The sequence below is a fragment of the Microbacterium sp. PI-1 genome, assembly GCF_004337555.1.
GTDB lineage: Bacteria > Actinomycetota > Actinomycetes > Actinomycetales > Microbacteriaceae > Microbacterium > Microbacterium aurugineum.
On record NZ_SJYZ01000021.1, the window covers coordinates 1 to 51,122 of the forward strand.

At 65.8% G+C, this 51,122-nt stretch carries 51 protein-coding genes and 1 pseudogene; 41 read left to right on the top strand and 11 right to left on the bottom strand.

From position 1 onward, the window contains the following. On the top strand, window positions 1-682 hold a 682-nt coding region (locus E0W80_RS15035), incomplete at its 5' end, for an HNH endonuclease family protein (protein ID WP_131493660.1). Then, entirely contained in the window at window positions 679-981 is a 303-nt protein-coding gene (locus E0W80_RS15040; RefSeq protein WP_131493662.1) for a hypothetical protein, read from the top strand. The genes E0W80_RS15035 and E0W80_RS15040, both read left to right, overlap by 4 nt. Before the next feature lie 501 nt (window positions 982-1,482). On the opposite strand, the gene E0W80_RS15045 is transcribed toward E0W80_RS15040, so the two are convergent. Continuing rightward, window positions 1,483-1,956 (bottom strand): helix-turn-helix domain-containing protein, encoded by a 474-nt coding sequence (locus E0W80_RS15045; RefSeq protein ID WP_240740548.1) that lies wholly within the window; start codon window positions 1,954-1,956, stop codon window positions 1,483-1,485. A gap of 87 nt (window positions 1,957-2,043) precedes the next feature. Here E0W80_RS15045 and E0W80_RS15050 point away from each other — a divergent pair, with 87 nt between their 5' ends. The 8 genes from E0W80_RS15050 (at window position 2,044) to E0W80_RS15085 (ending at window position 9,007) form a co-directional block, all read left to right on the top strand. Next, window positions 2,044-2,274 (top strand): hypothetical protein, encoded by a 231-nt coding sequence (locus tag E0W80_RS15050; RefSeq protein WP_131493665.1) that lies wholly within the window; start codon window positions 2,044-2,046, stop codon window positions 2,272-2,274. Between the two features lie 97 nt (window positions 2,275-2,371). Further along, window positions 2,372-3,991, top strand: a complete 1,620-nt coding sequence (locus tag E0W80_RS15055; protein ID WP_131493667.1) for a hypothetical protein — start codon at window positions 2,372-2,374, stop codon at window positions 3,989-3,991. Next, window positions 3,991-4,818: a hypothetical protein gene (locus E0W80_RS15060; protein ID WP_131493669.1), complete on the top strand. Its 828-nt coding sequence runs from the start codon at window positions 3,991-3,993 to the stop codon at window positions 4,816-4,818. Before E0W80_RS15055 ends, E0W80_RS15060 begins: the two co-directional genes overlap by 1 nt. A gap of 27 nt (window positions 4,819-4,845) precedes the next feature. Further along, complete coding sequence (locus tag E0W80_RS15065; RefSeq protein WP_131493671.1) at window positions 4,846-5,181, top strand: hypothetical protein; 336 nt, start codon at window positions 4,846-4,848, stop codon at window positions 5,179-5,181. A 511-nt stretch (window positions 5,182-5,692) separates the two neighbouring features. Beyond that, complete coding sequence (locus E0W80_RS15070) at window positions 5,693-6,694, top strand: putative F420-0 ABC transporter substrate-binding protein (protein WP_131493673.1); 1,002 nt, start codon at window positions 5,693-5,695, stop codon at window positions 6,692-6,694. A gap of 74 nt (window positions 6,695-6,768) precedes the next feature. Continuing rightward, window positions 6,769-7,758, top strand: coding sequence for a putative F420-0 ABC transporter permease subunit (locus tag E0W80_RS15075; RefSeq protein WP_240740553.1), 990 nt, complete (start codon window positions 6,769-6,771; stop codon window positions 7,756-7,758). An 86-nt stretch (window positions 7,759-7,844) separates the two neighbouring features. Continuing rightward, window positions 7,845-8,615, top strand: coding sequence for an ATP-binding cassette domain-containing protein (locus E0W80_RS15080; protein ID WP_240740549.1), 771 nt, complete (start codon window positions 7,845-7,847; stop codon window positions 8,613-8,615). Next, a complete protein-coding gene (locus E0W80_RS15085) occupies window positions 8,612-9,007 on the top strand; it encodes a PPOX class F420-dependent oxidoreductase (protein WP_131493678.1) in 396 nt (131 codons plus the stop codon). Before E0W80_RS15080 ends, E0W80_RS15085 begins: the two co-directional genes overlap by 4 nt. A gap of 261 nt (window positions 9,008-9,268) precedes the next feature. Here E0W80_RS15085 and fgd read toward each other — a convergent pair whose 3' ends face one another. From fgd to E0W80_RS15105, 4 genes are all read right to left on the bottom strand, one after another. Further along, window positions 9,269-10,285 (bottom strand): glucose-6-phosphate dehydrogenase (coenzyme-F420), encoded by a 1,017-nt coding sequence (gene fgd / locus E0W80_RS15090; RefSeq protein ID WP_131493680.1) that lies wholly within the window; start codon window positions 10,283-10,285, stop codon window positions 9,269-9,271. Next, a complete protein-coding gene (gene cofE / locus E0W80_RS15095) occupies window positions 10,276-11,085 on the bottom strand; it encodes a coenzyme F420-0:L-glutamate ligase (RefSeq protein WP_131493682.1) in 810 nt (269 codons plus the stop codon). The genes fgd and cofE overlap by 10 nt, the downstream gene beginning before the upstream one ends. 1 nt (window position 11,086) lies before the next feature. Then, window positions 11,087-12,136 (bottom strand): TIGR03557 family F420-dependent LLM class oxidoreductase, encoded by a 1,050-nt coding sequence (locus E0W80_RS15100; RefSeq protein ID WP_346559641.1) that lies wholly within the window; start codon window positions 12,134-12,136, stop codon window positions 11,087-11,089. Window positions 12,137-12,255: 119 nt separating this feature from the next. Next, the gene (locus E0W80_RS15105; protein WP_131493694.1) at window positions 12,256-13,275 is read right to left on the bottom strand and encodes an MBL fold metallo-hydrolase; all 1,020 of its coding nucleotides are present in this window, start codon (window positions 13,273-13,275) and stop codon (window positions 12,256-12,258) included. A gap of 99 nt (window positions 13,276-13,374) precedes the next feature. Here E0W80_RS15105 and E0W80_RS15110 point away from each other — a divergent pair, with 99 nt between their 5' ends. The 12 genes from E0W80_RS15110 (at window position 13,375) to E0W80_RS19425 (ending at window position 25,055) form a co-directional block, all read left to right on the top strand. Further along, on the top strand, window positions 13,375-14,940 hold the full coding sequence (locus tag E0W80_RS15110; RefSeq protein ID WP_165875483.1) for an ABC transporter substrate-binding protein: 1,566 nt from the start codon (window positions 13,375-13,377) through the stop codon (window positions 14,938-14,940). A gap of 90 nt (window positions 14,941-15,030) precedes the next feature. Further along, window positions 15,031-15,978: an ABC transporter permease gene (locus E0W80_RS15115; RefSeq protein ID WP_131493698.1), complete on the top strand. Its 948-nt coding sequence runs from the start codon at window positions 15,031-15,033 to the stop codon at window positions 15,976-15,978. Then, a complete protein-coding gene (locus tag E0W80_RS15120; protein ID WP_131493700.1) occupies window positions 15,975-16,871 on the top strand; it encodes an ABC transporter permease in 897 nt (298 codons plus the stop codon). Before E0W80_RS15115 ends, E0W80_RS15120 begins: the two co-directional genes overlap by 4 nt. After that, window positions 16,868-17,905 (top strand): ABC transporter ATP-binding protein, encoded by a 1,038-nt coding sequence (locus E0W80_RS15125; protein WP_131493702.1) that lies wholly within the window; start codon window positions 16,868-16,870, stop codon window positions 17,903-17,905. The genes E0W80_RS15120 and E0W80_RS15125 overlap by 4 nt, the downstream gene beginning before the upstream one ends. Then, window positions 17,902-18,981 (top strand): oligopeptide/dipeptide ABC transporter ATP-binding protein, encoded by a 1,080-nt coding sequence (locus tag E0W80_RS15130; protein ID WP_131493704.1) that lies wholly within the window; start codon window positions 17,902-17,904, stop codon window positions 18,979-18,981. Before E0W80_RS15125 ends, E0W80_RS15130 begins: the two co-directional genes overlap by 4 nt. Before the next feature lie 27 nt (window positions 18,982-19,008). Next, window positions 19,009-19,878, top strand: coding sequence for a 3-hydroxyacyl-CoA dehydrogenase family protein (locus E0W80_RS15135; protein ID WP_131493706.1), 870 nt, complete (start codon window positions 19,009-19,011; stop codon window positions 19,876-19,878). 24 nt (window positions 19,879-19,902) lie between these two features. Then, a complete protein-coding gene (locus E0W80_RS15140; RefSeq protein WP_131493708.1) occupies window positions 19,903-20,721 on the top strand; it encodes an enoyl-CoA hydratase-related protein in 819 nt (272 codons plus the stop codon). 3 nt (window positions 20,722-20,724) lie between these two features. Then, on the top strand, window positions 20,725-21,495 hold the full coding sequence (locus E0W80_RS15145; protein WP_131493710.1) for an enoyl-CoA hydratase-related protein: 771 nt from the start codon (window positions 20,725-20,727) through the stop codon (window positions 21,493-21,495). 24 nt (window positions 21,496-21,519) lie between these two features. After that, complete coding sequence (locus E0W80_RS15150; protein ID WP_131493711.1) at window positions 21,520-22,683, top strand: acyl-CoA dehydrogenase family protein; 1,164 nt, start codon at window positions 21,520-21,522, stop codon at window positions 22,681-22,683. Continuing rightward, a complete protein-coding gene (locus E0W80_RS15155) occupies window positions 22,680-23,462 on the top strand; it encodes an enoyl-CoA hydratase-related protein (RefSeq protein WP_205802371.1) in 783 nt (260 codons plus the stop codon). Before E0W80_RS15150 ends, E0W80_RS15155 begins: the two co-directional genes overlap by 4 nt. A 25-nt stretch (window positions 23,463-23,487) precedes the next feature. Next, the gene (locus E0W80_RS15160) at window positions 23,488-24,651 is read left to right on the top strand and encodes a thiolase family protein (protein WP_131493713.1); all 1,164 of its coding nucleotides are present in this window, start codon (window positions 23,488-23,490) and stop codon (window positions 24,649-24,651) included. Window positions 24,652-24,812: 161 nt separating this feature from the next. Next, window positions 24,813-25,055: an OB-fold domain-containing protein gene (locus E0W80_RS19425; RefSeq protein WP_240740550.1), complete on the top strand. Its 243-nt coding sequence runs from the start codon at window positions 24,813-24,815 to the stop codon at window positions 25,053-25,055. Window positions 25,056-25,080: 25 nt separating this feature from the next. Here the strand turns inward: E0W80_RS19425 and E0W80_RS15170 are convergent, their stop codons facing one another. Further along, complete coding sequence (locus E0W80_RS15170) at window positions 25,081-25,809, bottom strand: FadR/GntR family transcriptional regulator (RefSeq protein ID WP_131493717.1); 729 nt, start codon at window positions 25,807-25,809, stop codon at window positions 25,081-25,083. Between the two features lie 117 nt (window positions 25,810-25,926). Here E0W80_RS15170 and E0W80_RS15175 point away from each other — a divergent pair, with 117 nt between their 5' ends. The 18 genes and pseudogenes from E0W80_RS15175 (at window position 25,927) to E0W80_RS15260 (ending at window position 44,203) form a co-directional block, all read left to right on the top strand. After that, on the top strand, window positions 25,927-27,135 hold the full coding sequence (locus tag E0W80_RS15175; RefSeq protein WP_131493718.1) for a CoA transferase: 1,209 nt from the start codon (window positions 25,927-25,929) through the stop codon (window positions 27,133-27,135). After that, entirely contained in the window at window positions 27,136-28,314 is a 1,179-nt protein-coding gene (locus E0W80_RS15180; RefSeq protein WP_131493720.1) for an acyl-CoA dehydrogenase family protein, read from the top strand. After that, window positions 28,311-29,420 carry a CoA transferase gene (locus tag E0W80_RS15185; RefSeq protein ID WP_131493722.1) on the top strand — a complete coding sequence of 370 codons (1,110 nt, stop codon included), beginning with the start codon at window positions 28,311-28,313 and terminating at the stop codon, window positions 29,418-29,420. The genes E0W80_RS15180 and E0W80_RS15185 overlap by 4 nt, the downstream gene beginning before the upstream one ends. Beyond that, entirely contained in the window at window positions 29,417-30,634 is a 1,218-nt protein-coding gene (locus E0W80_RS15190; protein WP_131493724.1) for a CoA transferase, read from the top strand. The genes E0W80_RS15185 and E0W80_RS15190 overlap by 4 nt, the downstream gene beginning before the upstream one ends. A 26-nt stretch (window positions 30,635-30,660) precedes the next feature. Next, a complete protein-coding gene (locus E0W80_RS15195; protein ID WP_165875485.1) occupies window positions 30,661-31,827 on the top strand; it encodes a CaiB/BaiF CoA-transferase family protein in 1,167 nt (388 codons plus the stop codon). Then, window positions 31,824-32,762: a TIGR03619 family F420-dependent LLM class oxidoreductase gene (locus E0W80_RS15200; protein ID WP_131493728.1), complete on the top strand. Its 939-nt coding sequence runs from the start codon at window positions 31,824-31,826 to the stop codon at window positions 32,760-32,762. Before E0W80_RS15195 ends, E0W80_RS15200 begins: the two co-directional genes overlap by 4 nt. Next, window positions 32,759-33,949 (top strand): CoA transferase, encoded by a 1,191-nt coding sequence (locus E0W80_RS15205; RefSeq protein ID WP_131493730.1) that lies wholly within the window; start codon window positions 32,759-32,761, stop codon window positions 33,947-33,949. The genes E0W80_RS15200 and E0W80_RS15205 overlap by 4 nt, the downstream gene beginning before the upstream one ends. Beyond that, on the top strand, window positions 33,949-35,193 hold the full coding sequence (locus tag E0W80_RS15210; protein WP_131493732.1) for an MFS transporter: 1,245 nt from the start codon (window positions 33,949-33,951) through the stop codon (window positions 35,191-35,193). Before E0W80_RS15205 ends, E0W80_RS15210 begins: the two co-directional genes overlap by 1 nt. Further along, window positions 35,177-36,016, top strand: coding sequence for a MaoC/PaaZ C-terminal domain-containing protein (locus E0W80_RS15215; protein ID WP_131493734.1), 840 nt, complete (start codon window positions 35,177-35,179; stop codon window positions 36,014-36,016). The genes E0W80_RS15210 and E0W80_RS15215 overlap by 17 nt, the downstream gene beginning before the upstream one ends. Then, complete coding sequence (locus tag E0W80_RS15220; protein ID WP_131493736.1) at window positions 36,013-36,804, top strand: enoyl-CoA hydratase/isomerase family protein; 792 nt, start codon at window positions 36,013-36,015, stop codon at window positions 36,802-36,804. The genes E0W80_RS15215 and E0W80_RS15220 overlap by 4 nt, the downstream gene beginning before the upstream one ends. Beyond that, window positions 36,801-37,955 (top strand): acyl-CoA dehydrogenase family protein, encoded by a 1,155-nt coding sequence (locus E0W80_RS15225; RefSeq protein ID WP_131493737.1) that lies wholly within the window; start codon window positions 36,801-36,803, stop codon window positions 37,953-37,955. The genes E0W80_RS15220 and E0W80_RS15225 overlap by 4 nt, the downstream gene beginning before the upstream one ends. Next, entirely contained in the window at window positions 37,952-38,743 is a 792-nt protein-coding gene (locus E0W80_RS15230; RefSeq protein ID WP_131493739.1) for an SDR family oxidoreductase, read from the top strand. The genes E0W80_RS15225 and E0W80_RS15230 overlap by 4 nt, the downstream gene beginning before the upstream one ends. Before the next feature lie 49 nt (window positions 38,744-38,792). Next, a complete protein-coding gene (locus E0W80_RS15235; protein WP_131493741.1) occupies window positions 38,793-39,569 on the top strand; it encodes an electron transfer flavoprotein subunit beta/FixA family protein in 777 nt (258 codons plus the stop codon). 9 nt (window positions 39,570-39,578) lie between these two features. Next, window positions 39,579-40,541: an electron transfer flavoprotein subunit alpha/FixB family protein gene (locus tag E0W80_RS15240; RefSeq protein ID WP_131493743.1), complete on the top strand. Its 963-nt coding sequence runs from the start codon at window positions 39,579-39,581 to the stop codon at window positions 40,539-40,541. 81 nt (window positions 40,542-40,622) lie between these two features. Then, a complete protein-coding gene (locus E0W80_RS15245; RefSeq protein WP_240740554.1) occupies window positions 40,623-42,059 on the top strand; it encodes a cytochrome b/b6 domain-containing protein in 1,437 nt (478 codons plus the stop codon). A gap of 12 nt (window positions 42,060-42,071) precedes the next feature. Beyond that, window positions 42,072-42,338 carry a LysR family transcriptional regulator gene (locus E0W80_RS15250; RefSeq protein ID WP_131493747.1) on the top strand — a complete coding sequence of 89 codons (267 nt, stop codon included), beginning with the start codon at window positions 42,072-42,074 and terminating at the stop codon, window positions 42,336-42,338. Window positions 42,339-42,373: 35 nt separating this feature from the next. After that, window positions 42,374-43,231: an enoyl-CoA hydratase/isomerase family protein gene (locus E0W80_RS15255; RefSeq protein WP_205802372.1), complete on the top strand. Its 858-nt coding sequence runs from the start codon at window positions 42,374-42,376 to the stop codon at window positions 43,229-43,231. A gap of 46 nt (window positions 43,232-43,277) precedes the next feature. Further along, a pseudogene (locus E0W80_RS15260) lies at window positions 43,278-44,203 on the top strand (IS5 family transposase). Between the two features lie 23 nt (window positions 44,204-44,226). Here E0W80_RS15260 and E0W80_RS15265 read toward each other — a convergent pair. Further along, complete coding sequence (locus E0W80_RS15265; protein ID WP_061681787.1) at window positions 44,227-44,793, bottom strand: TetR/AcrR family transcriptional regulator; 567 nt, start codon at window positions 44,791-44,793, stop codon at window positions 44,227-44,229. A gap of 134 nt (window positions 44,794-44,927) precedes the next feature. Between E0W80_RS15265 and E0W80_RS15270 the strand changes: the two genes are divergently transcribed. Next, a complete protein-coding gene (locus tag E0W80_RS15270; RefSeq protein ID WP_061681791.1) occupies window positions 44,928-47,483 on the top strand; it encodes an MMPL family transporter in 2,556 nt (851 codons plus the stop codon). A gap of 112 nt (window positions 47,484-47,595) precedes the next feature. Here the strand turns inward: E0W80_RS15270 and E0W80_RS15275 are convergent. The 4 genes from E0W80_RS15275 to E0W80_RS15290 all read right to left on the bottom strand — a co-directional run bounded on the left by E0W80_RS15275 (window position 47,596) and on the right by E0W80_RS15290 (window position 50,904). Continuing rightward, window positions 47,596-48,490 (bottom strand): IS5 family transposase gene (locus tag E0W80_RS15275; RefSeq protein ID WP_102209980.1). Its coding sequence is split into 2 segments (ribosomal slippage): window positions 47,596-48,138 and window positions 48,140-48,490, totalling 894 coding nucleotides; the frame shifts between segments, so codons are not numbered across the junction. A gap of 118 nt (window positions 48,491-48,608) precedes the next feature. Continuing rightward, window positions 48,609-48,992 (bottom strand): hypothetical protein, encoded by a 384-nt coding sequence (locus E0W80_RS15280; protein WP_131493749.1) that lies wholly within the window; start codon window positions 48,990-48,992, stop codon window positions 48,609-48,611. A 281-nt stretch (window positions 48,993-49,273) separates the two neighbouring features. Beyond that, window positions 49,274-50,278 (bottom strand): DUF4192 family protein, encoded by a 1,005-nt coding sequence (locus E0W80_RS15285; protein ID WP_165875487.1) that lies wholly within the window; start codon window positions 50,276-50,278, stop codon window positions 49,274-49,276. A gap of 128 nt (window positions 50,279-50,406) precedes the next feature. After that, entirely contained in the window at window positions 50,407-50,904 is a 498-nt protein-coding gene (locus tag E0W80_RS15290; RefSeq protein WP_131493753.1) for a hypothetical protein, read from the bottom strand. Between the last annotated feature and the right edge of the window lie 218 nt (window positions 50,905-51,122).

Sequence of the window (51,122 nt, forward strand, 5' to 3'; positions counted from 1 at the left end):
CTTCATCGCCCTCCCCGAACCCCAGGCCCCTCCCGCAGCCTCCACGCCCGCAGACGCCCCGGCATCACCACCCGCTGCCGTCGAGGGCAGCGCGTCGCCCTACTCCGACACCGCGGCGCTCGCGGCGGCACTCCCGCTCGCCGTCGACGAGTCCGAGATCCCCGCCTACAGCCGAGACACGTTCGGCCCCGCCTGGGCCGACATCGACGGGAACGGGTGCCGACAGCGAGATGACGTGCTCGCGCGAGACCTCATCGACGTCGAGCTGGCGAGGAACCGATGCACGGTCCTGCGCGGAGTACTCGAGGTCGACCCGTACACCGGCAAGCGCATCACCTTCCAGCACGACCGAGTCGCCGAACCCGGCAACCCCGGCAGCCAGGGCGTGCAGGGCGAGCACATCATCAGCCTCAAGGCAGCACACCTCGGAGGAGCGTGGGCCTGGAGCGATGAGCAGCGATTGCAGTTCGCCAACGACCTCGACAACGTCATCGCCGTCGACGGCATCGCCAATCAGTCCAAGCAGGACTCCGGCCCCGCCGACTGGCTCCCCTTGACCACCTACCGGTGCACCTACGTGACGAAGTACACCCAGATCGCCACCGAATGGGGGCTGGCCGTCAGCGTGGCCGATCGCGACGCCCTCGTGACCACCCTCAACGAATGCGCGGTGTCAGAATGACCAATCCCACCACCCTCACCATCACTGACGAGCAGCACGCGATCGCGCGAGCGTACGTCATCGCCAACATCGAAGAGCTGCTGTGCTGGAACGACCTCGCCGAGCTCCTGCAGGAGCCCTTCCTTCGCCCCGAGCACGACCAGCCCACAGAGCGCGAGGTTCACCAGCTCGCGAAGATCGAAGGCATCCCGCTGCAGCACACCCTCCGTCTCGACGACGCCGACCTGCAGTCTCTGAACCTGGCCACGCTCGCACCCGGCGACGGCACCGCACAGATCCTCGCTCTCCTCAGCCGGTAGCGGGCGTCTAGGGTGAGCCGAGAACTCACTGCACACCCCGAGGAGCACCATGCCTGTTTGGCACCCGCGATCGTTCGACAACCTGGAAATAGGGAACGAGGTCGAGTTCTTCGAGCTCGGGGAAGACCCGAATGAAGACCCGACGCTCATCCCACGCTTTCAAGGCCCCGATGAGGTCAAGTGCTCCCCACGAAAGCCAACGAAGAACGAGGGCGGGCCGGGCGGGAAAGTCGTCACCGTTGGCACTGAGCATTATCCGGTTCGCTCTGATCAGTACCAGGCATGGTTGCGACAGGGCCAATACGCGTGGGATGAGATTCAGCTGAGACGCAAGTAACCCGCTCTCTCGAGCCGGTTGTCGCCCGCGGTCACCGGTAGTCGGTCACACCTGTGTCGGGCAGCTTCCGCATGAAACCGAAGGGATTTGTCGGTTCGTGGGCGTGAGGGGCACCCCTTATGGATGTGACAGAGAACATCCGCACAGGTGCAATCCACGTGGGGCTAGCGTGCCGCCCGAGCCGCGTTGACGACGTCGTTCGCGTCGGAGACGTCGACAGCCAAGTGCTTGCTGATGAGCTCCAGCTCGGAGTCCTTCCAGCTGGTGCGACCTCGCATGCGCTGCCCGAACGTGACGACGTTCAGGCCGAGCATGTCGATCAGCTGCGCCTGAGTCGTGATCTCGGGGGCGCCGGCACCATCGGCGATGCTCTGACGGAGACGCTCAGCGAAGACGCTGGAATCGACGACGCCGGCCGGAAGCAGCCGCGGCCGGCGTCCACTCGTGGACGGGCCACGGTTCGATCGACGAGTCATGAACTCATCGATGGCCGCGGCCGAATACAGCGGAGAGCGTCCGCTGTACCGCTCAGGGTGGGGGAACAGGGCGTTCTGCGTGCGGAGCTTGTAGACGGCGCCGACGGAGATCCCCAGTCGCGCCGCCACCTGCACGCTGTCGAGGAGGTCGGGTTCGCTCATGTTCACGAATATAACCTCCAGCCGGACACGAGGCGACACGCGGTCAGGTGCAACGATCTAGGAACTCAGTTCCGTAACCTGGTTCCCATGAACCCCACCAGTGTCAACGAGATCCGCCAGGAGCTCCAGGCAGTCGCCGTGGAGCTCGCCAAGAAGGAAGAGCTGATCGATCGTCGTGACGAACTGATCGACGTGGCTCGATCGCAGACCCCGCCGATGACGCTACGGGAAGTCGCGCAGTTGCTCGGAATGACCGAGCGCGGCGTGACGAAGGCCCTCACCTCCTACCGTGAACGTCACCAGTCGTTGGCTTCCTGACCTCTCGGATGACACATGCGAGCGTGAAAAATGCTTGCAATTTTCAATATGTCTTGCCTAATATAACTTCTATGGTAGATCGAAAGGAGGCCCTCTTGTGAACGAGATCGACTACCGACCCAAGCCGTGGACTCCGAAGGAGATCCTCACCATCTGGGTCGACCAGGCCTCCGGCCGCGGGGTCACGCAGAGCGGGGCTCCCGTCCGCCCCGTCATCGGCGATCGCCGCAAGAATCCGAACCTCACGGACCTCCTCGACACCGCCGCGTCCTACGGGGCGCACCGCATCATGCTCACCGGCAAGCGCCCGGAGCCGCAGCCCGGCATCCGGCACTGGCTCTACGTGCAGACCCCCAGGTGGAAGCCCGGTTCCCACTGGATCAGCGACCCGCCCACGGGCCGGTTCGAGCACGAGAGCACGGGATTCAAGATCGAAGTCCGAACCGCCGAGGAATGGTTCGATGACTCCCCTCTGAGCCCCGCACAGGCCCGAGAGGCATGGGACACCGTCGCCACCATCATCCGCTCTGCAGACGAGCGCGCGCGCCTGTTCAACAGCCCCGCCGCCACCGGCACCAACCTATGGGCACTGTCGCTCCCGAGGACTATCAACCCAGTCCCCGTCGACCCGGATATCGCATCAGAGATCCACGCGACCAGCGGTCAGCACCACTACGACCACCTCGTCGCCGGCGCCAACTTCAGCCGCCACGAGGACTGCCTCCCCCTGATCGACCCCAAGCAGCAGAAAAAGATCAACGCCTTCGCCTACGTCGACGGCCGATTCATGTACGCCGGCGTCGGCCGCGAACTCGGAATCGGCCCCGCCCGCCGACTCAACCGCGCAGGCGCCTACGAGCTGCTCGAGAACGACCCCTACGCCCGCGCACGCTTCCACGTTCGCTTCACCGTCCCCGAGAACTGGAACCACGTCGGCCTGCTCGCCGTCAAGCATCAGAGCGTCGCCGAAGGCTGGTACTACCCGAACCGCCCCGGCGCCACAGCCGACACCTGGGCAGACGGCTCCGAGATCCACGTCGCCCGTTCCTACGGTTGGCTCATCGAACCTCTCGAAGCGATCGTCTTCACCAAGGCCCGCCCTCTGGATACATTCACCGACCGGATGACGCGCGCCCGCGCCAAGGTCGCCGAGAACCGCGACCTCCACCCCCTCATCCGCCAGGCAGTCATGGCAGCGCTCCGCTCGATCGTGCTGCACTCCATCGGCGCATTCGCCGCCGGCGGACGAGACGAGACCCGCGTCGCCGAGAACCTCTTCGACATCCCCGCAGAGTTCCAAAGCGCAGCCGTCCGACAAGGAAAGCTCTGGATCTTCAACGTCCCCTCCAACCCGAACTCCCGCACGTCGAGCTTCTACCACCCAGAACTCTCCGCACAGGTCTGGGGACGCGCCCGCGCCCGGGTACTTCACGGCCCCAGCGCCCTCGGCAACGGCACCTCCGGAGCCCTCCGCCTCGACCCCACCACCCTTATCGGCATCCAGGGTGACGCCGTCTTCACCACAGCCCTGCCCGCCTGGTCGCTCCCGGTCAACAGCGGTGGCGGCGACGACGGCAAAACCGGCCGCCTCCGTCTGCAGGGCTACACCCGCGGCACCTTCCAGACCCCCGAAACCCTCAAGCAGCGCGCGGCCCTCAAGGCTCGCGCTGAACGCGCCGGACTCTCCGAAGCGCTCGCCGACGGTGAGGTGGCGTGATGGCTGACGAGAAGCGCAGCGCACAAGACCTGGTGCGGCTCCTCCGCGGCCGCGGCATCACCATGACCGAGCTGGCCGGGGAACTGCACCGCTCACCCCGTATGGTGAGGAAGATCCTCAACGGCGAAACCTCCGGTGCCCTCTACCGGGAGACTCTCGAGGAGATCGCTAACACCGGACGTGCCACCAAAGTCCCCCCGCGACGACGTCTCAAGGACGGCTCACTCATGCGGATCCGCGGCAAGGCAGCGGACGGCGAAAAGACGATGATCACCCCGGAAGACCCAGGCGGGAAGTACACCACGGAACGCCAGGGAGGCCGAGCGCAGATCTCCACCGCCTTCATGTCTGAGGGTGGCCGGATCATCGAAGCCCGCATCCCGAAGGGCAAGACGGCGAAGGGCCGCACGACCGCGAACCAGCAGCTGGTGCAGCTGGTTCGCAACGCCGCGAAGGGTCAGGCCGGGAACAAGCAGAAACAGATCACCGCACGCGTGACGTTCGCCAACGGTCGACGCATGGAAGTGAACACCTACAACGCCTCCACGATGCTCAAGCGCATCAAGGAAGACGGCGGCGACACCCTCGGCTGGCTCGCACGAGAAGCCGGCAATCGATACGTGAACCTCGACACCAGCGACGTGCCGATCACCGGCGTCACCCTCAACGTCGTCACCGTCCCGAAGACCGAGGCGTACCAGCGTGAATCCGCAGCTGGTCGCATCCGACGCACCCGCACACTCACAGACGCCGAGAAGCAACGCGCCCAGCAGAAGGCACAGCTCACCGCCGCCAAACAGCGCCGCCGCCGACGAGCTGCCGAATGATGACCATCGCGAAAGGAGGGGATGTACATGGCTAGCACCGGAGCCGCAGGAGCAGACAAGCCCAAGCGCCGAGCACCCCTCAAGCCCGTCCCACGCCCCGCCGACAACGAGAACACTGATCCCGTTGACGCGGGGACCGACGAAACACCCCCATCGCCCCGTGTCGGCAAGAAGCGCGGCCCGTACAACGTCCAGCGCATCGAAAAGCACCCCGCAACGTTCCGGTTGCCCCCGGATGTCCTCGAGTACATCAATCAGGCGCGCGACGAAGCCGCGGCCCGCGGCGACCGACTCACCAAAGACGAAGCGATCACCATGGCAGTTCGCGCGTTCTGGGGCGGGAAGCGACAGCGGCGACGCTGACTGGGCTCAGAACTTGAAGATCTCCGCCTCGACCCGTTCGACGAGTCCTCGAGGAACTTCCGATCGATCGGGCTGACGGCCATCACCAGCGCATCATGACCAGAGCCCACGGCAGCGATTGCCTGCTCGTGATGGCGCGGATTCGTCCTGTGACGTGATGGCAGCCGATGGGAGGCCTTGGAACTCGTAGCGGCGTTGGCCATAGATGGCGCCCTCGATGCTGCGGACGGTCCAGGAAGTGGTATCGGAGGCAGTCTAGCGATTGCGCCGAGGAGGGGTGGCGATGTGGATCAGTCCTGTCCTCTTCGCGGCACCTTGGAAATGTCGCTTGCCCCGCGAATAATTCGAGCATGCGGTCGGTGCGGCGAAGACCCATCCGGAGGCGAAGACTTCCAACGTCGTGGACTCGACTATCTCGTTAGACTCTCCTTAATCCCCTGCCCGCATTGGCAGGGACAATCGGCCGTGAACTTGGCCGCTCGTCATCACCCCGACCAGCGCCAGGAGAATCATGCCCATACACCGCCCGCGACTTCTCGCCGCGACCGCCGTCCTTGTTGCGGCATCCGTCTTCGTGGGCTGCGCGTCCACCGCAGATGCCGCACCGGGCAACACTCCACAGCCGCCCGAGGGCGCATATCCGCTGACGGTCGACAACTGCGGCACGACCGTGACGTTCGAGGAGGCGCCGGATCGTGTTCTCGCGATCAAGTCGTCGTCGATCGAGATGATGCTCGCGCTGGGACTCGAGGACCGGATGATCGGCACGGCGTTTCCCGACGGCGAGTACGCCGAAGACTGGGCCGCTCGCGGTGCCGGCATCCCGTTGATCTCCGAAAAGGTGCCGGGCCAGGAGGCAACACTGGATCTCGAACCCGACCTCGTCTACGCCGGCTGGGAGTCCAACGTCACCGCCGACGGCGCCGGCGACCGCGCGACCCTGGGCTCGCTCGGGGTGAACACGTTCGTCTCGCCCGCCGCCTGTCAGGAACCTGGCTATCGACCTGACCCGCTGACCTTCGATGACGTCTTCGCCGAGATCGAACAGGTCGGCGCGATCTTCGACGTGTCGAGTGAAGCGACGGGTCTCGTCGCCGACCTTCAGGAGCAGCTCGACGCCGTCGTCCCCGACGATCGTGGCCTGAGCGCGCTCTGGTTCAGTTCCGGCAGTGACACCCCGTTCGTCGGTGCCGGTACCGGCGCACCGCAGATGATGATGGATGCTGCGGGCCTGACCAACGTCGCCGCAGACGTGGACGACACCTGGTCGAGCCTCAGTTGGGAGGCAGTCGTCGACGCGAATCCCGATGTCATCGTCCTCGCCGACTCGACGTGGGGTTCGACGGAGAAGAAGATCAACGTGCTCGAGTCGAATCCGGCGACAGCGCAGCTCCCTGCGGTCCTAAACCATCGGTACCTCGTCGTTCCCTTCCCGGCGGGTGAGGCCGGAGTACGCAATGTCGAAGCGGTCCGGTCGCTTGTCACTCAGCTGGGGGACATCGATCTGCCGTGACCGCGCTCGCTTCGGACTCTCCCCGGACCGCGTCGACCACTGATCGACGTGAACGCTCGGCGGCGCGCACCGGCATCTGGGCGATCGCGCTTCTCGTCGTGCTCGGGCTTTCCGTCGTGTCCAGCGTCACACTCGGACCGGCGGCGATCACACCGAGCGAGGCGTGGGGCAGCATCCTCGCCCACCTCGGGATCGGGGAGTCGACGCTGACCCCGTTGCGCGACGGCATCGTCTGGCAGTTGCGGATACCGCGGGTGCTCGCAGCTGCGGCCATCGGCGCAGGACTCGCGGTGTGCGGTGCCATCATGCAGGCTACGCTGCGAAACCCGCTCGCCGATCCATACCTGCTCGGGCTCTCGTCAGGCGCATCCTTCGGCGCTGTCCTGGTCATCGTCCTCGGCTTCACGGTCGCCATTCCGGTTGCCGCGTTCGGCGGCGCGCTGGGTGCACTCGCCCTCACACTTCTGCTCGCCGGTGCCACCTCCCGCAGGACCACGTCACGGACGATCCTGGCGGGCGTCGCCGTCTCGGCCGCGCTCGGTGCCCTCACGAGCCTGGTGATCTTCTGGAGTGCGACGGGTGACAGCTACCGCGAGATCCTGAGCTGGCTGCTCGGGTCTCTTGCCGGCTCCACCTGGGCGACCACCCTCCTCGCGCTTGCCGCGATCGTGCTGGTGGGGGTTCCCCTGATGTTCAGCGCAGGCACCCTCGACGCCTTCGCGTTCGGGGATCGGGCAGCGGCATCTCTTGGCGTGGCCGTCGAGCGGACGCGCTGGATGCTCCTCGCGGCGACTGCCCTGCTGACGGGGTGCCTCGTGGCGGTGAGCGGGTCGATCGGGTTCATCGGTCTCGTCGTTCCGCACGCTGTGCGACTGAGCGTGGGGGCACGGCATCGCGTGCTGCTGCCGGTGTCGGCGCTTTCCGGTGCGATCGTGCTCATTTGGGCCGACACACTCGCCCGCACGCTGTTCGATCCGCGGGAGCTGCCCGTCGGCGTCGTCACGGCTATCATCGGGGCGCCGCTGTTCGGGCTTCTGCTCCTGCGTTCACGGAGAGTCTTATGATGTCTCAACCGCCACTCCCCACCGCCTCACATCGCACCGCCCCGCCGCTTCGGACGGACCGCGTTTCTTTCGGCAGGAGCGGGCGGATGCTGATCGACGAGGTCGACTGCACGGTCGACGCCGGCTCGCTCACGGCGCTCGTCGGGCCCAACGGCGCGGGCAAGTCGACGCTTCTCCACTTGATCGCCGCCGCCGAAGCTCCGACAGCGGGAGTGGTGGAACTCGGAGGGACCGATGCCCGCACGATGCGTCGGCGTGTCAGGGCGCGTTTCTCCGCCCTCGTCGAGCAGCAGGCGGAGACCGAGCTCGATCTGAGCGTGCTCGATGTCGTGCTGCTGGGGCGCACTCCTCATCTGTCGATGCTCGGCGGGCCGGGCGCTGCTGACACCGACATCGCTCAAGCCGCGATGCGCCGCGCAGGCGCCGATGCGCTCTCGGGTCGACGGTTCCAGGAACTGTCCGGCGGGGAGCGCCAGCGCGTGCTGCTGGCGCGAGCGCTCGCGCAAGAACCGGTGCTGCTGCTCATGGATGAGCCGACCAACCACCTGGACATCCACGCGCAACTGCACACGCTGTCGCTCATGCGCTCGGTCGCCGATGAGGGGATCGCGATCCTTGCGGCGCTTCACGACCTGACGCTGGCCGCCCGCTTCGCCGACCAGGTCATCGTCGTGGAGGGGGGCCGGGTGGTGGCATCCGGGACGCCGGTCGAGACTCTCACGCCAGAGCTGATCCAACTCGTGTACGGCGTGCGTGCCGACGTCATCCCGCATCCGGTCGACGGTACGCCGCTGATCGCGTTCTCGGAGCTGGAGACGCCGACCGCACTGCGCACGTCAATACACTCGGGAGCATGAGCTCCGTTGAAATTCCCGACCATCTGATCCAGCTGCTCGAGCGCCCGGTGTACGGCGTCCTCGGCACCGTCGGACGCGGTGACACCGCGCAGACCAGCCCGATGTGGTTCGAGTTCGATGGTGACTGCATCCGGTTCACGCACACGACGAAGCGCGCGAAGTATCGCAACCTGCAGCGCAACCCGTCGATGAGCTTCAGCGTGTATGACCCCGAAAATCCGTACCGCTACATCGAGGTGCGCGGACGGCTCGTCGAGGCCACTCCCGACCCGACCGGCGCGTTCTACCAGCAGCTCTCACGCCGTTACGGCACGGAGAATCCGCCTGCACCGGCAGATGCCGCCGGCCGCGTCATCCTGGTGATGTCGATCGAGAAGACCACCGGGCGGTAAGAGGTTGCGGGTTCAACGGAGCGCCGGAATGACCTCACGCTCGAACAGTTCGATGCACGATCAGTCGTACGCCGCTTTCGGGAAGTAATGGATCGCGAACTTGTGAGTATCTTCATGGGTTGCCCGCTAGGCTGCCCGGCGGCAACCGTGAGGACACAGTCGGATGCAGAGCTGGGCCACGGTTGCGTTCAGATTTTGCCACTCATGAACGTCCGATCCCGACGCTCGAACGGAGATCATGCTGAGTGATTAGCCGCCGTTCTACAGTGTCCGCAGCCGCGGTGCGAGATCCAGTTCGAACAGGGTCATGAATCGCTCCTGATCTTGTCCCGGCGCGTGGAAGATGAGGTGGTTGAAGCCCCAATCGACGTAGTCCTTGACCTGTGCGACGACCAGTTCGGGATCAGTGCCGACGATCCATCGCTTCGCGACCTGCTCGATCGGGAGGGCATCGGCGGCCTTCTCTATCTCGATCGGGTCGGTGATGTCGTGCTTCTGCTCTTTCGAGAGCGACAGCGGCGCCCAGAACCGAGTGTTCTCCAATGCCGCCTGCTCGGTCTCCTCGTAAGAGATCTTGATCTCAATCGCCCGGTCAAGCTGCGCGAACTCGCGTCCTGACGCGGTCAGCCCCTCCCTCACCGCCGGGATCAGGCTGTCGGTGTAGAGCTCCTGACCCTTGCCGGATGTGCAGATGAAGCCGTCACCGGCGCGTCCGGCGTACTTGGCCACGGTCGGCCCCCCGGCCGCGATGTAGATCGGGATGCCTCCGTCAGGTACGTCGTAGATGGATGCCTCGTGGGTCGAGTAGTAGTCACCTTCGAAGCTCACACGCTCACCGGTCCAGAGCGCCCGCATGAGCCGCACAGACTCCCGCAGGCGTGCGAACCGCTCTCGGAACTCCGGCCATTCCTGCTTTCCTGCGCCCTGGAAGCCCGTGGCGACCTCGTTGAGAGCCTCGCCGGTGCCAATGCCGAGAAAAATGCGGTCGGGATTCAGCATCCCGAGTGTCGCGAACGCCTGCGCGATCACGGCGGGGTTGTACCGGAATGTCGGCGTCATGACGCTGGTGCCGATCCTGATGTGTTCCGTACGTTCGCCCACGGCCGCCGCCCATGCGACGGAGAACGGCGCGTGCCCGCCGGTGTATCGCCATGGTTGGAAGTGATCACTGACCGCAACGGACTCGAACCCGTGCCGCTCGGCCGCGGCTGCGATCTCGACGAGCTCTCGTGGAGCAAACTGTTCGGCGGATGCCTTGTACCCCAGTGTCAGTACCATCGGTGGCCCTCCTGGCTCTTCACGGCGAGCGCCGCCGCATACCCTTCTTCGTATCCGGCTCGATGCGCCTCTTCGGTACCGACCCGGAACATATCTTTCTCTGCAGAGCGCACGATCGACGCGGCGCCGGGTAGGTCCAGATCACCGACGAATCGGCCCATTCCTCGCACGACGGCTACCGGACATCCGCTCACCTTGCCCTTGACCAGATCGGTCGCGGCGGCGAGTTCGTCACCGATGCAGGGCCGCGTCACCACCAGAGGTCTTCCCGTGTTGTCGACGCTGCCATGCAGACGGTCGAAAACACGGACGCCGGCGGCACCGATCGCAACGTCCGTCTGACCATCTCGCCACGGCCGACCCAACGTGTCGCTGATGACGACGCCTACTTCCGCGCCAGTCCTCGCTCGGAGGTCGCCTGCGAGGTTATGGGCTGAAGCGTCCGGATTCTTCGGTAGCAGCAACACTGTTCCCGGAGCGGTGTTAGATGCGTCGACACCAGCGGCGGCGCCGACGATGCCGAGTCTGTTCTGGACGATTCGAGTGGTGCTACCGTCACCGTGCGCGCGTGTGGCGACGACGCGGACAGTCTCTGATGTGATGGCCGCTTCTCGATCAGCTGCCCTTATGGTCCTTCCTTCGGCCTTCGAAACGATCTTCGAAGTAACCACGAGTATGTCGCCGTCTTCGAGAGGTATGGCGGACTTGTCGACCGCGATGAGGATGAGGCCCGTAAGGTCGTCGCCGCAGTCGATCTCGGGGATCCCGCCAAGCGCCCAGATGCTCAGATGATTACCCATGTCACCTCACCAGCTTTGGTAGGATATCGCGCCCGGCGAGCTCAAGCCATTCGGCCTGATTGCGCCCGACGTTGTGCACATGCACAGCGTCGAACCCGAGATCTAAGAACGACTGCAGGTGAGCTCGATGTACATCGGGGTCTGCGGAAACAGGGATACGCGCACGTATGTCGTCAGCAGTGACTGAGCGCGTCAGCTGCTCGACGTCGAATGGTGAACGGATGTCACCGCGCGGGAAGCGTAATCCGATCATGGGCCACTCGCGGAGCACATTCGCAATGGCCTCTTCATCGGTCGGAGCCCAGGAGAGTTGTACGTGTACGGCCGTCTGCGTCATACCGTCGCGGCGTGACTCACGAAAACCGTCCTCGAACGCGGTCAGTAGGGCGGTCAGACGATCAGCCGGGCCGGCCTGCATCATGACGCCGTCGACGCTGCGTCCGGCGCGCCGAGCAGTCATAGGTCCACCCGCCCATACTTGGATCGGCGGCGGCGTATCGGGCATGGTCCACAGTCTGGATGACTCCATCCGGAAGTGTGGGCCCGCGTGTCGCGTATCTGTCCCTTTGACAGACGCGGAGAAGAGTTTACGGATGAGTTCAGCAGCCTCGAATAGCCGTATGGCGCGCTCTGCTGCCTCAGGCCAATATGGTGCTGCGACATGTTCATCGATTGCGTCGCCCGCCGACAGCATGAGCCGATGCCGCCCCGGGTAGAGGGCGGCAAGAGTGGCGGATGCCTGCCCAACCACAACCGGGTGCATGCGATAGCCGGGTACTGGCGACGCTGTCAGTATCCCGTCGGTCTGCTGACCGATAGCACCCAATACCGCCCATAAGAAGGACGCATGCCCCTGGTTCGGCAGCCATGGTTGGAAGCGGTCAGCGACCGCTGTACCTGCGAATCCTGCGCGAGATGCGTCCGCAGCATGTGTCACCGCGTCAGCGGGCTCCAATTGCTCGAGCGCAGCCACGTAATGTAACTCCGGGCGGGTCATGGTCTCACTCTGGCAGACCAGGTGCTCGGCGGTCGTTGCAATTACAGACGCCATCCATCGCTCGCCTCCGATGGCCAACAGGCCAACCAATTGACATGGCACTCCTTCCCGCGAACGTGGTGATTGCGCGAGTTGATATGCGGCACCTTTCAGATGTCGAATCGCAACCAGAGTCACGCTGGTGGTGTCGTACGCGTGTGGAGCTCCAACATGTCGCGTGCAAGCGTCCACATGCCGCGCACCTGACGGAGTTCGCCGGATCGCATCGCGTTGAGATGCATCGATACCTGTGTGAGTGCTGAAAATCGTCGGTGCGGGCTGAGAAAGTCCCATCCACCGCTCCATTTCAGCATCGCTGCGATGGACCACACGCTGCGTGCTCCGGTGCGGCGCGCCGCATCGATCGCTGTGGTGCGGGCCGAATGGTGACTTGCAAGTTGCCGCGCCCGCTCGGCGACGTCTGAGAGGAAGTCCTCGTGTCCTGGTAGGCCCGTTCCCCCGATCTCCTCGACGCGATCGAGACTGAACAAGTAATCCACGAGCGGATTGCGCCCGTACTCTCCCCCTAGGCCAAGGCCCGAGTTTGTGCGCGAGAGAATATGATCGCCCGTAAGGATGACGCCGCTGGCCAGGTCTCGAAGGCAGATATGACCGGGTGTGTGACCAGGAGTCCAGAGCACCTCGATTCGTCGCCCCTCGATCGGCAGCAGTGCGCCGTCCTCTAAGGTTACATCCGGCACCACAGTGCGGGTGGGGAGACGGTTCGACAACACTTTAGCCAGAGCAGTTGCGAGCTTCGGCGGCGCCTCCCACTCATCAAACCGCCGTGCGAGCTCGTCCGAATCCCACCGGGTCAGCGCCGACCCGCTCAGTGAAGCTGCTTCGTCGGTGTGCATGAGGAGCGCAGCGCCAGTCCGCGCGCGCAACTCGTCCGCGAGGCCGATGTGGTCGAGATGGCCGTGCGTCATTGTCACCGATCTCAGCTGATCGATTCCGCGTCCCGTCCGCCCGAGCTCATTGATGAGGTATCGAAGATTCTCACCAGAACTCCATCCAGGATCGACAAGGTGGATCCCGAGATCTGCATCATCGAACGCGTAGCACCACGTATACGGCACTCCCTGTTCCGGGCAGGGAACTGCGATGGCGCGGATCCTCGGTGCGGCGACAACGGTAGAGGGATGTGCGGGCATCTACGCCCTCCTCAATCTTGACATCTCATACTCTTATGAGAGTAATATTATTTTGACGCGCGAATGTCCCCGCCACACCAAGATTCAGGGAGTTCGAAGATGAACACAGCAGAATCCCGCAGAAAGCGCCGATTGGTCGTGTCGGCAGCGGCCATACTGGTCGCAGCCACGTTGACGGCCTGCTCTGGTACGGGCTCGGATGACAGTGGGGCCGATATAGCCCTTGACCCGAACGGTGAACTCACCTTCGGCTACTTTGAGCCAGCCACGAGTCTCGACCCACAGGAAGGCACATCCTCACAGGACCTGCCCTGGTTGCTTCCCGTATACGAGAGCCTCTTCAGCTACTCAGCAGACGGCGACGTCGCACCCGGACTAGCTGAGACGTGGGAGTTGAGCGACACTACCCTCACGATGACCCTTCACGAAGGACTCACATTCCACGACGGCACGATACTCGACGCCGCAGCTGTGGTCTCCAATATCGAACGCGGTAAGAACCTCCCGACCTCGTCCATCGTCGCGGACCTCGCCACTATCGCAACGGTGGAAGCTCAGGATGATCTCACTGTTGTGTTCACCCTGACGGAGCCCGACGCCGCGCTGCCGGCGAAACTAGCCGACCGCGCCGGCATGATGGTCTCGCCAAGCGCCTTCGAGGATGGCACAAATTTGGCTATCTCACCGGACGGCGCGGGCCCCTGGAAGCTTGTCGAGTATTCGCCGGGCGACCGCCTCGTTGTCGAACGATTCGACGGCTACTGGAATCCCGATGCCGTGGAGCTCCAACAGCTCACCATCCGCCTGATCGACGACGACGACACGCGACTCAACGCAGTTCGCGCGGGCGAAGTGGATGTCGCGCAGATCTCGGCCGCGCAGGTGCAACTCGCCTCGGCGGACCAGACCCTTGAGGTCAGGACCGACCCCGCGCTCGCGATCGATCACATCGGGCTGAACATCGCGATGCCCCCGTTCGATGACCCTCTCGTACGGGAAGCGATCAACTATGCGATCGACCGAGAAGCCCTCCTGGAGGGCCTCTACCGAGGCACCGGCACCATCGCTTGGCAGCCGTTCCCGCCGGACTACTTTGCTAGCAACCCCGATCTTGAAGAGATGTATCCCTACAATCCGGAAAAGGCAAAGGAGCTCCTCGACGAAGCGGGCTATCCCGACGGCTTCACGTTCGACTTCAAGACGAACAATCAGCCTTTCCGAGTCCAAGCGACCGAGGCGATCGCGGCCATGCTCGCCGACATCGGGATCGACAGCAACATCATTCCGCTTGAGGGTCCGGCGCTACTCGACGAGTTCTACTACCAGCAGGCCGTTTCTGCCTACTTCACCCCGTGGGGTGGTCGCGCCGACCCATCTCAGACGCTTGACAACCTATTCGGCCCCGACGGTCTAAACAATCCGGCCAAGATCACCGACTCCGACCTGGAGACCCTTCTGACCGAGGCCAGGGAGTCCGGAGACCGGGACCAGCGTACGACGCTGTTCCAGGAGGCATCGGCGAACATCATGGAGAATTCGCGGATGATCCCGTTGATGTTCCCGGGGGTTACGACAGCAGTCCGCGACAACGTGGTTGGTTTTTCAACCGGCGTGACGGGCAAGGCAAACTTCCTGAACGTCGGCGTCACGGCAGCAGCAGGCTAGGGACACGATGCATCCGCTAGTAGAACGCGACCACGAAAGGGGACCGGTCGCGGTCGCACGTAGCCGGCCCCGGCAGCGAGGAAGGAAGACATGCTGAGGTTCATTGGGCGTCGGCTCCTCTTCCTCGTTCCACAATTGCTGCTTGCGGCCCTGGTCGTGTTCGCCCTGACATCGCTGCTCCCGGGTGATGCCGCCATCGCCAGAGCAGGCGGCGAGACGGCCACCCCCGAACTCATCGCGCAATACCGCGCCGAACTCGGCTTGGACCAACCGCTGCATATACGATTCTTCGATTTTGTCTCGAACGCAGTCGCCGGAAACCTCGGTGTGTCGTTTAGCACCAGCGAGCCTGTGACGGAGATCCTGGCACGCAAGGCACCGGTGACTCTGAGCCTCGTACTCCTGGGCTTCATCATCGCGATCCTCATCGCGCTCCCGCTTGGCATCGTCGCCGCCCTGCACCCCAATGGGTGGGTGGACCGGTTGTCGCTGGCGGTGGCTACGACGGGTGTCGCGATTCCCAACTTCTGGTTCGGACTGATCCTCGTCCTCATCTTCAGCCTTAGTATGGGCTGGTTACCAGCGACGGGATACGTCTCGGCCACGACCAATCCCTGGCAGTGGTTCCTCCACCTGCTCCTTCCGGCCATCACCCTAGGCCACGCGCTCGCCGCCGAACTGACCCGTCAGTTGCGTGCCGCGCTCGGTGATCACCTGCGACGCGACTATGTCCGGACGATGCGGGCTGCTGGACTTTCGGAACGCAGCGTAGTTGGCAAGCACGCTCTTCGTTCCGCACTTGGGCCGGCCGTCACAACGCTCGGGCTGCAAGTGCCGATCGCGATCGGCTCCTGTGTTGTGATCGAAGCAGTGTTCAACCTGCCAGGACTGGGCACCCAGATGGTGCAGGCAGTGTTCTCTCGCGACATTCAGGTACTGCAAGGCGTGGTCCTCTTCACGGTGGTGCTGGTGGTCATCGCCAGCTTCTTCGCCGACATGGCCTACGCGTTGATCAATCCGAAGGTGAGAGCAGAATGACCACGGCTCCGACAGTCCTGCCCGATACCAAGCTGACTCCGGTCGCTGGCGCAAAGCAGAAGAGACGCAGCCTCCTTCGCCGAGTGTTCATGCGCGGCCCGGGTATGGCCAGTATCATCTACCTGGCGATCATCGTCATCGTCTCGATCATCGCCCCGTATATCACCCCGTACGACCCCAACGCAATCGATCTGCGCGCCGTCCTGCAGCCTCCATCACTCGAACATCTTCTTGGGACTGACGACCTCGGACGCGACGTCTTCTCACGACTACTCGTCGCTGGAGGGGTCTCGCTCCTCGCGACCGTCCAGGCGGTATCGGTAGGTCTGCTGTTCGGTGTGTTCCCAGGTGTACTTTCGGGATACCTCGGCGGCTGGTTCGACGCAGTCATCACGCGGGTCGCTGACGTGCTACTGAGCTTTCCCTCGCTGATCCTGGCCCTCGCGATTGTCGCGATCCTCGGTCCGGGGCTGGGCAATGCGATGTTTGCTGTGGGCATCGCTTATGCGCCCCGCTTCTTGAGGATCGTCCGAGGCCAGGTGTTATTCGTTCGCAACGAGACGTTCGTCGAGGCCGCAATATCCACCGGCATCCCGAGACCGAAGGTGATATGGGGGCACATGTTGCCCAATGCGTGGCCGGCGTTGATCATCCAGATCTCATTCATGCTCGGACTCACCCTCATTATCGAGTCGAGTCTGAGCTACCTCGGTCTCGGTGTGCAGCCACCCGACGCCAGCTGGGGATCGATGATCGGGGGAAGCAAGGCGTTCATCGAGACCGCCCCGTGGCTCGTGCTGGCTCCCGGTCTCGTTATCTTCTTCACATCGCTGGCGTTCAACACGCTCGGAGATGCCCTGCGCGACGAGGTCACCGGAGGCCGTGGACAATGACTAAAGCCGCATCAGTCGACACAATGGCGCCATCTTCGGAGGTAGTCCCTCTGCTCAGAGTCGAGAACTTCTCGCTCGATCTTGCCCCCAGCGGCGAATTTGTCCCTGTACTCTCGAACGTCGACCTCACGATACGCACAGGTGAAGTTGTGGGGCTGGTCGGCGAGTCGGGGTCGGGCAAGTCGACGCTAGCCCTCTCTCTGATCGGTCTAGTTCCGCAGAAGATCTCTAAGCGCCGTGGGGGCCGGATTGTGCTCGACGACACCGAGATCACGGGCGGCACCCGGCGAGCGCTCCAATCGGTGCGGGGCCGCAAGATCGGCATGATCTTCCAGGAGCCGATGACGGCGCTAGACCCCGCGTACCGCGTCGGAGACCAGGTCGCCGAGGCCATCCGGCGTCACACCGGTGTGAGCCGAGCCGAAGCGCGTCGACGGACCATCGAGAACTTCAAGCTCGTCGAGATCGCTGACGCCGAGCGACGCGCAGACGCATATCCGCACGAGCTGTCGGGCGGCCTGCGCCAGCGCGTGTGCATCGCGCTGGCCATCGCATGCCGCCCGCAACTCCTGATCGCCGACGAGCCGACGACGGCTCTCGACGTCACGACGCAGGCGCAGATTCTGCAGCTGTTGCGCCGGCTCCGCGAAGAACTCGGAATGGCGATCATCCTCATCAGCCACGATCTCGCGGTGATTGCGGAGTTCTGCGATCGGGTCATGGTGATGTACGCGGGACAGATCGTCGAGGAATCGCCGATCGATCCCTTCTTCATCCAGCCCCGGCATCCCTACTCGTCGGCGCTGCTGCAGTCGCTGCCGGAGAACCAGCTACCGCTGAAGGCGCTGAGCGTACTCCCTGGATCGCCGCCATCCCTGGGGATGCAGGTGCCCGGCTGCCGCTTCGTCGCGCGGTGTGCGCACGCGCAGTCCGGCCGGTGCGACGTCACACCGATAGAGATGACGAACGAACCACCTCGAGCGTTCCGGTGCATCCGCGCGGACGAGCTCACGCTTCCGGGAGCGGCACGATGACCACGACACGTAAGGCCGAAGACCAGGAACTCGCCGTCGAGCACGTGCTCGAGGGTCGCAACCTCGTCAAGGAGTTCGCCGGACGGTCGGGCCTGTTCTCCCGCAAGGGCAGCCAGGTGCGCGCCGTGGACGGTGTGACCGTCCGGCTCCGAAAGGGGCGCACGCTCGGATTGGTCGGTGAATCCGGTTCGGGCAAGTCGACAGTCGGCAGGTTACTGCTGCGCCTGCTCGATGTTACCGAGGGTGAGATCCTGCTCAACGGCGACGACATCACCAAGGAGAAGCACCGCGATCTTCGTCGTGCCCGCCGCGCAATGCAGATGGTGTTCCAGGACCCGTACTCATCGCTGAACCCGACGATGCGGGTGGGTGAACTCGTCGGTGAGCCGATCACGTACCATCTCAAGCTTCGTGGCAGCGCCCTCCAGGAAGAGGTCGACCGCACGCTTGTGGCCGTCGGTCTCACGCCCGAGCACGCGCGCCGATTCCCCGACGAGCTGTCGGGCGGACAACGGCAGCGCGTCGCGATCGCGCGAGCGCTGGGCCCCTCACCCGAAGTCCTCGTCTGTGACGAGGCTGTCAGCGCATTGGACATCTCGATCCAGTCGCAGATCCTCAACCTCCTCCTGCGCCTGCAGGAAGAGTTCGGGCTGACGATCCTCTTCGTCTCGCACGACCTAAGCGTGGTCCGTCACGTCAGCCATGACGTGGCGGTGATGTATCTCGGTCAGGTCGTGGAGCAGGGGCCATCCGATCGCGTAGTCGACCATCCGGCGCACCCCTACACCGCGGCGCTGCTGTCGGCGGTACCGGAGGCGAAGCCGTCAGCGCAGCGCGACCGTCAGAAAATTCTGCTGCACGGCGACCCGCCGAGCCCCTCGGCTCCGCCTCCCGGATGTCCGTTCGCCAGCCGTTGCCCGGCGGCCTTCGAGCCGTGTGCGGAGATCCGCCCCGAGCACACGCCCGTCGAGGGCGGGGGAACTGTCGCCTGTCACCTGCAGACGAAAGGCCCGGTGCTGGCCGGTCGACCGGTGCCGATCGAGCTTCTCGTGAAGCGCAAAGAAGCAGTACACTAGTATTAGAGAATAGCTCAAAGGAGAAGCATGACTCAGATCTCACGCCTCACCGTGATCGGCTCGGGGACCATGGGCCACGGAATCGGCCAGCTCGCCGCGATGAAGGGAATCGAGGTCAGTATCTTCGACGTCGACGACGCGGCGCTTGGTCGCGCGAGCCAGAGCGTTGCTACCAGCCTCGCTCGATTCGTAAAGAAGGAGACGATCAGCGAGCAGGAGTCCGCCGACATCCTGGCGCGGATGAACTTCCGCTCCAACCTGGACGAGGCGCTCGAAGGTGCCGAAGCCGTGATCGAGGCGGTGCCGGAGGTGCTCGAGCTGAAGCAGCGCGTTTTCACCGACATCGACGCGCGCACCTCGCCCGACGTGCTGCTTGGCACCAACACCAGCCAGTTGAGCATCACCGCGATCGCGTCGGCCACGAAGAGCCCCGAGCGTGTCGTCGGCATGCACTTCTTCAACCCGCCCGTGATCATGCGCCTGGTCGAGATTATCCGGGGAACGCTTACCACCGACGACATCCTCGCCCGCACGGTGGCGCTCTCTGACCAGCTCGGCAAGGAGAGCATCGTCTGCCAGCGCGACACTCCCGGCTTCATCACCACGCGGGCGATCATGGCGCTGCGTCTCGAGTGCATCCGCATATTCGAAGAGGGCATCGCGTCGATGGAGGACCTCGACAAGGCGATGCGTCTGGCCTTCAACCACCCGATGGGTCAGTTCGAACTGAACGACTACAACGGTCTCGACATCGCCTTGCAGGGTTCGCGCAACCTCCGCGAGGCATACGGTGAGCGATTCGCGCCGCCCCCCAGTCTCGTCTCCCGCGTGGCCGCCGGCCGCCTCGGGCGCAAGACAGGCGCCGGTTGGTACGAGTACCCCACGGACAACAAGTAGACGAGCGAAGGGCGAGAACCCGCGATGAGCACTGCCGAATTCACCGACATCCTCTATGAGAAGGCCGACCACGTCGCCCGGATCACCATCAACCGACCGAAGTCCCTCAACGCGTACACCAACCACACAATGCGCGAGATCGTTCTCGCCGTGCAAGACGCCTCCTTCGACGCCGAAGTCGGGGTCGTCGTGATCACCGGCGCCGGTGAACGGGCATTCTGCGCCGGCGGCGACGTGAAGTGGGAGGACGAAGGCGGACTGGAAGCGACGTACGACTACTTCCCCGACATCCACAACGCCATCCGCTGCTGCCTGAAACCCGTTATCGCACGGGTCAACGGCTACGCGATCGGCGGTGGTCACCACCTGGCGTACGCATGCGACCTCACTATCGCCGCCGAACACGCGATCTTCGGTCAAAACGGTCCCTCGGTCGGGAGCCCAGCCGACGGGTTCACCGTCGCGCGGCTGTCAACGATCATTGGGCACAAACGTGCCCGCGAAATGTGGTTCCTCAACCGCCGCTACACTGCCGCGCAAATGCTCGACTGGGGTCTGGTCAATGCGGTTGTGCCCTACGACCGTCTCGACGAGGAGGTCGACGCGTGGTGCGACGAGATACTCGCCAAGAGTCCGACGTGCCTTCGGGTCAACAAGGCCTCCTTCGAAGGCGCACTGGACAATATGCGCAACCCCACCTTCTCGGTGCAGCGCATGCTCGCGCCCAATTATCTCGGATCCGAGGAGCAGATGGAGGGCACGAAGGCATTCCTGGAGAAGCGGAAACCGGACTTCAACAAGTTCCGCCGGAACGTCCCCGAGCTGTACACGAGCGGAGTCTGATCGATGCCCGTCACCGTCGTCCGAGAAGGACACATCCGCATCGTCACGATCGACCGGCCCGATGCGCGCAACGCGATCAACCGTGAGACGCGCGCGGGCCTCGAGGAGGCGTTCACTGACTTCGCCGCCGACGACGATGCCTGGCTGGCGATCCTCACCGCCGCCGGCGACAAGGCGTTCAGCGCCGGTGCCGACCTGAAGGAGATGGATCCGGCGCAGCGTGCCGACCCCGACTACGTTGCCCCGCCGTTCGGATTCATCACCCGCGACTTTCACACCGACAAGCCGATGATCGCGGCCATCAACGGTGCGGCGTTCGGCGGCGGCCTCGAGCTCGCGCTCGCGTGCGATTTGCGCGTCGCCGCCGAACACGCCGTGCTAGGTCTGACGGAGGCCAAGTGGGCGCTGCTTCCCGGCGGTGGTGGCACGCAGCGACTCGTGCGCAGCATCCCACGGGCGATCGCGCTCGAGATGCTGATGACAGGCGCGCCGATCACGGCGACCCGCGCGTTCGAACTGGGCCTCGTGAACGCGGTGGTGCCCTCCGCGGACCTCATGACGCGCGCGATGGAACTCGCCCGCACGATCGTCAACAACGGCCCGCTCGCAGTGCGAGCCGCCAAGCAGGCCGTCGACGAGGGTGCGGACGTATCCCTCGCCCAGGGCCTTGCACTCGAGCAGCGACTGAGCAAGGCGCTATTCTCCACCGACGACGCGGTCGAGGGTCCTCGCGCGTTCGCGGAGAAGCGTCCCCCGTCGTTCACCGCACGCTGAGCATCCAATGAAGAGGAAGACACCATGACAACGTCCGACACGCTGAGCACGGCGCACCTGTTCGCACTCCCTCCGGAGATCGAGGAGTTCCGCGCCTCCGCGCGCGCCTTCGCCGAGCGTGATGTCGCCCCGCTGGTGGAGGAGGCGGAACACACCGGCACCTTCCCTCTCAGCCTTTTCCGTCGGGCTGGCGATCAGGGTCTGCTCGGGCTGCAGTTCGACATGGAATGGGGCGGATCCGAGGCGGGTCTTCTTGCCGACATGGTCTTCAGGGAGGAGGTCTCGCGTGTGTGCGCGGGCATCGCCGCCGGGCTGGGCATCCAGGGACAGATCGGCACCGCCTACCTCGCGCGATACGGAAGCGACGAGCAGAAGGCCCGGTGGCTGCGGCCGGCGATCGCCGGAGAGCTCATCACCGCGTGGGGGCTGACCGAGCCCGACGCTGGATCGGACGTGCGCTCGATCCGTACAACGGTCCGCCCCGACGGTGATGGCTTCGTCCTCAACGGCCGCAAGACGTTTATCACGAACGGTCCCATCGCCGGAGTGGTGGGCGTGGTTGCCAAACAGGGCGAGGACAGGTTCGCCGTCTTCATGGTCGAGGCCAGTGACCCCGGTTACAGCGTCGAGCGCACCCTCAACAAACTCGGTTGCCGTTCGTCGCAAGTGGGCGAGCTCGTCTTCGACAACGTCCGACTGGACGAGTCCCGTCGGATCTCGCCGCCGGAGGGCTCCACGATCGACGCCATCCTCGACGTGCTCATCCGTGGCCGCGTGCTCATAGCCGCCGCCGCCCTCGGCGTGGCCGGCGCCGCCTTCGACCTCGGCCTGCAATACGCCAAGGACCGTCGCGCGTTCGGCAAGCCCATCGGGAAATTTCAGGAGATCTCGATGAAGTTCGCCGAGGCCGACGCCCGCATCGCCGCGGCACGGCTCTTGACGTATCGCGCCGCGGTGCTATGCGACTCTACCGACAGCGTGCCAATCCGCGAATGCGCGCAGGCGAAGCTCATTGCGAGCGAGACGGCGCTGTGGGTCGTCGACCAAATGATGCGCGTCTTCGGTGGCATGGGCTTCATGGCCGAGTCGACCATCGAGCGGCTGTACCGGGATGTCCGGTACTTTCAGATTGTCGAAGGCACGACCGAGATCCAGCACCGCATCCTCGCCAAAGCGGTGGGCCTGTGACCAACACCGAGCCGCAACTGCTGGTCGACCGCGACGGCCCGGTCGGAGTGCTCACGCTCAATCGTCCGGCCGTGCACAACAGCCTGACCACCGCGCTGATCGGCGAGTTGGGCGAGGCGCTGGTGCAGTACCGGGATGACCCGTCGATCCAGGTCATCGTGATCACCGGCGCGGGGGAACGCGCGTTCTGCTCCGGGATGGACCTTCACGGGTCACCGGCGAGCACCGTTTTCGACGACCAGTTCGGCGCTCCGCCGCAGCACCTATCTCGCGGCATGGAGCTGTGGAAGCCGGTGATCGCCGCGGTCAACGGCTTCGCACTGGGCGCCGGATTCGAGCTCGCGCTCTCGTGCGACCTCCGCTACGCCTCGACCAATGCCACCTTCGCCCTCCCAGAGGTGACCATCGGATCCATGCCCGGCGCTGGCGGAACCCAGCGCATCATCCGTCAGGCCCCGTCGGCCCTCGCCATGGAGCTCCTGCTCACGGGCGACCGTTGGGACGCCCACAGAATCCAACAAGCGGGTCTGCTCAACGGCGTCGTCGAGCCCTTAGAACTCCTTCCCACAGCGATTGAGATGGCGCAGCGGATCGCACGCAACGCGCCGCTGTCGCTGCAGGCCGTCAAGCAGGCGGTCTGGCGAGGACGTCACTTGCCGCTGGCGGAGGCGTTGACCCTCGAGCGCACCCTGTTCAATCTCATACGCGACACCGAGGACCGCGCCGAGGGACGCGCAGCGTTCGCCGAGAAACGTCCGCCCGTGTTCCGCGGTCGATAGTCCACTCGCAGAAGAAGAGATGATCATGCCACACACCCCGAACCACCGCCTGAGCGGCAACGCCGCGATCGTCGGCGTCGGTCGCACGTCGATGGGCAAGCTACCGGGAAGCACAGCCCTCGGGCTCGGCCTCGAGGCCTTGAACGCGGCACTCGCCGACGCCGGCATCGACAAGAGCGAGATCGATGGCATCCTCACCCACCCAGGCACGACGTCGCGCGAAGGCGCGAACCATTACTTGCGCCTGTCGGAGGCCGCGGGCATCGACCCGCGGTACGCCGGATCCAAGTCGATGGGAGGTGCCACCGCCGGCGCGCTCGTGCAGGAGGCGGTCATGGCTATCGACGCCGGGCTCGCGACTACGGTGGCCTGCGTCTTCGGGGATGCTGCGTTGACGGGGGGTCAACGATTCAACAGCCCCAACGGCGACCCCGGCCTGAACTGGGGTATCTGGGGTATGTTCGGTCCGCAGGCCAACAGCGCGCTCGGTGCCCGTCGGCACATGACCCTGTACGGCACGACGAGCGAGCAGCTCGGTGCCGTCTCGGTCACCTTCCGTGAACACGCGCAGTTGAATACGGATGCCGTGATGTACGGCAAACCGATCACGCTCGAGGACCACCAGTCCTCACGGATGGTCGTGGAGCCGTTCCACTTGCTCGACTGCTGCCTGATCAGCGACGGCGGCGTCGCGATCATCGTGACTTCTGCGGAGCGCGCGAAGGATCTCGCTAAACCAGCGGTCCACATCGCCGGCATGGGTCAGGGTTACACCGCTCGAAAGTCCGAGCAGCTCGATTGGTGGTATCTGCCGCATCAGCGCGCCGTCCTCGACGAGGCGTGGGCGATGTCGGGCCTCGGCCCAGATGACATCGACGTGGCCGAGCTGTACGACAACTTCACCTTCTCGGTCTTGCTCTGGCTCGAGCATGGCGGATTCGTCGCACCCGGCGAGAGCGGTGCCTTCGTCGCCGAGGGAAACCTTCGCCTCGGCTCCCGATTGCCGACCAACACCCACGGCGGCAGCCTTTCCGATGCCTACATGCAGGGCTGGACGCACATTGTCGAAGGCGTGCGTCAGATCCGCGGCGAGGCGGGGGAGCGGCAGGTCGCCGGAGCGGAGACATGCCTCACCACGGGTCGCGGAATGGCCCTCAACACAGCGAATGCATTGGTGCTGACGAAATGACCTACGACAAGCCGCTTCCTGTCACCACAGACGGATCGCAGCCCTTCTGGGACGGTTGCAAGAGACACGAGCTCACCATTCAAGAATGTACGGTCTGCGGGCACCGCCGCTGGCCGATCGGGCCGGCGTGCACCGAGTGTCTTTCGACCGAGGCGAAATGGGTGATCCTTCCCGGCACGGGGGAGGTGTGGTCGTGGATCGTCTATCACCAGTCGTTCAACGCCACGTGGGCGCCGCAACTGCCCTACAACGTTGCGCTCATCAGGGTCGACGGGGCGCACACGATGATCTCGAACCTCGTCGACATCGACCCCGACCAGATCCGCGTGGGACAGAAGGTGGAGGTCGTCTTCGACGACGTCACCGAGGACTTCTCGATTCCGAAGTTCCGCGTGGTGGGATGACGTCCCGGTGTGTCCCTCGTTGGGCTCAGCGGCGATCCGCAGGCAAGAGCGGAAGCTCTCCGCCATCCAGTACGTTGCGGAACGCGTCGACGTGACGCGTCATCCTGCGGACTGCGGTCTCGGGGTCGCGTGCCCGGATCGCGTCGAGGATGAGGCGGTGAGCCTTGATCGTGGCCTGCGTGTTCGTTCCGAACGCCTCGAAGGCGCGGCTGTAGATGAGCTGCTGGGTCGTCGCGGTGAGCGCCGAAATGACGCCGTTATGCGAAGACTCGGCGACGAGTATATGGAAGCGGGCCGCTTCCTCCGCCACGATCTCGGGGTCGTCGATGTGCGCCTCGGTCCGGGCAATGGACGCTTCGATGCGCTTGAGGTCGTCATCGGTCGCGCGATGCGAGGCCAGGCGCACAGCGAGCGGCTCCATCAGGGCGCGCGCTTCGAGCAGCTGTTCTGTAGTGGTCTGCTCGACCGCGAGGATCACATCGAGGATGGTCGCCAGCCGTTCGATCCGCGGACTGGTGACGTAAGCACCGCCATGCCGGCCGGAACGCACCTGGATGAAGCCGTCGGCCTCGAGCAGCATCAGCGCCTCGCGCACGGTCGCGCGGCTGACACCCAGTTGCTCGATGAGTTCGCGCTCGGTGGGAAGCCGGTCGCCAATACTGAGCGAGCCGTTACGGATCTCACCTCGGATCTGTGCAGCGATGACGTCAGCAAGCTTGCCCTGCTTGATCCTGTCGAAAACGACCTCTGGCATTCGCTTCCTGTTCCGCCCTGACCCGGCTGAAGAATTCGGCCAACTCACGTAATTGTAGCCGACCGGCAGTAAACTCGATAACTATGCTAACATTATTATAGTCAGAGAGGACACTGCATGACTAAGCCCATGTCACGGGCGCTGGATGGTATCCGCGTCCTCGCGCTTGAGAACTTTGTTGCCGGCCCCACAGCCACGATGCTGTTGGCGGACTGGGGCGCGGACGTCGTTAAAGTGGAACCGCCCAGTGGAGACGCATACCGATCGTTCCCGCCGATCCAGACCGACGGGACAGCGACCAGCAGCGTTTGGTTCTCACGCCTGAACCGCGGAAAGCGCAGCATCGTCCTTGACCTGACGACGGCCGCGGGACGTGAAACGTTCCTCGAACTTGCCGCCGCCACCGACGTGGTGGTCCAGAACCTGCGTCCCGGCACGCTGAGCAAGCTCGGACTCGGCTACGACGATCTGTCCCACGTGAACCCCCGCGTGATCCTCGTGTCGATCTCGGGCTTTGGGCAGCCTGACGTCCAACCCGGACCGTACACGTCGCTGCCGGCTTTCGACCTGATCGGACAAGCGATGTCGGGCATCGCCTACACATCGGGCCGCGAGGGCGATCCGCCTTCGCCCGTTGGTTTTCCGCTCATCGACACCACCGTCGGCGACTGGGCGGTGACGGCGACGCTGCTCGCTCTGTTCCAGCGCGAACGTACCGGCGTGGGGCAGCATCTGGACGTGGCCATGTTCGACGTCGGCATTCACTTGAATGAATACGCCGTCGGTGCGTACGGATGGAACGGAGTCGCTCCCGTCCGCGGGCGACTCCCCAGTTCAGCGCCGTTCGAGCTGGTCCGAGCCAAAGATGGCTTCGTGGCGATCGCCGTGTCCGGCGAGCCGATTTTCGCGCGGTTCACAGAAGCGATTGGTCATCCGGAGCTCGCGTCCGACCCGCGCTTCTCGGATGGCACGAAGCGTGCTCAAGCGATGGATAGCGACCTGCTGCCGGTCATCGAGGCATGGACCACGACGCGCACCGTCGTTGACATCGTCGGCATCCTTGGCAAGGTCGGTGTCCCCGCCTCGCCGGTGCATGCTGTGGGCGACCTCTTCGGCGACGCGCACGTCGTCGAACGGCAGATGATCGTGTCGGTCCCCGATCCGGTGCTGGGTGAGGTCCGCGTTGCCGGTAATCCGATCAAGGGTGACCTAATTCCCCCATTGATACCACGCAGCGCCCCGCAACTCGGGGCGGACCGCGATGCCGTGTTGGACGAATGGCTCGACGCCTCTCCGGGTGAGCGCGCCGTGAGGGAGGAGTGGTAGATGCGTTTGAGCGAAGAACTGGAAGCCGTCCAGCAGATCGCGCGTGACTTCACTCGTCGTGAACTCATGCCGCTCGAGGAAGCGGTGATCCGACGGGAGGTCGAGCGAGGATTTCAGCAGATCCCTCTTATTGACCCTGGGAAGGAGGCGCACCTCACGGCGGCGGTGCGCGAACTCGGGTTGTGGGGCCTAGAGGTTCCCGAGGAGCTGGGCGGTGCGGGTCTCGGGCTCCAGGCGAAGGCCGTCGCGGTAGAGGAACTGAACTACAGCATCACGCCGTACCGGCTACCACCGGAAAGCCCGAACATTTCCTACCTTGATGCGGTCGCCACCGACACGCAGAAGGCAAAGTACCTTGACCCGCTGTGCCGCGGCGAGAAGACCTCGGCATTGGCACTGACCGAACCTGACGCCGGTGCTGATGCCGCGGGCATCCGCACCACCGCCGTAAAGGATGGGTCCGAGTGGGTCATCAATGGCAGCAAGCTATGGATTTCGTGGGCAGACGCTGTCGACTTCTTCATCGTCATCGCCGTGACTGACCAGGAAAAACGCAGCCGCGGGGGGATGACCGCGTTCCTCATTGACAAGGGCGCGCCGGGTTTGGAGGTCTCCAGCCCTATCCCGACAATGGGCGAGCAGCGGCCGTTCGGCCTGTTCTTCGACAACGTACGCGTTTCGGATGATGCCGTGCTGGGCGAGGTCGGCAACGCCTTCCCGCCCCTGACCAACAGGCTCGGCGTGCGTCGCGTGGAAATTGGGGCCAGGTGCACCGGTCAGGCCCAGCGGATGATCGACATGATGTGTCAGTACAGTGTCGAGCGCCACACATTCGGCGCCCCGCTGGCCGACCGGCAGGCAATTCAGTTCATGATCGCCGACTCGGCGATGGAGTTGCACGCGGTCAGGCTGATGGTGCACGACGCGGCTGCCGCGCTGGATGCTGGCGTCCGCGACATCCGCTTCGAGGCTAGCGCCGTGAAGGTCCAGGCGACCGAGATGCTCAGTCGCGTAGTGGACCGGGCGCTGCAAGTGCACGGCGCCATGGGGTACTCCAAAGAGTTGCCTATCGAGTTCGTATACCGCAACAGCCGCGTCCTGCGCATCCTGGAAGGCCCCTCTGAGATTCACCGTGGGCAGATCGCGAAGCTGTCGATAAAGCAACGAGCGCGGCAATGACCGGGCCCCTCAGCCATCTACGTATCGTTGAGATCGGCGATGACAGCGGCGCGTACGCGGGGCGTCTCTTCGCCGGCTTCGGAGCTGACGTCGTCCGCCTGACCGCACCCGCCGGTCTGACGGTGCGTGGTTGGCAGATCGACCCCGACCCGGTGGTGCAGGACTTCCTGCACCGCGGCAAACACACCTTGCCGCTGCCGAGCGACCCGGCATACCGCGTCCGCCGGATTGCTCAGGTTATCGACGCCGCAGACATCCTGATCGAATCAGGGGCGCCCGACGTCCTTGAGCAGCTCGGGCTCACCGAGGACGATCCATCGATTCAGCGCGCCGACCTCATCCGCGTGCGCGTTACCCCCTGGGGTACGGGCAGCGACCTGGCCCTCATGCCCGGAAGCGATCTGATCAGCAGCGCGGCAGGCGGCTTCCTTACCCTGGGCGGATGGCCTGACCGGGCGCCGACCCGGGCGTTCGGAGACCAGAGCCTCCGGATGGCCAGCCTGCATGCGGCGGTCGGCGCGATGCTTGCGGTACTTGCCCGCGACCGCGACGGCCAAGGCCAGGAGGTCGAGGTCGGCGTGACGGAGTCCGTTGCCACGGCACTCGAGAACTCGCTCCAGTACGCCGACCTCGAGGACGTGATCCGTCGCCGTACCGGGCCGGGCTACCAGGAAGCCGGCAGCGGCGTGTACTCCTGTCAGGATGGGTTCCTCTACGTCATGGTGGGGCGGCTCAGCACAGCGCAGGGCTGGCAGAACCTCACCGCCTGGCTCCGCGAGGAAGGGGTCGACGGTGCCGACGAGCTCAGTTCGGACGAGTGGGCCGACTACGAGTTCCGTAAGTCGTCCTATGCCAAGGACCGTTTCCGGGAGGTGTTTGAGCGGTTCGCGTCGCGGTGGGCGAAGGCCGACCTGTACGTGCAGGCGCAACGGCGCGGAATCGCGATCTGTCCCATTAACAGCCCGGACGACTTGCTCGCCAGCGAACACCTCAACGCCCGCGGATTCTTCACCGACGGCCCCGACGGCGTGCGTCACGTCGGTGCCCCGTTCCGAATGTCGGTGACGCCGTGGTCGAACGAGGTCGCACAGGAGGGTGCCGCATGAGCGCCGCCCTGCCGCTGGAAGGCGTTCGGGTACTCGACCTCACGTGGGTGGGGGCAGGTCCGATCGGAACGAAGATCATGGCCGAATTCGGAGCAGAGGTGATCAAGGTCGAGTCCCGAACCCGACCCGATCCGCTCCGACGCACTGGTCCGTTCGCGCCCGGAAACGACCCGCTCGAGCGATCAGGATACTTCGCCGATCGCAACGCCGGAAAGCAAAGCATTTCACTCGATCTGACCGACCCACGGGCCCGGGACGTGGTGCTGCAGCTTGCCGCGGTCAGTGACGTGTGCGCCCAGAGCTTCCGCCCGGGAACGATGGAAAAGTGGGGGCTCGGATACGAGGACCTCGTCACCGTCCGCCCCGACATCATTTACCTCGCGATGCCTATGCAGGGCGAGACGGGGCCGCATTCTCATTTCTCGGGGTTCGGCGCGACGTTGGTGGCGCTGTGCGGACTGCATGAGCTTTGCGGGTACCCCGACCGCGAGCCCGTTGGCACGGGGACAAACTATCCCGATCATGTCCCTAACCCGCTGCACGCCGTCTTCGCGACGCTCACTGCGCTCAGCCACAGGGCACGCACGGGTCAAGGGCAACGTATCGAGCTGTCGCAGCTCGAGTCGACGATCAATATCATCGGCCCCGGTATCGAGCAGGCCGCACGGGGGCGCGCTCCGGAGCGCCGCGGCAACCGTGTCGATCATGCGGCTCCGCACGGCGTTTTCCCCGCCGCTGGCGATGATCGCTGGGTCGCCATCGCGGTGCTCGACGACATCCATTGGCGCGCGCTGGCCGCGGCCACCGACATCCCCGCACTGATGACGCCCGGATGGGACGGCCTAGAAGGTCGGCGTGCGGCGGAGTCGGAGATCGAAGCAGTGCTATCCGAATGGACGTCACAGCGCGATGCCGACGAGGTTGCAACTTTGCTGACGACGGCGGGCGTGCCTGCGTCGGTCGTCCGCAACGCCGCCGAGCTTCTAGACGGCGCCTCGGGTCTGCGTGCCCGGGGCGCATTCACAATGTTGCATCACCCTGTGATGGGCGACACTGTGTACACCGCACCAACGCCGAGACTGTCCCGCACCCCGGGTCAGCTCACAACCCCCGCACCTTTGCTCGGGCAGCACACAGATGCTGTGTTGCGAGACGTTCTCGGGATGGCTGCGTCAGAGATCGATGCTCTGCGCACAGCCGGCGTCCTCACCTGAAACTCGTTTCCGAACAGGAGATCCTCGTGACCACACCCGCACCCTTGACAGGCATCACCGTCCTCGACCTCACCAGGGTTCTGCCGGGGCCGTTCGCGACCATGATGCTCGCCGACCTCGGCGCCGAAGTCATCAAGGTCGAGCACCCGCGCGGCGGCGACCCCGAACGCAGCAACCCTCCGCTTATCGACGACGAGTCGGTCCGCTTCCAGATGCTCAACCGCACCAAGCGATCGATCACCGTAGACCTGAAGAGCGCACCGGGGCGTGACCTGATTTTGCGTCTCGCCGAGACGGCCGACGTGGTAATCGAGGGATTTCGTCCGGGCGTCGTGACCGAGCTAGGGATCGGCCCGGACGCCGTGCGGGCGGTGAACCCGCGGGTAGTATACGCCTCGCTGTCGGGATACGGGCAGACCGGGCCGTACGCCATGCTGCCCGGTCACGACATCAACTATATGGCGTTGTCGGGACTGCTGCGGTACTTCGGTACCGCGGAGGAACCCCGCATCCCATGGCTGCCCATCGCCGACATCGGAGGCGGTGCGACTATGGCCGTCGCCGGCATCCTCGCCGCCCTCCTCGCCCGCGCCACCACCGGCACCGGCGACTACCTCGATCTCAGCATGGCCGAGGGCGCGCTGTACTGGCAGCACACCCGCGCCCAGTGGTGGATCGGCACCGGCGAGGAGCCCCGCCCGGATGGTCTGCCCGTGACTGGATCATTGCCCGGATACGGGATCTACGCGACCGGGGATGCCGAGTGGTTGAGCCTCGGTTGTATGGAGCCGATCTTCTGGGAGCGCCTGTGCGCGCTTCTCAACATGCCCGAGGACGTGACGCGCCAGCACGATCGGACTGCCTTCGCGGACCTCGACCAGCGGATACGCACCGCCATCCGAGGCAGGTCTGTACGGGAGTGGTTCAAAGTGATGAAGGAAAAGGGGATCCCCGCCGCGCCCCTGCTGTCGATCGGCGACGCCCTCGAGGACGAACATTTTCGCCAAAGAGGGGTCGTGGGCGCTGGCGAGCTTCATGACCGACTGCGCTCTCCTTTCCTCTATTCCGAGGCCCAGCGGCCCGAGGCCACCCCGGCCCCCGCGCTCGGCGCCGACACCGACGATGTCCTGCTGGCCGCGGGCTTCGGGCGCGATGAGATCGACGATCTCCGCCGTGAGGGCGTGGTCGGATGAGCGTCAGACCCAAGCTGGGCACCGGCTTCGGCCCGGGAACGCTCGGGTTCCCGACTGCCGCCGAGCTGCTGCTTTTCGGCGACCGCGCCGAGGACGCAGGATTTGAGCACTTCTGGGTCAACGATCACATGTCGTGGATACATCCGCTGCTCGATCCCGTGGTGCTGTTGTCGGCGATCGCCGCGCGGACCTCGCGGATCGGTCTGGCAACCGGCGTGTACCTCCTGCCGCTGCGCTCGCCCGCGGCGACCGCGCGCGCGTTTGCGAGCCTGGACTACCTCAGCGACGGCCGCGCGATGCTCGGCGTCGGGATCGGCGGAGAGTTCGACGAGGACTTCGCGGCTGCTGGGGTACCGATTGCTCAGCGTGCGGGTCGCACCGACGCTACTATCCGGGTGCTCCGCGAGCTGTGGAACGGCGAGCCGACGACCCTGCACGACAAGTACTTCGACTTCGACAACGTGCAGGTGCTGCCGCGGCCAGTGGCGTGCCGTGTGCCGATCGTCGTCGGGGGGCGCTCCGAGGCCGCCCTGTCGCGAGTGGCCGAATTGGGCGACGGGTGGATGCCGTACCTGATGAGTCCGCAACGAGTCGCCATGGGCATCGCGCGGCTGCGAGAACTCGCGCCCGACCGCGAACTCCGCGTTATCGCCCATGTCTTCGCGCAATTCGGACCCGACGTCGAGTCCGCGCAGGAGAAGGCGACGCGGTACCTGTCGGCGCAGTACCACCGCGACATGAGCGCCACCGTGGGCAAGTGCGTGCCCTGCGGACCGATCGAGGCTGTCACCGAACAGCTCGCCGGGTATGCGATCGACGGCGTGACGGATGTCGTACTCCGCCCGCTAAGCGAGCCGGACCGGCTCCTCGCCTCGCTGGATGATGCAGCGGGTGTGTTGGCGACCTGGCGTGATGAGAAAGACGGTGGTTTATGAACGAGCAGAATTCTGGACCGCTGAGCGGAGTACGAGTCCTAGCCATCGAGAACTTCTTGTCGGGGCCCTACGGCAGCATGCTGCTGGCGGACTTCGGCGCGGACGTGATCAAGGTGGAGCCCCCCGAGGGCGACGGGTACCGCAGGGCGACGCCCAACTACGAGAACGACCACGGGCGCATGAGCTACAGCTTCCTGCGCGTAAACAGGAACAAGCAGAGCGTCGTCCTCGACCTGAAATCTCCCGAGGGCAAGGAAGCGTTCCTGAGGCTGGTGGACGAGTCCGACGTCGTGTGGGAGAACCTGCGGCCGGGCGCTATGGACCGCCTCGGCCTGGGGTGGACGGTGCTGCACGAACGCAACCCCGTACTCATCTACGGCACGATCTCGGGCTTCGGCCACGGCGACGTGCTCCCGCGCGGCCCGTACGCCGACCTGCCGGCCTTCGACATCGTGGCTCAGGCGATGAGCGGCTCGATGACGCGCGTCGGAGAGGAGGGGCAACCACCCCTCTACCTCGGTGCACCGATCGCAGATCAGCTCGCGGGCGTCATGGCCGCGTTCGGGGTCGTCCTCGCGCTGCGCACCGCCGAAGCCACCGGGCAAGGCCAGCACGTCGACATCGCGATGTACGACGTCATGGTGGCGCTCAACGAACAGTCGGTCGGGCACTACTCGCACTTCGGGGTGGTTCCCAAGCGCGGTCTCAGTCCGACATCCGCGCCTTATGGAGCCTTCCGTGCGAAGGACGGCTGGTTCGCGGTGGGCATCGCCAGCGACTGGATCTGGGCGCGCTTTTGCGCGGCGATCGACCGGCCGGATCTGGTCACCGCCGAGGGGCTGCGCACCGGGATGGAGCGGTCGTCGAACCAGGATGCCGTGCTACGGCCGTTGATCGAGGAGTGGGCGTCCACGCGCACGGCGGCCGAGGCGGCCTTCCACCTGACGGGCGCGGGAGTACCCGCCGCGCCCGTCCAGGACATCTCCGACCTCTTCACCGACCCGCACGTAGCCGCGCGCGAAATGCTCACAACGCTCGAGGATCCGGTCATCGGCCAACTGACGGTCGCTGGAAACCCGGTGAAGCTGGGCTCTCACCCGCACCTGCCGACCCGCACAGCCCCGCAGCTGGGTGCCGACCAGCGCCTAGTCGAGGACACCCGGAGCGCCCGGCGAGCATCGGCGTGATGATCTCCGTGCCCAGAGGGAGCCACCCCGCCGCACCCGGCGGAGCGCTCCTCATCTCGGCGCTGTCGTTCGCAATGGCGACGGGCGCGACGGGCACGTACTCGTTTTCTACGCTCTCTCCCTTCCTCACGCAGGAACTCGGCCTTAGTGCGGGCAGCATCGGCATGCTCCTGAGCGGCCTGTACGTCGTCGCTGCCTCGTCTAGTGGGGTTATCGGACGGATCGCGGATCGCGCCGATCCCGTGTGGGTCATCCTGATCGGGGCCACCTGCTCGCTGCTGGCCAGCGTCGCGCTGGCTTCGACCTTCGGATGGCCGGGACTTGTGGTCACCGTCATCCTCGGCGGTTTGGCGATGTCTGCGTCAAACCCGGGAAGCAACGGCATGATCGCCCATCGCATACCGCCGGGTTCGCGGGCGTTCGCGACGGGGATCAAGCAATCGGGTGCGACCGGTGCCGGCCTGTATCTCGCGGTCGTACTGCCGCCCCTTGCGGTGCTCGTCGGCTGGCGTCTCGCTGCGTTAGCCGCGATCGTGATCCCGATGCTCGCAATTGCCACTGTCCTGGCCGGGCGCAAGGCGCCCGCCGCACAACTCGAACTCGAGCTCGAGGCGCCGCAGTCCGAGGTGCACCCCTCCCGCGCCCGCTGGCTGGGATGGCTCGCTCTCTACGCTCTCCTCCTCGGGGTGGCGACGGGGATCTGCAATGGGTTCTATGTGCTGTACGCCACGCACCTCGGGTTCGGTGCCGTCACCGCCGGATTCGTGTTCGGCGTCTTCGCTCTCGCGTCAGTGGGCGCGCGCGTCGTCTGGGCACGCCTGACCGAGCGCGGAGCGCGCCCGGCCGTGTTGCTGCAGGTGGTCGCGGCACTGGGGGCGTGTTCTGCGCTCTTTTGCCTGGCCGCACCCTTCGCCGGCCCGTGGATCATCTGGATTGCCGCCGCGCTGGCGGGCTCCACAATCGTCGGCTGGAACGCCCTGGGCATGGTCACGATCATGCTCAACGTCCCGCGTCGCGCGGTGGGGGTGTCGGCGGCGCGAATGTTGCGGGGATTCTTCGTGGGACTGGCGATCGGCCCGCTACTCTTCGGCCTGTTGGTCGAGGTGAGCGACTACCTGTGGGGCTGGATACTGCAACTCGTGGTCCTCCTGCTGGCCGTGGGTGCGGCGGCGATGTTCGGACGGACGGTGGCGCGGCCGATTTCGGCCGCAGATCAGGGAGATAACGATGAAGAAGTGGTCTGAACCGTCCTACCCACTCGCCCTGTGGGGATGGAGCCCGACGGAGGTGCGCCGCTACGCGCTGGCCGTGGGCGCGCCCAGGTCGCCACTGGACGAGGGCGACCTGCGCCTCGTGATGACCGACGAGCCCGAGGTGCTTCCCACCTTCGCGATGCTGCTCGCCGATGCGCACAGCCTTCGATACATCCCGCTGCCTGGAGTCGACTACGAACCGGAGGACGTCATCTACGCCGGCCACGAACTGGAACTCTTCGGTCCGCTGCCGTCGTCGCTGACAGGAACCAGCACCTCCCGCATTCTTTCGGTCGGGGATGTCAGATCGGGGGTGCTCGTGCGACGCGAGACAATCAGCCGGGACAAGGCAGGCAAGGCGGTCGCGCGGAACGTGGTGACCAGTGTCATCCGTGGCGCGGTCAGTGGTGAGAGCCATCGACCGCCCGCGACGCCGAGCGAAACAGTAGAACCGCTCCACGAGCAGATCGACGTGCCGACGCTGCCGCAGCAGGCACTCCTGTACGCGCAGACCGGAGACGATAATCCGCTGCACTGGAACCCTTCGGTTGCCCGCGGGGCGGGGTTCGACCGGCCCATCCTGCACGGGCTCTGCAGCGCGGCCATGGTGACCCGTGCGGTGATCGGCCATGTGACCGACCACGGCTGGGTCGCGTTCCGTCGGCTGTCGGTCCGGTTCACCTCGCCCGTCGTCCCCGGCGACACGATCCGCGTCGGCATCGGCGGCCGGCCCGGTGCCCTTCGCTTCGCGGCGTCGGTCGGCGGGCGAGAGGTCCTCAGCTCGGGAATCGTAGAGATGAACGGAGCCGCATGATGCGCGAACAGCAGCTGATACGCACCGACACGGTCGCGGACGGCATCGTGGAGATCGCGCTGAGCCGCCCGGAGCGCCGGAACGCCCTCACGCTGGAGATGCTGGACGAGCTCTCCGATGCCGTCGACCGCGTCATCGGAGAACTCGACGCGCGCGTCATCCTGCTCACCGGCGACGGCCCCTCCTTCTGCGCGGGCGCTGATCTGAGATCGGTGCACAGCCCTGACTCGAGGGCGCCGGGCGAGGCCGGGCTCGGAGCCGCACGGGTGTGGGAGCAGCTCGGAGACGTCCCGGTGCCGGTCATCGCAGTGGTCCAGGGCCACGCGATGACTGGTGGGCTACACCTCGCGCTGTGCTGCGATCTGATCGTCGCCGCCGAAGACGCGATCTTCCAGGACACCCACGCCCGGTTCGGCCTCGTGCCCGGGTCGGGCGAGCCCCAACGCTATGCGCGACGACTGGGGATCTTCCTGGCGCGAGAGATGCTCCTGGCCAGTCAGCCCTTCACCGGGGCTGAGGCGGCGGTGCGGGGCTTCGTCGCCCGCGCCGTCCCCGCACCGAGACTGCGCGAGGATGCCGTGCGGTTCGCCGAGCAGATCGCGGCCAACAGCACCCGCACGGTGGGCTACCTCAAGCAGATGCTCAACGGCGGTTTCGGCCGACCGTACGGCGAGGCGCAATGGGACGACGAGCGGCTCAATCACCGTGGCCGGCTCAACGTCCTCCCCGATCCCGACCGCGACGCACGGTTGCGGCAGTTCTCCTCACGGACTGGCTCGCCCTCATGACTCTCACGGCCTTGGCACTCGGCGACGACCTCGACGAACTGCGCGCGGCCGCGCGCGCCTTCGCGACGCGCGAGATCGCGCCCCGAGTCGACGCGGCCGAGAACGACGAGAGATTCCCCCGCGAGTTGTTCGGCATCGCCGGGAAGCAGGGCTTCATCGGTTCCCACTATCCGGACGCCGTAGGCGGCGGAGGCGGCGACCTGCGGGCGGCGCTGGTGATCCGTGAGGAGTTCTCGTACGTGTCGGTCGGACTCTCCTCGGGACTCGGGCACCAGGACCACGTAGGCACCGCGTACCTGAATCGCTTCGGATCGCCGCAGCAGCACGAACGATGGTTGCGCCCGGCCCTGTCGGGCGAGTTCGTCATTGCAATGGCGATCACCGAACCCGACGCCGGTTCCGACGTTCGGAGCATGCGGACCACGGCGCGGCGGACTGCCGGCGGATGGGCGATCAGCGGGCGCAAAACCTTTATCACGAACGGTCCGCTCGCTGACGGGATCGCCGTAACGGCGCGCATCGACGGGACGGATCGTTTCGGCGTCTTCATCGTGCTTCGGGGCGACCCGGGGTTCGTCGCCGAGCGGGCGTTCCACAAGCTGGGCTGCCGATCGTCCGAGGTCGGCGAGCTGCTGTTCGACCACGTCGTCGTGCCCGGCGACCGGTGCCTGTCGTCGCCCGACGGCGGTACCCTCGCCGACATCCTCGACGTGCTGATCGTCGGTCGCGCGATCATCGCCGCATCCGCGGTGGGGCTCGCCCGTCGCGCGCTCGACTTGGGGATGAGCTACGCGCGCACCCGGCACGCGTTCGGCGTTCCGATCGCCGCCCATCAGGAGATCTCGATGAAATTCGCCCGTGCCAGCGCGCAGCTGCGCGGTGCGGAGCTGCTCGCGTATCACGCCGCCGAGTCGTACGCGTCGACCGGCGTCGTTCCGGTCCTCGAATGCTCGCAGGCGAAGCTCTTGGCCGCCGAGACGGCCGTCGATATCGCTGACCAGATGATGCGCGTCTTCGGCGGCGCCGGATACATGGCCGAGTCCGAGATCGAACGGCTCTACCGTGACGCCCGGTTCTTCACGGTTGTGGAGGGCACCGCCGAGATCCAGCACCGCATCATCGCCTCCGAGTTGGGCCTGATGAAGCGATGACCGCCTCACCGCCGAGCGACGATCGGATCACCCTCGCCGCGCCCCGCCGGTTCCGGCTCGACGGAAAGCGCGCGCTGATCACCGGGGCGAGCCGCAATATCGGGTTCGCGATCGCGACGGCGTTCGCACACGCCGGCGCGGACCTCATCTTGGTCGCCCGCGGGCGGGACCGACTCGTCGCGGCCGCTGACGCCCTGCGCGAAGGGAGCGACGCCGCAGTGACGACGATCGTCGCCGACGTCGCTACCAGCGCAGGGATCGAAACTATCACCGCCGGCGTCGGCGACGGGGCCATCGACATCCTCGTCAACAACGCGCATACAATCGGTCACGCTCCGGGGTCACGGCTGATCGATCTGCCCGACGCGGCGTGGGACGACATCCTCGCGACGAATCTGCTCGCACCCTTCCGCCTCGCCCGCCACTTCGCGCCGCGGATGATGCGGCAGGAGAGCGGCTGCATCGTGAACCTAATGTCGGGGTCGGGTCTGCAGCCCTCGCCAGGTCTCGGCGCCTACGGCGCCAGCAAGTCTGCTCTGTGGATGATGACGAAGTCGCTCGCGGTGGAGCTCGCGCCCCATGTGCGCGTGAACGCGCTCTGCCCAGGTCTAGTCACCGAAGACGGCTCGCCGCGCAACGAGGCGCAGGAACGGCTTCTCCCTTCGGTGCCGATGAACCGGATCGCAGATCCCAACGAGATCGCCGGCGCAGCACTGTATCTGGCTTCGGATGAGGCGAGCTACACCACTGGCGAGCTGCTGATCGTCAACGGAGGACGGCCGTGGTGACCCGCGGCACCCGGCTGCGCTCTGCGTGGGAGAGAGGAGAGAGAACGAGATGAAGATCGTGGTCCTGGTCAAGGAGGTCCCCGACACGTACGGGGATCGTGTGCTGTCGCTCGAGACCGGCCTGGCCGATAGAGGCGCGGGCGAGGTCGTCCTTGACGAGATTGGAGAGCGGTCGCTGGAGGTAGCCCTCGCCTACGCCGACCAGGCCTCAGACGTCGAGGTCATCGTGCTGTCGATGGGCCCGGAGACGGCCTCCACCACCATCCGGAAGGCCCTCGCAATGGGGGCATCCTCCGCCGTCCAGGTCGTCGACGAGGCGCTCCTCGGCGCCGACCTCGGGCTTACCGCCGAGGTGATCGCGGCCGCCCTCCGACGCATCGGCTTCGACCTGGTGATTGGCGGCAACCAGTCCACCGACGGCGCGGGCGGCGTCCTTCCGGCGATGGTGGCCGAACTCCTCGACGTGCCCGGCGCCACCTACCTCAGCTCGGTGGAGATCACCGACACCGACGTGTCGGGCACGCGCGCCTCCGACGGTGCGACTATGACCGTGACGGCGACCTTGCCGGCTATCGTCTCGATCACCGAAGCACTGCCCGACGCGCGATTCCCGAACTTCAAGGGGATCATGGCCGCGAAGAAGAAGCCGTTTGAGACGCTGTCGCTCGCCGACCTCGCCGTCGACGCCGATGATCCGGGCGGATCGCGCTCCATCATTATCGCGCTGAGCGAGAAGCCTCCGCGCGACGCCGGGGTAAAAATCGTCGACGAAGGCGACGCCGGCGAGAAGCTCGCAGAGTTCCTCTTACAGAACCGCCTCGCGTAAGGAGCCGAGATGACGTTGGCAGAAGATTCGATCCTGGTGCTCCTGGACACCACGCCCTCGGGCGAACTCGCCGCCTCGGCGGCCGAACTCCTCGGCGCGGCGGCCTCGGTGGGTACTCCGGTCGCCGTCGTCGTCGGCGACGCCAATCTGGCGGCGGATGCCGCGGCACTCGGTGCCGCGAGCATATTCGTCGTGGCGCCGAGTGAGGGACCCGTCGCGGCGAACGCGGATACGATCGCGGCCGCCGCCGAGCGAGTTTCCCCCGACGCGATCCTCGTATCGCACTCCGCGGAGGGCCGCGAGGCCGCGGGACGCTACGCCGCGCGTTCGAGGTCGGCGATCGCGGTCGACACCGTAGGAGTGACGAGGGATGCGCAAGGCGTCGTCGCCCACCATTCCGTGTACGGCGGCGCGTACAACGCCCAATCCGCGGCGACCTGGGGGGCGCTGGTGATCACCGTCCGGCAGGGGTCGGTTGATGCCCGCGCCGAGGCGGTCGCGAGCCCCGCCGTCGAGACGCTCGAGGTGGGGAAGCCGGCTCGTCGCCTCGCGAGGATCACCTCGGTCGAGGAGGCGATGGTGGCGTCGTCGCGCCCCGAGTTACGGGGTGCCGCGAAGGTTGTGTCGGGTGGACGAGGACTCGGGTCGCAGGAGAAGTTCGTTCTGGTGGAGCAGCTGGCCGATGCGCTGGGGGCGGCGGTGGGCGCATCGCGTGCGGCAGTGGATGCGGGGTACATCCCGTATGCGGCGCAGGTGGGTCAGACGGGCGTGTCGGTGTCGCCTCAGTTGTACGTCGCGTTGGGCATCTCGGGTGCGATTCAGCATCGGGCGGGGATGCAGACGGCGAAGACGATCGTGGCGATCAACAAGGACGCCGATGCGCCAATCTTCGACGTCGCCGACTTCGGCGTCGTCGGCGACGTGTTCACCGTCGTGCCGCAGCTGATCAACGCCCTGGAGGCGAAGAAGTAGGCGATGGCGACGCAACGGCTCGAGATCAGACGCGGCCTTCCGCGCACACCAGGAGGGCAGCCATGGCCGCCTAGCACGGTGATGCCTCCGGGACTGCCCACCGAGGCGCCCCTCCATACACCACCGCCCGGTGGGCTCCAGGGCTCGTCAGCGCCCACCGCAGAAGTTGACTCACCGACCGTCGGGCTCGACTCGCCGACCCCTGCGCCGCGGCGAAGCGAAGCGGAGCAGAACCGTAGCCACGCGATCGCGGTACGCCGCGGACTGCCGCGCATCGCGGGCGGCGAGCCCTGGCCGTCCACCGCACCTGTCGCCCCGCCCGTCGAGGTGCCGGACCGGCCCGCACCGGGGACTGCGAAGCCGTCAGCCACTGTGCGCCGCGGGCTCCCGCGTATCCCAGGGGGAGCGCCCTGGAACACGCGGGAATCGGCGCCCGCGCAGCGCCAGGTCGTACCGCAACCGATCGCGGAGCCGAAGGGGACGACTACGCCCGTCGCCGTCCGCGACCCCGCGGCGGCGACCATGCTCCACTTCACCCCTACCGCCTGGCCGGGGATATCGGCGCACGCGTACGCGCGACGTCGGGACGCGGCACCGCCGCAGCCCGACCGTCGACGAGTGGGTTCGTTCACGCGGGCACAGTGGGCCGGAGCAGTGGTGGTCGCGGGAATTGGGCTGGTCTATACCGCGGCGATGGTCGTGCTGGCCGTGCGCTGGCTGCTGTCAACTACGTGGGGCAATGAGTTCCTCGCCGCGTTTCCCGGCGAGTACCACCTGCCTGAGGGGGCGCCGGTTGGCTTTCCGCCGTGGCTCGGGTGGCAGCACTTCTTCAATGCGTTCCTTATCGTCCTCATCATCCGATCGGGCCTGCAGGTGCGGCGGGAGCAGAAGCCCGCCGCATACTGGTCGCCGCGCTGGAACCGAGGTCGTAAGATCAGTCTGCGGCTGTGGTTCCACCAGTCGCTCGACGCGCTATGGGTGCTCAACGGGGTCGTTTTCCTCGTCCTGCTATTCGTGTCCGGGCAGTGGATGAGGATCGTGCCCACCTCGTGGGAGGTGTTTCCCCACGCCTTCTCGGCTGCATTGCAATACGCTTCGCTCGACTGGCCGACCGACAACGGTTGGGTCAACTACAACTCGTTGCAGCAGCTGGCATACTTCACCACGGTGTTCGTCGCGGCCCCGCTGGCGGTGATTACGGGTGTCCGGATGTCAGGACTGTGGCCGACGATGGCCGTCCGTCTGAGCAGGGTGTACCCGGTGGAGTGGGCCCGCGCGGTGCACTTCCCGGTGATGATCTACTTCGTCGCGTTCATCTTCGTCCACGTCGTGCTCGTATTCGCGACCGGAGCGTTGCGCAATCTCAACCACATGTACGCGGCACAGGACGCCGTCAACTGGACGGGGTTCTGGATCTTCGTCGCCGCGACGGCCGTGATGCTCGCAGCGTTGGTCGCGGCTCGCCCGCTCGTGCTCGCCCCGATCGCGCGCCTGTTCGGATCCGTGTCGGGACGCTAGGGAGGAGCAACGATGGTGAGTTTGCGGATCCTGCGTACCCTGGTGGCTGTAGTCGACAGCGGGTCCTTCGTCGCCGGCGCACGCTCGTGCGGGTACAGCACCGCTCAGGTGTCTCGGCAGATGAATCAGCTGCAGCGCCGGTTGGGCGCGCAGCTGTTCGAGAAGAACGGCCGGATCCTGCGGGCAACGCCGCTCGGCGTCCGCGTCGCCGAGCAGGCACGCGAGTTGGTAGCCGAAGCGGACAGGTTCGACCGGTTCGTGCGCAGTGACATAAATTAGATAACTAGTACAATATTTCTAAACCTAGGAGAGGAATGGCAATGGTGCTTGGCAATGAAGAAGTCGATTACGGCTCCGCGTATCAGCATCTCTTGGTGGACATCGACGACCGCGTCGCGATCGTCACGATTAACCGCCCCGAGCAGTACAACTCGGTGAATCACCGACTGCATCAGGAGTTGGTCGAGATTTGGCGCGATCTCGGTCGCGACCCCCGGGTGAACGTGATCGTCGTGACCGGCGCGGGGGAGAAGGCGTTCTCGGCGGGAGCCGATCTGTCGATGCTGAAGCACCGCATGTCGCTCGCCAATGAAGAGCGCTACAACGACACAGTGACCTGGGAGGCCCGCGATCTCGTGTACGGGATGGTTAACTGCGACAAAGTGATCGTCTCGGCGATCAACGGCGCCGCCGTAGGAGCCGGGCTCGCCGTCGCGATCATGTCCGACATCTCTATCATCGCCGAGGACGCCCGACTCGGAGACGGCCACGTGAAGCTCGGCGTCGCCGCCGGCGACCACAGCGCGATGATCTGGCCGCTGCTGTGCGGTCTGTCCCGCGCCAAGTACTATCTACTCACCGGAGAGATGCTCGACGGACGAACGGCCGCCGAGATCGGCCTAGTCACGCGAGCCGTTCCTCGCGACGAGGTCCTCGACACCGCCATGGGGCTCGCGCGTCGCCTCGCTGACGGGTCGCAGCAGGCGCTCGGACTATCCAAGCGCGCGCTGAACCAGTGGCTGCGCCTGGGAGGGCTGACCGCGTTCGACTACTCCCTCGCGGTGGAGAAGATGGGGTTCTTCTCGCCCGACGCGCAGGAAGGTGTCACGGCGATGCGCGAGAAGCGCCCGGCGGTATTCCCCAGCAGCACCCATACCCCCGCTGCGCACTAGGGCGTGTCTGACAAAGGTTGAGGGGATCGGTTGAGACGCTGGAGCGGTGACGCGGTTTCGGTTGCTTACGGATGCTCAGTGGTCTCTGATCGATGGGATGTTGCCGAGGCCGACGGGTCGCCCGGGTCGGAAGTTCTCGGACGCGCGGACGATGCTGGAAGGGATCATTTACCGGTATCGGTGCGGGATCGCGTGGCGCGATCTTCCTGCAGTGTTCGGCCCGTGGCAGACCGTGTGGACCTGGCATCGCAGGCTCGCGACCGAAGGCACCTGGGACTCGATCGTGCAGTCGCTGATCGCGCAGGCCGACGCCGAGGGGCTGGTGGACTGGTCGGTATCGGTGGATTCGACGATCACGCGGGCGCATCAGCACGCGACGAACACGAGTCGCCCCACAGGGGGCTGTATCGAATTAGAGTCGCCCCACAGGGGGCTGTATCGAATTACACGAATCCGGGCGTCGAGCCGCCTGATCATGCTATCGGCCGCTCCCGGGGCGGCCTGTCGACGAAGATCCACCAGCTCGTTGACGGGAAGGGGCTGCCGCTGGTCACGGTGATCACCCCCGGACAGGCCGGTGATTCGCCGATGCTGCTGCCCTTGCTGGATCAGCTTCGCGTGGGTCGCCCCGTCGGTCGCCCTCGCACCCGCCCGGACGCGGTCTGGGGCGACAAGGCGTACTCGTCCCGCGCGATCCGGTCACGCTTGCGGGGGCGTGGGATCAAAGCCGTGATCCCCGAGCCCCGCGACCAGCAGGGGCACCGGAAGCGTCGCGGTTCACGAGGCGGAAGGCCTGTCGGGCTCGACACCGACGACTACAAGAACCGCAACGTGATCGAACGCCGGTTCTGCCACGCCAAGCAATGGCGAGGCCTCGCGACCCGCTACGACAAACACGCGATCACCTACCGCGCCGCCGTCCTCATCCACGCCGCCATCGCCTGGACCAGAACGCTGTCAGACGCACCCTAGCCGGCTGTGGACGGGGCGTACCGTCAGCGCCCCTCCTCCATTGCATCGCCGACGCCGACGAGCACACGCCATACCCAGTCCGCAGCGGTCTCGACTCGCGGTCGGGGGTCGCGCGCGAGCCACGCCTCGATGACGCCGAGTGCTGAGCCGGCGATGCCGGCACTGACGACGTCGAGGGGGATCCCTTCGAATGCGTGCGTGCCCATTCGCCCGAGGCCCTCGCGGGCAACGGCCTCGATGCGATCACGCAACCTGAACGCCACCGCGGCCGAGCCGTGGCGTCCGAGCACGCGCTGATAGACCGCCACATGCTCGTCGATGTGTCGCAGGTAGGCGAGGAGCGCGCGTTGCGGGCCGTCCGGTGCGGTGATCGTTTCAGGCAGGAAGGTCCCTGCCTGCTCGACCGCCGTGTCGATGGCATCGGCGAGAAGGGTGTCCTTGTCGGCGTAATGCTGATAGAAGCTGCTCCGATTCACTCCTGCCCGCTGCACGATGTCGGCGACGGTGAGTTCCTCGAGCGGCCGCTCGCGAGCCAAGGCGAACAGCGACTCCTGCAGGGACCGTCGGGTGCGGACGACGCGGGCATCCATGCGTCGATTGTGCCAGCGGGATGGGGAGACGCCACGCAGAACCCAGCCGCTCCGATTTCCGACAAATGTCGGCTATCCTCGGTGGTGGCTCGTAGGTGCGCCCTCGTCTCGTCTCCTCATGAAAGGCCTCTCGCGTGGCAGAACTCCTCTACCGTGTCGGACGATTCGCCGCGCGCCGACCGTGGGCCGTGGTCGCCGGTTGGATCGCCGCACTCGCCCTGGCTGTCGGAGCCTTCGTCTCCTTCGGCGGCACGCTGACGTCGAGCATGAGCATCCCGGGCACCGAGACCGAGCGCGTCACCGAGCGGCTCACCGAAGAACTGGGGGAACTCGGGGGCGGAACCGGCACCATCGTGTTCCGGACGGAGGACGGATCCGACTTCACCGAGGCCCAGCAGGGGGATATCTCCGCGATGTTGGCCGAGATCGACGGAATCGACGGCGTGGCCGATGTGGTCGACCCCTTCGTCGCGACGTCCGATCGCGCCGAACAGGAGCAGCAGCTCGAAGCCGGCGCGGCCCAGCTCGACGAAGCGCAGCGCCAGCTCGACGAGGGCTCCACTCAGATCGAGGCTGCGCGAACCCAGCTCGAGGCCGCTCAGGCGCAACTCGACGCGGCCATCGCTGAAGCGAAGTCCGCGGGGACGTACGCGCTCGCAGCGGCGCAGTTCGCCGCGCAGCAGGCCGAGCTCGATGCCGGTGCCGCTCAGCTCGAGGATCGCCGCGGCGAGCTGGACGCCGGTGCCGGCGAACTCGCCGAGCAGCGCGCTCAGCTCGATGACGCGCGGGTGCTCATGGATGCCGCCTCGGAGATCCGAACCGTGTCCGAGGACGGTGCCACTGCGATCGGCGTGGTGATGTTCGAGGACGACGTGTTCTCCGTCCCGTCCGAGGTCGTGGAAGCGGTCTCGGACGAACTCGACCAGGCCGAAATCGACGGGGTGCAGGTCGACTACTACTCGGCGACGATCGCCACCGCGGTCGAGGGACTCATCGGCATCGGCGAGATCGTCGGCGTCGCGCTCGCGCTGCTCACGCTCGTCATCATGTTCCGCGCGCTGCTGCCGGCGCTGCTGCCGATCGTCTCATCACTCGTCGGCGTCGGCGTCGGCGTCGCCGGGTCGCTGGCCTTCTCGGGCGTCGTGGACATGTCGTCGGCCACCCCCGTGCTCGGCATGATGCTCGGACTGGCCGTGGGCATCGACTACGCGCTGTTCATCATCAACCGCCATCGACGGCAAGTGCTCGCCGGTGTCGACGTGCACGAATCCATCGCCCTCGCGAACGGCACGTCGGGCAACGCCGTGGTCTTCGCAGGCTCGACGGTGCTCGTCGCACTGCTCGCCCTGAACGTGACCGGCATCCCCTTCGTCGGCGTCATGGGAACGGTCGCGGCCGGATGCGTGCTGGTCGCGGTACTCCTGTCGGTGACCCTGACGCCTGCGATGCTCGGGATCATCGGCCTCCGGATCGTCAATCGGCGGGCTCGCGGCCAGATCGGCCACGAATCGCACGCTCGCCCCGAGCTGAAGCCCATGAAGACCTCGCGTGCGTTCGCGCGCGCCGCACTCGCCGTCGGCGCGCTGCTCATCATCGCGATCCCGGCGCTCTCCATGCGGCTCGGCATGCCCGACGGGTCATCCGAGCCCGTCGACTCCAGCCAGTACCGGGCCTACACGTCCGCGGCCGAGGCATTCGGAGCCGGCCAGAACGGACCGCTGCTCGTCACCGCCGCGCTGCCGGCCCCGATCGATGAGGACGACGTCGTCGCGGTACAGGCCGACCTAGCCGGTCAGCTGCTCGAGCAGGGCGGCGTGGTCGCGGTCGCGCCGGTCGGAGTGTCCGAGGACCGCGACTTCCTCGCCTTCCAGGTCGTGCCGATCGGCGGACCGTCCACCGAATCGACCGAGCAGCTCGTGCACGACCTGCGCGAGCTCTCGCCGATCGGAGACATCGAGCTCGGGGTGGCAGGCCAGGCCAGCGGCAACATCGACATCTCCGAGAAACTCGCCGGCGTGCTGCCGGTGTACCTCGCGCTGGTCGTGGGGCTGTCGCTGCTCATCCTCGTGCTGGTGTTCCGCTCGATCCTCGTGCCGCTGATCGCGACAGCCGGGTTCGTGCTGTCGCTGTTCGCCGCACTCGGAGCCGTGGTGGCGATCTACCAGTGGGGATGGCTCGGGCCGGTGTTCGGCGTCCACACCCCCGGACCGGTGCTGAACTTCGCACCGATCATCCTCATCGGCGTGCTGTTCGGTCTCGCGATGGATTACCAGCTCTTCCTGGTGACCGGAATGCGAGAGGCGTTCGTGCACGGGGTGCCGGCCCGGACGGCGGTTGTCGCCGGGCTACGGAACGGGCGAGCGGTGGTCACCGCGGCGGCCATCATCATGGTGTCGGTGTTCGGCGGGTTCATCTTCTCGCACCTGGCGCTCGTGCGACCGCTCGGCTTCGGCCTCGCGATCGGCGTGCTGTTCGATGCGTTCGTGGTGCGGCTGTTGCTGATCCCCGCGCTCATGCACCTGCTCGGCGAGAAGGCGTGGTGGCTGCCGCGCTGGCTCGATCGGATCCTCCCGAACGTCGACGTCGAGGGCGCCGCGCTCGAGCGAAGCCATCCGATCCACGGGGCGGCGACGGAAGCCGGGGATGCGTCGTCGGACGACGTCCGGCACGCCGACGAACCCGTCCGCTGAGAGGGCGGCTCCGCCAGGCGGCGCCCGGCGCGCCGCCGAGTGAACCATGACAGGGCGACCGCCTCGTATCCCTTCGGTTGTGCGACGTCTCATCGGACTCAGGGCCAGCCGGCTAGGGTGCGTCTGACAGCGTTCTGGTCCAGGCGATGGCGGCGTGGATGAGGACGGCGGCGCGGTAGGTGATCGCGTGTTTGTCGTAGCGGGTCGCGAGGCCTCGCCATTGCTTGGCGTGGCAGAACCGGCGTTCGATCACGTTGCGGTTCTTGTAGTCGTCGGTGTCGAGCCCGACAGGCCTTCCGCCTCGTGAACCGCGACGCTTCCGGTGCCCCTGCTGGTCGCGGGGCTCGGGGATCACGGCTTTGATCCCACGCCCCCGCAAGCGTGACCGGATCGCGCGGGACGAGTACGCCTTGTCGCCCCGGACCGCGTCCGGGCGGGTGCGAGGGCGACCGACGGGGCGACCCACGCGAAGCTGATCCAGCAAGGGCAGCAGCATCGGCGAATCACCGGCCTGTCCGGGGGTGATCACCGTGACCAGCGGCAGCCCCTTCCCGTCAACGAGCTGGTGGATCTTCGTCGACAGGCCGCCCCGGGAGCGGCCGATAGCATGATCAGGCGGCTCGACGCCCGGATTCGTGTAATTCGATACAGCCCCCTGTGGGGCGACTCGTGTTCGTCGCGTGCTGATGCGCCCGCGTGATCGTCGAATCCACCGATACCGACCAGTCCACCAGCCCCTCGGCGTCGGCCTGCGCGATCAGCGACTGCACGATCGAGTCCCAGGTGCCTTCGGTCGCGAGCCTGCGATGCCAGGTCCACACGGTCTGCCACGGGCCGAACACTGCAGGAAGATCGCGCCACGCGATCCCGCACCGATACCGGTAAATGATCCCTTCCAGCATCGTCCGCGCGTCCGAGAACTTCCGACCCGGGCGACCCGTCGGCCTCGGCAACATCCCATCGATCAGAGACCACTGAGCATCCGTAAGCAACCGAAACCGCGTCACCGCTCCAGCGTCTCAACCGATCCCCTCAACCTTTGTCAGACACGCCCTAGCAGCACGACAGGTCACACGGCGCCCGAAGCGAGATGCTTCGGGCGCCGTGTCATCAGTGCAAGCGACCTCACCCCAGGTCGTCGGTCACCCCCACACCGAGGAAGTCGAACCGGTGAGCGGTGAGCGGCGGCTCGTAGCCGACGACGTACGGGCGGAAGGCGATCGCGATCGCTGGCGAGGCGATCGGGATCATGCGAGAGTCGTCCATGATCTCGCGCGAGGTCTCTCGCAGGAGTTCGGCGCGCGCCTCGGGATCCGACTCCGACCGCGACTTGTCGAGTAGCTGCGCCAGCTCTTCTGTGGCGACGCCGGCCGGGTTGTTGAGCCCGTCCGGGCCGACCAGGTTGTCCAGTGTGATCGACGGGTCCGCCCGTCCGCCCCACGGCGTGAAGTATAACGGCACGGTCTTCTGGTAGTAGTACCGGGTTCGTCGGCGTCGCGGGTGTCCCATTCCTCATCGACCACGACGGTCGCCTCCGGGAACGGCTCGGCGAGAGTGACGATGCGGCTGATGAACTCTTCCGGTGACCATTTCGAGGATCCCTCGATGCGCCGGTCGCCGTTGTCTTCCGTCCAGACCGACGAGTCGTTGAGGTGGTCTTCGGTGATGTGCTCCAGCTGCTCGATGGTGATGGCCGGTGCGTTCTTGATGGTGATGTTGGTGAACTGTCCCATGGTGGGATCCCTTCGTGTTGTTGGGGTGGCCCCGGGGTTCCGGGGCCACCGTGGTGATCAGGCCGTGAATACCCAGTCGGGGAGCATCCCGACGTTGAGTACTTCGGCCAGCAGGTGCGCCATGCTCAGCGACGGATCGGCCTTCTGAGCCAGATCCACGTAGAACGTCGCGTGAGTCGAGTTGCCCATCGCCCATGACAGCCACGTGCAGGCCGTCAGCAGGGCCGCACGATCCGCGGCCGGTGTGTGCGCGGCCAGCACACGGCACACCGCCAAGGCGGCCTTCAGGCGGCCGATCTGAGGCCGGGGAGCCTTCCCCAGCAACACGTCGCCGATGTGATCCGGGACGGGGGTGCCGTCCGCGAATGCGCGCTGTGCGGCCAAACCCTCTTTGCCGAATGCCGCGTTTGTTGCCCACTGGACGAGGGCGGCATCGCGGAACATCGGCAGGGATATAACCCCGGCCAGCAGAGCCGCCTTCGGTGCCTCCAGCGCCTGAGGATCCCAGGTGAGAACCTCCTCGAACAGCGCATTGAGATCAACCGTCGTCACGTCGGGGAGCGAGGCGGCGAGGATCTTCATCCGCAGCGACTCATCCACGACGGGGAGCGAGGCGCCGGTGCTCTGATCGCCGTCCTTGATCAGATCCGGCCCGGGCAGTGCGGGCAGAGAGTCCAACGGCCGCTCCGAGCCCTCGAAGAATCCTCCCCAGCCGGTCGGCGTGACGTACGCCAACTCGACAACTTCGAGTCCGATGAACTCCGCCGCCAGCATCAGATCTGACGCCAGCGGCTGGTGCTCGGCTTCGGTGCCGTCCGTGTAGACGATCGCCGCGAATCCCGTCACCCCGTTCACTCGGCAGGTGACTCCCATCGCCGTGGCAACCATCGCGGCGCGAGCCTCAGGATCCGTGTGGAGATCCATCCTCAGCGCCGAAAGCGCTCGGTGTCCCACAAACGGTGCGATGACCAACGAGTGCGCGGGCATGAATCCCAGCAGCGCGGTCACCCCACCGATCAGCTCGCCGACTCCCTCGGCCTTCAAAACCTTCTTCTCAGTCATTCTGGTTCCTTTCATTCGATGTGTTGTGAACCTGACATTTACAGACTAGGCGGAGCCTCAGACATTGGTGATCCGGGGCCGTGGTGCCGGCGGCCGCCGCCCGAACGAGGCGACGGCCGCCGGGGTGGTCAGCAGATCTCGAATCCGCCCGAGGCACGGACGAACGCGGCGAACTCCCGCACGTTCTCCGTGCTGAACGGATAGCTCGCCGCCCACGGTGCGCGCGTGCCTTCACCGGCGCAGCCGTTACAGCCACCGAGCCCGGTTGCCGGGTCGCGCGGCTTGTCGTAGCTGTGCTGCTTGCCGATCTGGTCGGTGCGTAGGCCCGTGCTGTCGCACAGATCGCAGGCCTCGCGGGGGAGAGCGGCGACCTCGGCGGCGTACGCCGCCTGGTAGGCGTCCACGGCGCCGGCGGAGAGATCGGCGTCGAGTGCATCGGCCAGGGCGACCGACTCGGCCGCATCCAGGCCATCAGCGCTGTTGCTGTGCCACTCGGTGCAACCCGACGCAAGATCCGGGTGCACGTTCAGGATGTAATCCGCCAGCGGACGCCACCACCACACGTTGTTCCGGAAGTACTCCCCGACCTCAGACGCCGGAGCCTTTCCAAAGACATCCATTCCCATGTTGTTGGTTCCTTTCGTTTGGTGTGTTGTGAACCTGACATTTACAGATTAAGGAGGGGTACGGACATTGGGGTGTTTGGGGACGAGTGGGGGTGAATTGTGCTTGAAATTTGCAAGCTTTTTTCGGGGTGTTGCCCGGTCGGTGTCGGCGGTCGGTGTGGTGGCGAATGTTGCTTGAAATTTGCAAGCAGTTTTCGGGGCTGTGGGGTGCTCGGGGG

Coding starts and splice junctions, on each gene's coding strand:
- E0W80_RS15040 (WP_131493662.1), top strand. CDS start 679: ATGACCAATCCCACCACCCTCACCATCACTGACGAGCAGCACGCGATC.
- E0W80_RS15045 (WP_240740548.1), bottom strand. CDS start 1,956: ATGAGCGAACCCGACCTCCTCGACAGCGTGCAGGTGGCGGCGCGACTG.
- E0W80_RS15050 (WP_131493665.1), top strand. CDS start 2,044: ATGAACCCCACCAGTGTCAACGAGATCCGCCAGGAGCTCCAGGCAGTC.
- E0W80_RS15060 (WP_131493669.1), top strand. CDS start 3,991: ATGGCTGACGAGAAGCGCAGCGCACAAGACCTGGTGCGGCTCCTCCGC.
- E0W80_RS15065 (WP_131493671.1), top strand. CDS start 4,846: ATGGCTAGCACCGGAGCCGCAGGAGCAGACAAGCCCAAGCGCCGAGCA.
- E0W80_RS15070 (WP_131493673.1), top strand. CDS start 5,693: ATGCCCATACACCGCCCGCGACTTCTCGCCGCGACCGCCGTCCTTGTT.
- E0W80_RS15080 (WP_240740549.1), top strand. CDS start 7,845: ATGCTGATCGACGAGGTCGACTGCACGGTCGACGCCGGCTCGCTCACG.
- E0W80_RS15085 (WP_131493678.1), top strand. CDS start 8,612: ATGAGCTCCGTTGAAATTCCCGACCATCTGATCCAGCTGCTCGAGCGC.
- fgd (WP_131493680.1), bottom strand. CDS start 10,285: ATGGTACTGACACTGGGGTACAAGGCATCCGCCGAACAGTTTGCTCCA.
- cofE (WP_131493682.1), bottom strand. CDS start 11,085: ATGGGTAATCATCTGAGCATCTGGGCGCTTGGCGGGATCCCCGAGATC.
- E0W80_RS15100 (WP_346559641.1), bottom strand. CDS start 12,136: ATGGCGTCTGTAATTGCAACGACCGCCGAGCACCTGGTCTGCCAGAGT.
- E0W80_RS15105 (WP_131493694.1), bottom strand. CDS start 13,275: ATGCCCGCACATCCCTCTACCGTTGTCGCCGCACCGAGGATCCGCGCC.
- E0W80_RS15110 (WP_165875483.1), top strand. CDS start 13,375: ATGAACACAGCAGAATCCCGCAGAAAGCGCCGATTGGTCGTGTCGGCA.
- E0W80_RS15115 (WP_131493698.1), top strand. CDS start 15,031: ATGCTGAGGTTCATTGGGCGTCGGCTCCTCTTCCTCGTTCCACAATTG.
- E0W80_RS15120 (WP_131493700.1), top strand. CDS start 15,975: ATGACCACGGCTCCGACAGTCCTGCCCGATACCAAGCTGACTCCGGTC.
- E0W80_RS15125 (WP_131493702.1), top strand. CDS start 16,868: ATGACTAAAGCCGCATCAGTCGACACAATGGCGCCATCTTCGGAGGTA.
- E0W80_RS15130 (WP_131493704.1), top strand. CDS start 17,902: ATGACCACGACACGTAAGGCCGAAGACCAGGAACTCGCCGTCGAGCAC.
- E0W80_RS15135 (WP_131493706.1), top strand. CDS start 19,009: ATGACTCAGATCTCACGCCTCACCGTGATCGGCTCGGGGACCATGGGC.
- E0W80_RS15140 (WP_131493708.1), top strand. CDS start 19,903: ATGAGCACTGCCGAATTCACCGACATCCTCTATGAGAAGGCCGACCAC.
- E0W80_RS15145 (WP_131493710.1), top strand. CDS start 20,725: ATGCCCGTCACCGTCGTCCGAGAAGGACACATCCGCATCGTCACGATC.
- E0W80_RS15150 (WP_131493711.1), top strand. CDS start 21,520: ATGACAACGTCCGACACGCTGAGCACGGCGCACCTGTTCGCACTCCCT.
- E0W80_RS15160 (WP_131493713.1), top strand. CDS start 23,488: ATGCCACACACCCCGAACCACCGCCTGAGCGGCAACGCCGCGATCGTC.
- E0W80_RS15170 (WP_131493717.1), bottom strand. CDS start 25,809: ATGCCAGAGGTCGTTTTCGACAGGATCAAGCAGGGCAAGCTTGCTGAC.
- E0W80_RS15175 (WP_131493718.1), top strand. CDS start 25,927: ATGACTAAGCCCATGTCACGGGCGCTGGATGGTATCCGCGTCCTCGCG.
- E0W80_RS15180 (WP_131493720.1), top strand. CDS start 27,136: ATGCGTTTGAGCGAAGAACTGGAAGCCGTCCAGCAGATCGCGCGTGAC.
- E0W80_RS15185 (WP_131493722.1), top strand. CDS start 28,311: ATGACCGGGCCCCTCAGCCATCTACGTATCGTTGAGATCGGCGATGAC.
- E0W80_RS15190 (WP_131493724.1), top strand. CDS start 29,417: ATGAGCGCCGCCCTGCCGCTGGAAGGCGTTCGGGTACTCGACCTCACG.
- E0W80_RS15200 (WP_131493728.1), top strand. CDS start 31,824: ATGAGCGTCAGACCCAAGCTGGGCACCGGCTTCGGCCCGGGAACGCTC.
- E0W80_RS15205 (WP_131493730.1), top strand. CDS start 32,759: ATGAACGAGCAGAATTCTGGACCGCTGAGCGGAGTACGAGTCCTAGCC.
- E0W80_RS15210 (WP_131493732.1), top strand. CDS start 33,949: ATGATCTCCGTGCCCAGAGGGAGCCACCCCGCCGCACCCGGCGGAGCG.
- E0W80_RS15215 (WP_131493734.1), top strand. CDS start 35,177: ATGAAGAAGTGGTCTGAACCGTCCTACCCACTCGCCCTGTGGGGATGG.
- E0W80_RS15220 (WP_131493736.1), top strand. CDS start 36,013: ATGATGCGCGAACAGCAGCTGATACGCACCGACACGGTCGCGGACGGC.
- E0W80_RS15225 (WP_131493737.1), top strand. CDS start 36,801: ATGACTCTCACGGCCTTGGCACTCGGCGACGACCTCGACGAACTGCGC.
- E0W80_RS15230 (WP_131493739.1), top strand. CDS start 37,952: ATGACCGCCTCACCGCCGAGCGACGATCGGATCACCCTCGCCGCGCCC.
- E0W80_RS15235 (WP_131493741.1), top strand. CDS start 38,793: ATGAAGATCGTGGTCCTGGTCAAGGAGGTCCCCGACACGTACGGGGAT.
- E0W80_RS15240 (WP_131493743.1), top strand. CDS start 39,579: ATGACGTTGGCAGAAGATTCGATCCTGGTGCTCCTGGACACCACGCCC.
- E0W80_RS15245 (WP_240740554.1), top strand. CDS start 40,623: ATGCCTCCGGGACTGCCCACCGAGGCGCCCCTCCATACACCACCGCCC.
- E0W80_RS15250 (WP_131493747.1), top strand. CDS start 42,072: ATGGTGAGTTTGCGGATCCTGCGTACCCTGGTGGCTGTAGTCGACAGC.
- E0W80_RS15255 (WP_205802372.1), top strand. CDS start 42,374: ATGGCAATGGTGCTTGGCAATGAAGAAGTCGATTACGGCTCCGCGTAT.
- E0W80_RS15265 (WP_061681787.1), bottom strand. CDS start 44,793: ATGGATGCCCGCGTCGTCCGCACCCGACGGTCCCTGCAGGAGTCGCTG.
- E0W80_RS15280 (WP_131493749.1), bottom strand. CDS start 48,992: ATGGGACACCCGCGACGCCGACGAACCCGGTACTACTACCAGAAGACC.
- E0W80_RS15285 (WP_165875487.1), bottom strand. CDS start 50,278: ATGACTGAGAAGAAGGTTTTGAAGGCCGAGGGAGTCGGCGAGCTGATC.
- E0W80_RS15290 (WP_131493753.1), bottom strand. CDS start 50,904: ATGGGAATGGATGTCTTTGGAAAGGCTCCGGCGTCTGAGGTCGGGGAG.